Below are 56,331 nucleotides of genomic sequence, written 5' to 3'. Positions count from 1 at the left end.
CAGCACCGCCTGGTAGGAGTCGTGGACTGTGGCGATGCGGTGCTTGGCCGCGAAGCGGCGAGCCCGCTGCGGATCACGTGCCGCGATCGCCGCGACCGTGACCTCCGGCACGCCCGCCGCGGGTTTGATCAACGCCGTCGGTGCGATCCGGGCTGCGCCGAGCACTCCGATACGAAGTTGCGCCATGCGTTGGTCCTCCAGCGGGCGAGCGGCGGTCAGCGCCCGGGGCGCTGCTGTGAATGGTGCTGGGCAAGGTGGCGGCCTAGCAGATCGCGTCCGTAGTCGCCGCCGTTGGGGGTGCGCACGATGGTGTGTACATGGAATGGTTCGGGTTCCTGGTTGTCCAGGAACACGCCCTGGTGGCAGTCGTATTCGATCAGCACGACGGGGCTGTGGACGCGGTAGTAGAAGGCGTCCTCTTCGCCGCTTCCGCCGATCCAGGCGACGTGTGTGTCGGCGAGATGACGCTCGACGCCTTCCATGAAGGCGGCGGCGGGGCCGTCCGGGAGTCGCCGCGCGTAGGTCTTCACCAGCCGGAGCAGCGACTCCTGTTGCCCGGCGGCCAGTTCGCGGGCCGGAAGTCCCGCGTAGGGGATGACGCGGTTGTCCTGCGCTGCGCCGCCCAGGTGCCTGCCGTCGGCCGGGCCGGCGAGTTCGGCGGGGAGATCCTCCACCCGGATCGACTCGTAAAGCACAGCCTGACGTGCCTGTTCGGGGCGCAGGCTCCGGCGCAGGTCGAGTCCGGCCGCCCGCTGCTCGTCGAAGAGCCGCAGGCCCTTGTGCGTGCCACGGTCGGCCTCGATGGGCTCGGCACCCATGAAGGTCGGCGTGAGGACCATCTGCCGGCCGACGATGAAGCAGTGCACGTCCAGGTGATGCCCCCACAGCTGCCATCCCCACGGCTCGGTCGCCGAGGGGGTGCCGAACAGCGCGAAGGAATAGCAGTACTCGGTGAGGGTGTCACGATACTGGTCGATCAGCTCGCCTAGCGCGGCGTTGAGCTTCATCGCCGTGCGGGCGTCGGAGAAGCCGGTCGCGGACAAGGACGCCTCGACGATCGCGAGCGCACGGTCCCGCTGTGTGGGGTCGAGGTCTTCCAGACGCAGGCCGTGCGGATTCCATGTTGGAAACGCATTGATCCACATGCGCCATTCATCCGCGTCGACCGCGAAGAGGACGTCGTCGCGCTGCGCGGGGCTGAGGCTGTCGAGGAAGGCCGTCGCCGCCCGCGTCGCGTGCTCCGGATCCCAGCCGGTGTCCTTGAGGGCGAACAGATCGGGTACGACGTTCCCGTCCGTGGTGATGCCGACGAACGGCTCCTTCGCCGTCTCGACCACGCGCGGGAACAGGCCCTGGATCTCCGCCACGAGATCCGGCGGAAAGGCCGAGAAATTCATCATGCCGTGCTCGATCGGCAGCCCGGTGACGGGCCCGAACCCCCGATAACGCGACTTCTCGTAGTCATCCATGATGGGCCATTCCTTCGTTCACTTCCGCGAATCGACTGGTCGCCGCGGCCGTGAGCAGCTGCGTATCAGTCGAGATGGTGATCATCCGAAATCCCAGCTCGGCGCATTCGAGGACCTGCTTCGTGCTTCCGCAGTGGATTCCGGCGACGAGGTCGTGCCGCGCGCAGGCGGCAAGGATCTCGGCGATCGCTTCCGCATGCACACCGGGTGCCACGCCGAGGGTCGGCGGGACGCCGAGGCTGGCCGCGAGATCGGCCGGGCCGACGTAGACGGCGTCGATTCCCGGCACCGAGCAGATCTCGTCGATGTTCGCGACGGCCGCGGAGCTCTCCGCCATCACGATGCACGCGGCCTTGACGGGCATGGGCGGCCGTCCCCTGCCGGCTCCGGCGATGCGGATGGGGCCGATGCTCCGGTCGCCGACCGGCGGATAGTTGCAGGACATGACGGCCCGTTCGGCATCCTGCCGGTCGTTGACGAGCGGGACGATGACGCCCTCGGCACCGGCATCGAGGGCCTTGCCGATGACACTCGGCTCGTTGGCGGCGACACGGACGAGGGGCGCCGCTCCGCCTGAGGCGACGGCGATCAGGCTCGCGACCAGAGTGCCGTCATCGAGGACTCCGTGCTGCTGGTCGAGGCAGACGTAGTCGTGCCCGACCAGGGCGAGGCTCTCGGCGACGACCGGGGAGTTCAGCGTCGTCCAGGCACCGAGGCCGGCGGCGCCCTCGGACCAGGCGCGAATAAGGGTGCTCATGATGTGCCTCCGTGGGCTTCGGGACTCTACTTGGGGTGCGTTCACAGGGCGAGGTGCGTCTCGTAGGGCGCCGCGCGCAGCTCGACGGGGAGGTCCCAGGGGTCTTCCTCGGTGCTGCGGTCCTCCGGCGGAGGCGTGAGGATCGTCAGGTGCCGCTCGACGTCCTGCCCCGCGTTCCACTGCCGGTGCGGAACACCGGCCGGCAGCACGACGAGGTGCTTCGGACCGACGGTGAATTCCTTGAGCCCGACCTGCACGCCGAGCGTTCCTTCGAGCACCAGGTAGAACTGGTCGAACCTGTGCGTGTGCAGGCTCGGGCCGGCCGCCCCCGCGGGCAGGCCGGCGAGGTAGACGAGCGCGTTCTTCGAGGCGCGCTCCTGCCCCCGCCCGAGGACGCCCTCGTGTCCGAGCAGCGGGGTGACGGTCATTCCGCCCTCAAGGGTCTGAATCAGGTCCGCGGAGGGCGTGACCACGCTGTACGGCAGGCCGAGCGCGTCGTCCGACTCGGTGAACACGAGGCCCGGACGGATTCCGGCGTTGCCGGGCGCGAGCACCTCCAGGTGCACCTCCTGCTCGGTCCCCTCGTTCCAGTTGTGGTGCGGGACCCCGGCCGGTATGAACACCGCTGATCCGGCGGGGGCCCGGTGCACCTCCTTGCCCAGCTGGATCGTCACCTCGCCTTCGGTGATGAAGTAGAGCTGATCCACGGGATGCGTGTGGTTCGCGGGCCCGCGCACGCCGGGCGGCACGATCGTCGCGATCAGGGCGCAGGTCTCGCCCGAATAGAGGATCTTGCCCTTGTAGCCCTTCTCCCCGGGGATCTCCGCGGACTCGAATTCGACCGGCCTTACGTATTCCATGGCTTCTCCTCGTTCTCGGCGGGACGGCCGACCGTTCACGGCCATCCGTTCCTGCCTCGCTATGCGAGATGATTCTGTATCGCTATGCGATATCGAGACTAGGTGGCTGCCTCGGACCCGTCAAGTCGATCGCGGGGAGTCGCGAAATGGTCAACGGAGCGTCATCGTGGGTTGGCTCTGCCCACGCGTGTTCGTGGGCTACGCCGTCCGGTCGGCGGCGGCCGCTCCCGGGGTGCGGGACGACGGGCGGGATGTGACGGTGGGGAAACGACGAGCGTTCAGGGCCGGGTGATCAGCTCCTGGCCCGCGAGAATCTGCCGGGGTAGGCCACCATGTCGGTGTACGTGTTCAAGCTCGCCCGTGCCTCGTTCCGGCACCGCCGGCTGGTGCTGGCGATCTGGCTCGTCGCGGCGATCGCGGCGATCACGCTGGGCATCGCCAGCGGCGGGAAGACCAACGACAACTTCACCATTCCGGGCACCGAGTCCCAGCACGTGGCCGACCTGCTCAAGCAGAAGGTGCCCGCGCTCGCCGGCGGCCAGACCCAGGTGGTCTTCGCGGCTCCGGCGGGCGGGAACATCGGCGACGCGGCCGACAAGGCGGGCGTGGAGGCCGCGCTGGCCAGGATCAAGACCGTGCCGCAGGTGGTGTCGGTCTCCGACCCCTTCGCGATAGGCGCCGTCTCTCCGGACCACCGCGTGGCCCTGGGCCAGGTGCAGTGGGGTGCCGCGGCGGCGGACGTCACGGACGCGAACCTGAACGCGATGCAGACCGCCGTCGCCCCCGCGCAGCGCGCCGGCGTCGAGGTCGAGTACTCCGGCAGCGTCTACCCGGGCTGGCGGCTGACCCCCTCGGAGCTGCCCGAGCTGATCGGCATCATCCTCGCGTTCCTCATCCTGACGATCGCCTTCGGCGCCCTGATCGCCGCCGGACTGCCGATCCTGAACGCGATCATCGGCGTGATCATCACATTGATGGGCGTGACGGCGCTGGCCTCCGTGGTGAACATCGCCTCCGCCTCCACCACCGTGGCCCTGATGCTCGGGTTGTCCTGCGGCATCGACTACGGCGTGTTCATCCTCGCCCGGCATCGCAATAACCTGCTGACCGGCCTGAGCGTGGAGGACTCCGCGACGCTGGCCGCGGGCACGTCCGGCAGCTCGGTCGTCTTCGCCGCCCTCACCGTGATCATCGCGCTCTGCGGCCTTTCGGTGGTCGGCATCCCGTTCCTGACCGTCATGGGGCTCGCCGCGGCGGCCGCGGTGCTCATCGCGCTGTTGATCGCGCTCACCCTGCTGCCGGCGATGCTCGGTTTCGCCGGAGAGAAGATCACGAAGTTCATCAACTCGCCGCTGCGCCGCGGCCACCCCGAGCGGGTCGCCGTGACCGCCGCCACCGAGCCTCAGCTGACTTTCGGCGCCCGCTGGGCCAGGCTAGTCGTCCGGATGCGCCTGCCGTTCCTGGTCGGCGGCGTGGCGCTGCTCGTGGTGCTCGCCCTGCCGGCCACCAAGATGCACCTCGGCCTGCCCAGCGGCGCCTCCAAACCGACCTCGGACACCTCGCGCCGCGCCTACGACCTGACGACGGCGAGCTTCGGCCCCGGCTTCAACGGCGCGCTGCTCATCCTGGCCGACGGCGTCGACAGCCCGGCGACCGCCCGGCAGATCGACAGGCGCCTGGCCGCCGTGCCCGGCGTGGAGACCGTCAGCCTGACGGTCCAGCAGGGCACCAGCGCGGTCTTCCGGGTGATCCCCACCACCGGGCCGAACGACCCGGCCACCGCCGACCTGGTCAACCGCATCCGCGACGACCGCGCCACGATCGCCGGGGCCACCGGCGTCGACGTGCTCGTCGGCGGCACCACCGCGTCCAACATCGACGTCTCCAGCAAGCTCTCGAGCGCGCTGCCGATCTTCCTGATCGTCGTGGTCGGCCTCGCGTTCCTCCTGCTGACCTTCGCGTTCCGCACGATCCTGGTACCCATCAAGTCGATCATCGGGTTCCTGCTCTCGGTCAGCGCGGCGCTCGGCCTCCAGGTCGCGGTCTTCCAGTGGGGTTGGGCGAAGAGCCTGTTCAACATCACCCCGAGCGAGACGATCAGCTTCCTGCCGATCATCATGCTGGCGATCATCTTCGGGCTCTCCAGCGACTACGAGGTCTTCGTCGTCTCCCGGATCAAGGAGGAGTACACCAAGTCCGGGGACGCGGTCGGCGCGGTCGAGCGCGGCACCGGCTTCTCCGCGCGCGTCGTCACCGCCGCCGCGCTGATCATGTTCTTCATCTTCGTCGCCTTCCTGATCAACAACGATCCGACCATCAAGGCGATCGGCTTCAGCTTCGCCGCCGGTGTCTTCCTCGACGCGTTCGTCGTGCGGCTCACGCTGGTGCCGGCGGTGATGGCGATCGTGCGCTCGAAGATCTGGTACCACGCGCAGTGGTTCGCCAAGTACGTGCCCGACCCCGACATTGAGGGCGAGCGGCTCCAGCACCAGTTCGCCGGGGGCCTGCCCGCCGCCGAAGCAGTCGACCGCCGGCCGAATTCCTAGGCTGAGATATCCGACGTTCCCGCTCCCCGCAAGGGGATCCGTACTCAGCCCTCGGGGGTGATGGCGGTGATCGCGGCGACTTCGTCGGCGGTCAACGCGATCGAACGGCCATCCGCGACCGCCTGCCCCAGATGAATCCCTGACCAGCACTCGCTATCGCAGACGGCTCCCCTCGTCAGGCGAAGCGGGGGAAGAGAGTAAGTGCATTGTCGCGCTCGACGCCGCGCAGCTCCTTCTCGGTGAAGCCGTCGAAGGAGGTGAGGTTCGCGATGTTGCGTACGACGGTGGCTTCCGGGGCGGCGGGCCAGTCGGTGCCGAACAGGATGTGGTCCGGGCTGGTCACCTCGAGAGTGGGCAGCAGGGAGTTGCGACTGCCCGCGAGCGCGGTCTCGTAGTAGAGGCCGCGCAGTACGCCCGCGACGTGGTCGGGGTCGATCTCCGCGTCCTCGGGCCCGCGTCCCATGACGGTGTGCTCGCCGATCCGCCAGCCGAGGGTCGGCAGCGCGCCGCCGCAGTGCGCGAGGATCAGGCGCAGCCGGGGCAGCCGCTGGAACAGGCCGGTGTACAGGCCGTTGGTGATGGTGCGCGCGGTGTCGAAGGGGAACTCGACGATGGAGCTGGGGCGGCCGAATCCGAGCACGTCGATGTGCGGGCAGTCCTCCGGGTGCACGAAGACCGGCGTCTGCCGCCGCTCCAGCTCGGCGAGCACCGGCTCGAGGAACGGGTCGCCGAAATAGTGCCCGAGGGTGTTCGAAGTGAGCGCCACGCCGTCCAGGTGGAGTTCGTCGAGGGCGTAGGCGAGTTCCGCGAGAGCCTGCTCCGGGCCGTCCGCGGGAAGGGTGGCGAAGGCACCGAAGCGGCCCGGGTGGTCGGCGATCACCTTGGCGTGCCCCTCGTTGATCAGGCGGCACACCCGGGTACCGAAATCGGGGTCCTCGTCGTCTCCGGCGAAGGATCTCGGCATGGAGATGACCTGCGCTGAGATCTGCTGGCGGTCCATGTACTCGAGCGCGGCCTCGGGCGTCCACAGGACCGAGATCTTGTACCCCCCGGTGATCTTGATTGCGCCGTGCGCCAGCACGGCCGCGCCGGCCTCGGCGGACATGCCGTGCGTGTGGATGTCGATGCGGCCTGTGGGCATCTCGTTCTCCTTCGCGATCGCGTCGTGATCGACGCTAGTCCTCAAGTTGTCGAGAGTCAATTTAACGGACGGATCGCCACTTCTTCCGGCAATGAAGGCCAGCCAGTAAATTGACTACTGACATTTTAAGTCCTACCGTCGGAGGAAACACGGCCGGCCCCCGCCGCGCCGTCGACCCAATGGAGGGTTCCCATGCGGATAGGCGATGTGGCCGTGCACTCCGTGTTCGACGGGGTCATCCCACTGCCACCGGAACTGCTGTACCCGGAGGTTCCGGTCTCGGTCTGGCGCGGGGTGCCGCGAGCGCTGGATGACGCGGGGATGCTGCTGGTTCCGTTCGGGGGCTTCCTGGCCGACGACGCCCAGGGCCACCGCGTCCTGTTCGACCTCGGCGGCGGCGTCTCGCCCGAACTGGTGCCCGGCGGTGCGCCGCCGGAGGTGCGCGAACTGCTCCCGGTCCAGCTCGAGGAGTTGGGCTGTCCGCTGGACTCGGTGACCGACGTGGTCCTGACACACCTGCACATCGACCACGTCGGCTGGGCGTCCACTGCCGGGCGCGCCACGTTCCCCGACGCCCGCCACCACATCCACGCCGCCGACTGGAAGCACTTCGTCGACGGGGACGCGGACGCGGCGGTGCGGCGCAAGGTCGCCCCGTGCAGCGAGGCCGCGGTCCTCTGGGACGGCCCGGAAGCCGCGCTCTTCGACTGGCTGCGCCTGATCCACACGCCCGGCCACACTCCGGGCTCTGCCGTCGCGCTGATCGAATCGGGCGGCGAGAGCCTCGCGCTGGTCGGCGACCTCTTCCATCACCCGGAGGCCGCGGCCAACCCGCACTGGCGGTGCGGATTCGACTGGGACCCGCAGGCCGCGACCGACGCCCGCACCCGGTGGGCCGAGCGCCTGCGCGCCGCGCGCACGCCGCTGGCTGGACCGCACTTTCCGGGCCTCGAGCCGATCACGCTGCGCTGACGAGAGGGGCATTTCCATGAACCTGGTTCCAGCGGCCGTGTGCCGCGGCGGCGACGAACAGTTCGAGCTCGAAGACCTCGCGATCGAGGATCCCCGTCCGGACGAGGTGCTCGTCCGGTTCACCGCGGCGGGCCTGTGCCATACAGATCTGGAGGTGGCGGCCGGACGGATGCCGACCCCGCTACCCGTCGTCGCCGGGCACGAGGGCGCCGGGGTCGTCGAGGCGGTCGGGTCGGCGGTCTCAGGGTTCGACGTGGGCGAGCGCGTCGTGGCCAGCTTCGGCTTCTGCGGCAGTTGCCGCAACTGCCTGAGCGGCTTGCCCGCGTACTGCCCCTCGCACTTCCCGCTCAACTTCGCCGCCCAGCGCGCGGACGGCTCCACCGGGCTGCGTGACGGTGCCGGTCAGCCGGTGCACGACCATTTCTTCGGCCAGTCCTCGTTCGCCGGCTACGGCCTGTGCCGTCCCGGCAGCCTGATCAGGCTGCCGGATTCCGGCCCGGCCGACGAGTTGCTCGCCCCGCTGGGCTGCGGCGTGATCACGGGCGCCGGGGCGGTGTGGAACGTGCTGCGCGTGACGCCGGGCAGCACGGTCGCGGTCTTCGGCGCCGGAGCCGTGGGCCTGAGCGCGGTCATGGCGGCCGCGGCCGTGGGCGCCGCCCGGATCATCGTCGGCGACGTGCATCCCGGGAGGCTCGAACTCGCCTCGAAGCTCGGCGCCACCGACCTGTTCGACGCCTCAGAAACCGACGGCGTGGACCGGGTCAGGGAACTGACCGCGGGGCACGGCGTCGAGTTCAGCGTCGAGTCCACCGGCGTGCCCGCGGTGATGGCCCAGGCCGTTGCCGCGCTCGCGCCGCTCGGACACGCGGCGATCCTCGGCGTCGCGCCCGGCGCCGAGGTGCGGACGGATGCGTTCGCCCTGCTGTCGGGACGCAGCGTCACCGGCTCCATCGTCGGGCACCAGGCCCCGGCCGTGCTCGTTCCGCGCATTCTCGACCTGCACGCCCAGGGCCGCTTCCCGCTCGAGGCGATGATCCGGACGTATCCGCTCGCCGAGATCAGCCAAGCCGTCAAGGACACCCGCTCGGGCGCGAGCGTCAAAGCGGTCCTGCTGCACTGAAAGGGAACGACAGCCATGTCAGGAATCAGACTGTCCGAGGTCGTGCTGCGCACAACCGACTATGACCGTCTCTGTGACTTCTACTCCCTGCTCCTGGACCAGCCGCGCAGCGTGGAGATGACGCCGCCGCCGTCACCGGAGCCCGACGAGCCGAGCCGCATCTGCTTCTTCGACTTCTACTTCGACCCGCCCTACACCGAGCGCATCGCAGTATTCGAGTGCAAGGACGTGGGCGACGGCCCCGCCTCGCGCGGACTGCACCACTTCCAGCTGCGCGTACCGAGCATCGAAGCCCTCGTCGGCCTCTACGCCCGGCTGCAGGAGCACGGATGCCGGCCCGTCGAGGCGTCCAACCACGGACCCGGCACGAGCTTCTACTACCTGGACCCCGACGGGAACCGCCTCGAACTGTCGTCGCTGAACTTCACCTCGCGCGAGGGACTGCGCCGGTTCATGGCGACCGACGAATTCAAGAGAAACCCCAACGGTTTCCCACTCGACCCGGAGCGGCTGGTCGCGGCCGGACGCGCAGGCGGGAACCTCAATGAACTGATCTGGGAACGATGATGATCTCCTCAGCGCCGGGGCCGACCGGCGACATCGAATCAAGCGCGTACGACGCGGTCATCGTCGGCGGCGGCCCGGTGGGCCTGGCGACCGCGATCGAACTCGGCGCCCGGCGTCTCTCGGTCCTGCTCGTCGAACGCGAGGACGGCATGGTGCGCTACCCGACCGCCGAGTCGGTGGATGCCGCGTCCATGGAACTACTGCGCCGCTGGGCAATCGCCGACGCCGTCGAGCGCAGCGGCTTTCCCGCCGACGCGCCGCGTGACATCAGCTTCGTGTCCAGCATGACAACCTTCGAACTCGCCCGCTTTACCCGCCCCGCCAACGCCGACCGTCGCGAGACGACCCGCGGGCTCAGCCCCGAGGGCGGGGTGTGGTGGCCGAAGTTCTGGTTCGACCCGGCGCTTCGGGCGCGCGCCGCAGCCGAGAGCACTGTGGATCTGCGCTATCAGTGGGCTTGCGCGGGCTTCGAGGATTTTGCGGACGGCGTGACCGTGCGCCTGAGCTCGGCCGAGCACGGCCATCGGACTGTTCGCGCAAGGTACTTGGTGGCGTGCGACGGCGCGGCCTCGCCGATCCGCAAGGCTCTCGGCATCGAATCGCTGCGGGAGTCCGCGGATGCGCGGGCGCGCTGGCAGGGCGCCTTCGTGCGCCTGCCCGGACTTCGCCGGCGCATCCCGCACGCCCCGGCCGTGCAGTACTACCTGCTCAACCCGCGTCGCATGATCTTCGGCTCGCTCGACGGGCACGACCTGTGGCGCGTCACCTATCCGCTGGCTGACGGCGAGAACCCCGGCGCCGACGAGACACGGGCGAGCATCACCGCCGCGCTCCGCTGCGGAGTCGAGGCGGTCGAGATCCTCGACGCGCGGGCGTGGAACGGCGACGCGGTGGTGGCCGCGTCCTTCAGATCAGGGCACGTACTTCTGGCGGGCGACGCCGCGCACCGGATGTGGCCCTCGGGTGGGCACGGCATGAACACCGGCCTCGGCGACGTGGCGAACCTCGGGTGGAAGCTGGAGGCCGTGCTGCGCGGCTGGGCGCCGGACGCACTGCTCGACAGCTACACCGACGAGCGCCGCCCGCACGCCGAACGCATGGTGCGCCGCGCCTGGCACAACTACCGCGCGGACAACGCGATCCTGCCCGACCCGACGCTGGACGATCCGGCCGAGACCGAGGCTCGGGCGTTGGCGGGCAAGCGGATCGCGGACACGAGGGCCGGTGAGTGGCGTTCCCTGGGTGCGCAGCTCGGCATCGACTACGCCCACTCACAACTGATCGTCGCCGACGACACGCCTGCGACCGAGAACGACCCGGAACGCTACGTCCCCAGCGCACGTCCGGGCCGACGCGCCCCGCATGCGCGACTGGCCGACAGGCGCTCCGTTCTCGACCTCTTCCGGGGGCGATTCACTCTGCTGCACTTCGAAACCGCGGCGGACGGCGACCCGCTGGCTCAAGCGTTCCGCGATCGAGGCATCCCTCTGGACCTGGAGTGGGCCGGTGCCGATGACGTTCGCGGCCTCTACGACTGCGCCCTCGCGCTCATCCGCCCGGACGGCATCGTCGCCTGGCGCGGCCCGAATGCCCCGGCAGACCCCGGCGCGCTCGTCGACCAGGTGACCGGACGGACGGGAGGCGGCGACCATGCTCCTCGCGCAGACCGCTGACGGAATCGCACGCGTCGACACGCAGGGCGGCCTGCTGCTCCTGGAGCACCGCGGCACGCTGGACGAACTGATCCGCTGTGGGCGCCTGTCAGAGCTCGAAAGCTCTCCGGCCCGCAAGGAAATCGCTTGGCAGGACACTGTCATCGAGCCTCCGGTGCGTCGACCCGGAAAAGTCATCATTATCGGCCTGAACTACCGGGACCACGCGGCAGAGATCGGCAGCGCGCTGCCCACGCTGCCCCGCTTCCACCTGGTACCGGGCTCCGCCGTCGCCGCGCCGGAAGCCCGGGTGCACCTGCCGCGGATCGCACCGGATCGAGTCGACTACGAAGGCGAACTCGCCATCGTGATCGGACGCGCCGGGCATGACATCCCCGAAGCAGAGGCCTGGGATCACATCGCCGGCGGCACCGTGGCCAACGACCTCTCCGCCCGCGACGTGCAGGCAGGCGAGAACCCCGCGGTCCCGATGCCCAGTCCGGCCCTCGCGAAGGGCTTCGACGGGTTCAAGCCGCTCGGGCCCGCGCTGCTGACCGCCGGCGAGCTGCGGCACCAGCCCGCGCTCGGCATCACCACCGAGGTCAACGGCGTCCTCCGGCAGCGCTCGACGACCGCGGAGCTCATCTTCCCGGTCCCGCGGCTCGTCGCGTATCTCAGCTCCCTGCTGACGTTGGAGCCCGGCGATGTCATCCTCACCGGCACGCCGGGCGGCACCGGCGTCGCGGAGGGCAGATTCCTCGCGCCGGGTGACGCGGTGACTGTGACCATCGAGCACATCGGCAGCCTGACCAGCACGATCGCTGGGCAGAAGGACGGCTCATGACTGCCGAGGTCGAGACGCCTGCCGCCGATTGCGTGCTGTGCCAACGGGCGTCAACGCTCGACGCCGAAGACCCCGGCTGGGTGCTGCGCACAGGGAGCTGGGGCGTGTCCACGCACCCCGCGATGGCGATTCCCGGCTGGCTCGCGGTGCAGACGCTGCGGCACACCGAAGGCCTCGCGCTCCTGGACGAGGACGAGGCCGCCGAACTCGGCCCGCTGTGCGTCCGGCTCAGCGCCGCCATCGCCAAGGTCAGCGGGGCTCAGCGGATTTACACCTACTCGCTGGGCGAAGGCTGCGCGCACACGCATGTCCTGATCGGTCCGCCACGACGGGACCTGCGCGGCCCGACGTTCCTCAGAGCCGTGCTGCGCAGGGACGAGTTCCTGGCGGACGAACACGAAGCCAACCGCGTCGCCGCCGAGGTGGCGGCCGAACTAGCAACGATCAGATTGAGGTGACACCGATGACGACGACTCAGCAGAGCGACGTGGCCATCCCGGAGTGCTTCTCGTACTTCCGGGCGATCGGCACCCCGCAGGGGCAGGCGCTCAAGAAGCGCCTCGAGCGCGCCGCGAAGACCCGCCTGGAGGTCTCCGACGAGCTCGCCGCGTCCTTCGGCCGCGCGATGAACACCGGCGACCGGCTCGGCGACGCGTACATCGCGGCCGCTTTCGCCGAGCGCGGCGGACGGTCGAGGGCCCGCAAGAACGTGGAGCTGGCCCTGACCGGCGGCATCGAGAGCGTCGAAGACCCCTCCCCCGAGCTCGTGGCGATGTTCGCGCAGATCAACACCGACCCCGACTGGGTCGACTGGGCGAAGGTGGAGCACGGCGCCGAGGTCTTCCGGCGCTACGGCAAGGAGCTCTACCCGTACTTCGGCATGGTCACGTTCAACGGCTACGGCCTGGAGACCATCGCCAAGCCCCTCGCCCTGACCGGCGCGTACACCGGCGGATCGGCGTTCGGCCGCTTCCTGGAGACCTGCCGGCTGTGGACGGACACCACCGAGCCGAACGCCATGCGCCCGGGCGGGGCCGGTCGACGGTCCGCGATCCTCGTGCGCACGCTGCACTCGATCATCCGCAACACCCTGCTTCCGCACGCCGAATGGGACCGCCCGCGCCTGGGCACGCCGATCAGCCAGTTCGCGATGCTCGGCACCCTGCTGCTGAGCTCCTTCGCCCCCGGGATGCAGCTCAAGCTCGTCGGCTACCTGCCCAGCGACGACGACATCGCCGCGATGATGCACCACTGGCGCTACGTCGGATATCTGATGGGTGCCGAGGCGCCGTGGTATCCGGAGACCGTGACCGAGGCCTTCCAGGCACAGCTGCTGATCTCGCTGGCCGAGCCGCCGAACCCGAGCGCGGACTCCCGGCAGCTGTGCAGCTCGTTCATGGACACCTTCCGGCCCGCGCAGGACGCGGCCGGGCTCCGCCGGGTCTACGGCAACCTCAACTACCGGGCGCAGATGGGCCACGCCCGCTTCTACCTGGGCAAGGAGAGCTTCGCGGAGACGGGTCTTGCCGATCCGGGGCTGTGGCGCCTCGCCCCGCTGGCCAGGGTGCTGCCGAACCTGACCCGTGAGGCGCTGCGGCGCACCGTGCCGGGCGTGGCCGGGCGGATCGACCAGGCCCACCGCCGCTACCGGCACGAGTTCCTCGCCAAGAATCTCGAAGGCGGCGAGGCGAAGTTCACCCCCGTGGACAAGCTGACCCGATGACCGGCAACGGATGACCCGCACCCCGACCGACCCCGCACCGCCGAGCACGCACGCCTCCGCCCGGCCCGCCGCCACCGAGCGCGGGCCCGGGCGGGCTGCACCGATAGGCTGAAAGACATGTCCGAGACCGCGCCCCCGCCGACCACTCGCCCGCGCGGGCGCCCGCGCAAGGACGCCGAAGTCGCCCCGACCGACCACGCGATGGCCGTGGCGATCGAGGCGTTCTCGGTGCACGGGTACAACGGGGTCTCGCTGCGCTCGGTCAACGACGAGCTCGGCGCCAGCCGCAACCTGCTCTACCAGCGCTTCGGATCGAAGGCGAACCTCTGGCGCGCCGCGGTGGACTGGGCCTTCGCGCCGCTGGTCGCACACGTGGACGCCGGGGACGACGAGTCCGCGGATCCGATGGTGCGTCTGCGGATGCTGATCCGCAACTTCATCGAGTACTCCGCCACCCGCCCCTACCTCGCCCGCCTGGTCATGGTGGAGAGCTCGACCGTGACCGACCGCCTCGAATACCTCTACCACCAGTACATCGGGCCCACGCGCTCGCGCTTCATGCCGGTCTTCGAGCAACTGCGCGACCAGGGGCGCATCAAGAACATGCCGTACGACGTGTTCTACTTCCTGCTCACCTCGGGCGGATCGGCGCCCTACGGCCAGATCGGCATGGTCTCGCTGATGAACCCGGAGATGGCCTCGACCGACGAGGCGCACGTGCGCGTGTACGCCGAGAACGTCACCGAGATCCTCATCAACGGGCTTTCACTGCACAACTGATGCCGCCGCGCCGAACTGGTGCGGCTGCGGGATCGTCGTGACCACGTGGGCGACGACGCGGTCGGACAGGCAGATGTGCCGGTGCGGCACGTCGGCCGGGAACCGGACGAAGTCGCCGGCGGCGAGGTCGACCTGGTCGTCGACCGGACCGGTGCGCAGCTTGCCGGAGAAGACGTAGAGATGGTGCAGCGCGCCGGTGGAATGCGCGGGCGCCGGGCCGGTCTCCCCGGTCGCCTTCTCGAGCGTCAGGACGAAGGTGCGTACGTAGCCCGAGCCGAAGGTCAGGTCGAGCAGCCGGTCCGACAGGCCGTCGTGCGCGGTCCAGTCGGCCTCGGCGGCGCGCTGGACGTAGACGGGGCTCCCCCACTCGGTCAGCAGCCGGCGCGGCGGGATGTCGAGCGCGGTGCTGAGCGAGGCGAGGGTCTCCACCGTGGGGTTGCCGCCGCCGCCCTCCAGCACCGAGAGGGTCTGCTTGGAGAGCCCGGATCTGCGCGCGAGCTCCCCGAGGGAGAGGTTGCGCTCCCGCCGGTACCGGCGGACGTTGCGCGCCACGAGTTCGTTGTGGTCCATGACCTCGTCACTTTTAATTGACGGTTCGTCCATCTTGACGTGCGTCAATTCTACAGGACAACCTGTCACTTATAGCCGAGTCGGAGCTGACTGGTTGCCCGGGAGCTGGCATGAGTACGACCACACTGGACACGGTCCGGATCGTCCGCGACGATCGCGCCGCGGTGGAGAAGGCGATGACCCTGCTGACCTGCTTCGGCGGGCAGACGAGCGGGATCGGCGTGAGCGAACTCGCGCGGCGGGCCGAGCTGAGCAAGTCGACGGCGTTCCGGCTGCTGAGCGCGCTCGAACGCAGCGGCGTCGTCGAGAAGGTCGAGCGCAAGTACCGCCTCGGGCAACGCCTGCACGAACTCGGGCGTGACGCGTACGTGGCGGACCACGACTGGATCCGGGACTCGCTGACCCCTTACGTGATCGACCTGTACGAGAGCACCCGCGAAACCGTGCACCTCGCGGCCCTGCACGGCACCGACGTGGTGTACCTCTCCAAGCTCTACGGACACCGCCAGGTGCGCTCCCCTTCGCGCATCGGGGCGCGGGTGCCCGCCTACTGCACGGCGGTCGGCAAGGCGCTGCTCGCCCACGACCCGGCCGCTCTCGATCGGATCCTGGAAGGGCCGTTGCGCCGGTTGACCCCGACGACGATCGTCGACCCCCTGCTTCTTGCGGAAGAGATCGCCCGCGTCCGCGAGGAAGGTGTCGCGTACGACGACGAGGAGGCGACCGCGGGGCTCAGTTGCGTCGCGGTGCCGATCGTCGGTTACGGCGGAAGAGCCGTGGCCGCGCTGTCGGTCTCGACCGCGACTGGACGACTCGACACGCGCGCGCAGGCACGGACGCTGCGCGAGATCGGCGCTGAGGCGGCCCGCGGTCTCATGTATGCGCAGCGGCGCAGGTTGGCCGCTGGACGCCGTGTCGAACGCGCTGTCGGACGCACGGTCGGACCCGACGTTCCGCACGGCGGCACGGCCTCTGTGCGCTGAGTTGGCGAGCGCGGGAGTGTGTCAGCGGTACTCCCCCATCCGCTGAGCAAGGAGCTCGATGATGCGCTCACCCAAGGTCGCCGCTCTCGCAGTCGGCGCAACCGCGGCGACCCTCGTGGCCGTCGCCGTCTACCCCGCCTCCGCCGCGGGCACCACCACCCACCACACCGGGACGCTCGCCGACGGAGCGACCTGGATCGCCGACGTCCCGGCGAACTGGAACGGCACTCTGGTCCTCTTCAGCCACGGCTTCGGCCCGCTCACCGCACAGGACGCGCCCTCCGCACAGTCCGGCACAGCGCTGCTCGCCCAGGGGTACGCGCTCGCCGGTTCGTCGTACGACCCGAAGGGCTCGCTGTGGGCCCTCAACTCCTCGGTGCGGGACCAGTTCGCCACGCTGACGGCGTTCGGCAGGCAGTTCGGCACGCCGCAGCGCACGATCGCGAGCGGGGATTCGATGGGCGGACTGACCAACAGCATCATCGCGCAGGACGGAGCGGGCCGGATCTCGGGCGCCGTGACCTTCTGCGGGATGGTGGACGGCGCGGTCGACCTCACCGACTCCGAGCTCAACGGCGAGTACGCCATCACTACTCTGCTTCCCGGCGCGTCCGGCGTCCAGCTGCGCGACTTCACATCGTTCGGCCAGGGCGCCGCGTCGGGCACGGCCCTGCAGAGCTCCATCTCCACCGCTCAGAGCACCGCCTCGGGTCGAGCCCGCATCGCGCTCGCCTCCGCGCTGCTGAACGAGACCGATTGGGCGTCAGGATCCGCAGCTCCGTCACCCGGGGACTTCGTCGGCCAGGAACAGCAGGAGGAGCAGACGCTGACCGGCGGGCAGCTGCCGTTCGTCCTGGGCGCGGAGGCCGCGATCGAGCAGGCGGTGGGCGGTGATCCCTCGCACAACGTCGGGGTGAACTACGCCGCGCTGCTTCGCTCGTCCCCGTACTACAGCCAGATCAAAGCCCTGTACCAGCAGGCCGGACTCGACCTGGACGCGGACGTCGCCGCGCTCGACAAGAACGAGAGCTACACGTCCGAAGGCGATTCGCTGGCCAACACCGAGCGCACCTCGACCAACTCGGGATACCTGCCCATCCCCGAGCTCGACGTGCACACCATCGCGGACCAGCTCATCCCCGTCCAGCAGGAGAACAACTACGCCCAGCGGGTGCGCGAGCACGGCGATGCCGCGAACCTGCGCCAGTCCTACGTCGCCGCGATCGGCCACTGCAACTTCACGGCCGCCGACGTCGTCGCCGCGATCAACACGGTCTCCGCGCGCGTTGGCACCGGGCACTGGAGTCCGACCGACGCCGCCACGCTCAACGCCGCCGCGGACAAGCTGACCGGCCTCGGCGGGGGGAACTTCCTGACGTACCAGCCCACTCCGCTCGTGGTTCAGCCCACCTGGTAGCCGTCCGCAACGGTGACCCACGCCGGTTCCGCCACCCAGAGTTCGAGTTCTTCGGCATCGGCGAGCTCGACATCGACGACGTGGCGGAATCCGGCGTCGCGCGCTGTCCCGGCGCCATTTCGGTCTCCGGCTCGGACGGAGTAGACCACCCGACGGCAGCCCGGGTCGGCGGCGAACGCCCCGCGTGCCCAGGCACGCAGCATGGCCGCGGACTCCGGGACCGCTCGGACCTCGAGGTCGTGCGCCGCCGCGGGGTAGGCGCGGGCGAGGCGTCCGGTGACGCAGCGTTCGAGGCGGGCTGCGTCCATGTCGGCGTCCATGTCAGTCCTCGTCATCCGACACCAGGCGCCGAACCTCGGCTTTGAGGATCTTGCCGGAGGCGTTGCGCGGGACGGCGGGCACGACCTGGAGCCGGCGCGGCAGCTTGTAGCGTGCCAGCACCGCGCTGCCGTACTCGCGCACGTCCTCGAGCGTGATCGCGACCCCTTCGGCGAGTGCGACGACCGCGACGACGGTCTCGCCCCACTGCTCGTCAGCCGCGCCGACCACGGCGATATCCGTGATCCCCGGCATGGCGGACAGGGCACGTTCGACCTCGGCGGGATAGACGTTCTCCCCGCCGCTGATGATCATGTCCTTGAGCCGGTCGACCACGTAGAGGCAACCGTCCTCGTCGAGGTAGCCGATGTCGCCGGAATGGAACCAGCCGGCGTCGTCGAAGGCCGCCGCGGTGGCCTCGGGGTTGCGCCAGTAGCCGGGGGTGACGTTCGGCCCGCGAACCACGATCTCGCCGGGCTCGCCGGGTTTCAAAGGCTTGTTGTCGTCCGATCCGACGACTCTGACCTGGGTGTGCGGCATCGGGATACCCGCCGAGCCGACCTTGTCCCGGGTTCGCTCGGCCGGAAGGTGCGTGGCGAACGGCGCGGTCTCCGTCAGGCCCCAGGCCTGCTGGAGAGTGATCCCGTGAGCAGCGAAGGCCTCGATCAACGTCGCGGGCACGGGAGCGCCGGCGACGACGATCGTGCGCAGGTCCGGCAGGGGTGTGTCGAGCGCGCCGGAGACGCGGGCGAGCGCGGCGAGCATCGCGGGCACGGCGAACATCGTGTTGACGCGCAGGGTGACGAGGTCGTCGAGGAGGCATTCCGGGTCGAACCCGCGTCTGATCACCACGGTGCCGCCGCGCGCGAGGGTGCGCAGGGTGAAGCTGTTGAGCGCGCCGATGTGGAACAGCGGCGCACCCGCATACGTGACGTCGCCGCGACGGGAATCGAGCACGGTGTCGACGTTGACGGAGTTCCACCAGACGTTGCCGTGGGTGAGCACGACGCCCTTCGGCAGGCCGATGGTGCCCGAGGTGTAGATCAGGAAGGCCGGATCGTCGAGGCCCTTCACCGCGATCGTGTTCCCGGGCTCGGCGCGGGCGATCACGTCGGTCCAGAGCTCCCAGAACTCGGGGGCATCGGCACCGACCGGCACATTCGGGTCGTCGTCGACGAGCAGGAAGCGGCGCAACGCCGTACGAGCACGGACGTTCTCAAGCACCGCGCGATGGCCTTCTTCGCACACGACGACCTCGGCGCCGCTGTCGGTGAGCACGCGTTCGAGTTCGGGTTCCGCGAGGCGGAAGTTGACCGGCACGAACAACGCCCCGACGCGGAAGGCGGCGAGCATCGTGACGAGGAACGCTGGGCTGTTCAGGCCGACGTAGGCGACGCGGTCACCGTCGCCGAGGCCTGAGTCGACGAACTGGGCGGCCAGGCGGGCGGCCTTGTCGTCGAGCTGAGCAAAGGTCAGATCGCCGTCCGGATAGCTGACGACCGTGACGCCCCCTTGGTAGTGGGCATTGCGCGCGACCGCCGCAGCCAGGTTCACGTCCACGTTGTGGCCTGAGTTCGGCGGGAACGGATGGATGCCGCTCATCTCGGGCTCCTTTACTCGAGGTGGTCGCCGCCGGCCGCGTGCGCGAAGCCGCGTACCGCGATGCCGCCGTCAGCGCTGATGGCGTGGCCGGTGATGACGCCGGATTGCTCCCGCGCGGCGAGTAGTACGTAGGGGCCGGTGAACGCGGCGGGCTCGGTGCTCGAGTCGTGCAGCGGGATCGGTGGGGGCGCGGCATCCGGGCGCTGCTTCGCGAAGGACACACCGATCGAGCGGTCGGCCAATTCGAGGGATGCGGGGCCGCGCAGGTCGGTGTTCATCCCGCCGCATGCGACGCCGTTCACGCGCACCTTGGGCGCGAGCTCGTAGGCGAGTTCGCGCATCAGGCCGAGGCAGGCGTGCTTGCTGGCGGTGTAGAGCGGGCCGCCGCCGTTGACATGGAAGGACGCGTTCGACAGCGTCATCACGATGCTGCCGCGGCTGCGGACGAGTTCCGGCCACGCGGCGTGCGCGGCGAGCAGATAGCCCTTGACGTTGATGGAGAAGATCTCGTCGAAGGCCGCGTCGAGTTCGTGCGCGCTCAGGCGGGTCAGCTGACGCTGGTAGTCCCAGACTCCGGCGTTGGCGACGAGGGTGTCGAGTTTGCCGAACCGGTCAACAGTTTCCGCGACCGCGCGCCGGAGCGCGTCCGGGTCGCGTACGTCGCCGACGACGGTGTGCACGCGCGGATCGGAAGCCGTGAACCCGTCGAGCTGCTCCTTGTCCCGGCCGAAGACGGTCACGGACGCGCCTTCCGCGAGGAAGCGCTCGGCCACCGCCCGCCCGATTCCGGAGCCGCCACCGGTGATCAGGGTGCTGTATCCCGCGAGCCAGCCGGTCACGCGACACCGGCCAGGAAGTCGCTGACGAGCCGTTCGAACTCGTGCCGCCGTTCGAGCTGGACCCAGTGCCCGCAGCGGCCGAACACGTGCAACTGGACGTCGCGGATCTGCTTGAGCATGATCTGCGCGCCCTCGAGGGTGATGGTGCGGTCGTCGCGTCCCCAGAGCAGCAGAGTGGGCGACGCGATCTTGTCCAGGTCCTTCCATAGCGGGTCCATGCCGCCGCGCTTGCCGAAAGCGGAGTTGTAGAGGTGGTAGAAGGCGATGTGGCTGTCGTCCAGCGAAGCCTCGTACCGGGCACGGACCACGTCCGCGCCGAACTGCTTGTGGTCGAAGACCATGGTCCGGATGAAGTCGGCCATCTTCTTCTCCGTCGGGCCCTCGCCGTTGTAGTAGCGGAACATCTCCTTCTGGCCCTCGGTGGGGGTCGGGCCGAACGGCAGCCATCCGCCGCCGGGAGCCATCAGGACGAGTCCTGCGACGCGGTCGGGATGCTGCTGCGCGATCGCGAGGGCCGCGGCACCGCCGAGGCTGTTGCCGAGCAGGTGGAAGCGGTTCACACCGAGTGCGTCGAGGGCCTGGATGAGCGCGTCCGCGGTGATCTCGGTGATCGAGCGCTCGGCGAGGTCCGCTTCGGTGGGCCGGTAGCTGCCGCCGAAGCCTGGCTGGTCCGGCAGCAGCACCCGGAAGCGAGGTGCGAGGGTACCCAGGTTCTGGTGGTAGTTGCTCAGGCCGGACGCGCCCGGGCCGCCGCCGTGCAGCATCACGAGGACGGCGGGTCCGGAACCGGCCTCGGCCACGGCGATCTCGCCGAGCGAGGTGGAGACCTTGCGGTATTCGGTCACGAGAGGTCCGTCCTAGAAGAAGGTGGAGATGTTCTTGGCCTGCAGCACGTTCTGGTCGAGCAGGATCTCCCGGCGCGCGACGCGCAGGCCCTGCTCGGTGCGGCGCAGCAGGTCGGTGCGGCGGCCCGCGAAGACGGTCACCTCGCGTTCGAGCCGGTTGCGGTAGACCAGGAACGCCGAGCGGGCCAGCAGGTCGTTCTCGCCCGAGTCCGCGTGCCGCACGGTGACGTTGGTGACGAGGTGCCGCGTACGCGAGGGCGGGTCCTCAGCCCAGGCCATGCCGGAGTCGAACCGGCGGATGCGCCAGGCGAGGGATTCCTTGGTCTCGTCGAAGTACGCGGCCTCGCCACGCGCGGCGATCGACAGTGCCTGCTGACGGCGCAGCCGGTTGGTGCGCGTCGGCATCCAATAGTCGAGGTCCTCGGCGAGCAGATCGAGCCAGTCCGCGAAACGGCCGTCGTCGAGGAGTTCGGCCTCCGCGTAGTAGAACTGCTCGACTTCGAAGTGCGTGTCGCGGTCGGCCCGCCCGGGCGTGGTCGTCGTGGTCGAGGTCTTAGTCGTCATCGTCATCCTCGAAGCAGGGTCCGCAGATTGGTTCCGGTATCGGCCAGGCGCGACGCGTCCACCGGGATCCGCCGGTCGATCAGTCGGCGCGCCGTGCGCACGGCGTTCGGCTCATCCACCGAGGCGGCCGCGACGACGTGATCACCGACGAGCCCGAACATGCTGAAGGACGGGTCCGCGAACGCGCCGCGCAGCACGGCGCGTTCGGCCTCGGCGAGGCGGCCGACGGCTTCGATGTGCCGGCCATGCCGATCGGTCCAGAACCACGGCGCGCTCGCGGGCGGCGGCGCGGTGCCGAGGATCGCGGCCGCGGCACGAGCACCGTCGACCTGCGCGGCGTCCCAATGCTCGGCGGACGGATGCAGCACACCTGATACGCGCATGCGGGCCGGATCGCCGACGACCAGGACGTTGGGATGGGAGCTCGCGTGCCGCGCGTCCACCACGATGCCGCGCTCGACCACGAGCCCTGCGGATTTCGCGAGCTCGACGCGCGGCACCATTCCGACGCCGAGGAGCACCGCGTCGAAGTCTTCGGGAGCTCGGCCGCCTCCGAAGTAGGCGCGGATGCCGTTGGGCTGCTTGCCGAACGAGGTGATCGTCTGCTGCACGGTCTCGATGCCGCGCACCGCGTGCTGTCCGTGCAGCCAGGCGGCGAACTCGGGCCCGAGGACCGGTTCCAACGGACGCGCCTCGGGGTCGGCGATGACCACCTCGCAGCCGAGTCCTGTCATCGTCGAAGCGGTCTCTGCGCCGATCAGCCCGGCCCCGACGACCAGGACGCGTGCGCCGGGATTGAGCGCGGCGCGCAGCCGGTCCGCGTCGGCGAGGGTGCGCAGCACGTGGACGCGATCGTTGTCGGCACCGGGAATCGGCGGTCGTGCGGCGTGTCCACCGGTCGCCAGGACCACGCGATCGGCACGCAGAACCGCGCCGCTGTCCAGCTCGACGGCGCCCTCGGCGCCATGCAGCGCGGTCGCCCGCGTGCGGTTGATCAGCTGGATGCGCTGCTCGTCGTACCACTCCGGCGGCTGCAGCGCGAGCTGCTTCACATCGCGTGCACCCGCCAGGTACTCCTTCGACAGAGGTGGCCGGTCGTACGGGAATTCGCCCTCGTCGACCAGCGTGACGTCGCCGTCGAAACCGCCGGCGCGCAGTGCGGCCGCGGTGCTCACCCCGGCGATCCCGCCGCCCACGATCAGGACTCCGCTCATCAGGACTCTGCTCATGCGCCGCCGCCGGAGGTATTCGGATAGAGGTAGACCTCGCCGTCGCGTACCTCGACTCGGTGCGCGCAGGTGCCTCGGGTGGCGGGCAGGCCTTGGACCTCGCCGTTTTTCAGGCAGAAGCGGCTGGCGTGCAGCGGGCACTCGACGTATCCGTCCTCGACGAAACCGTCGGCGAGCGAGGCGTCCTCGTGCGTGCAGGTGTCGTCGAGCGCCCACACGCTGCCGTCGGTGTCGCGCAGCAGCGCGACGTTGTCGGCTGTGCCGGTGACCGCCTTGTCGATCGCGATGCCTTCGCCCTCGGGAATCTCCTCGAGTCGCGCGACGCGGATCCCTTCGCTCATCGACCCACCTCCTCGTGCCAGGCAGGGGTATTCATCAGCGTACGCCAATGTGCATAGAACGAGCGGCCCGCCGCGTCGCTGTAGAGCTCGCTGGTGGTGCCGGGGTACCGGCCGTCCTCGCGTTCGGAGCCGAGGCCCATCTGGTAGTTGAGCGGAATCGAATTGGTGATCACGCCGTGCGCGACGGCCTGGACCTCGCTCCAGTTCTCGCCGTCGTCCTGCTCGAAGATCCCGGAGGGGCCGAAGGTGCGCAGGTTGTACAGGCGCTGCGCCTCGCGGACCTCCGGGGGCATCGCGGCGTCCACGATCGTCCACGCCCACACCTCCATCCGGTCCGGGCCCTTCGGGTGCCAGACCCGGATCGAGCCGTTGACCGGCAGGTAGGAGAAGTTCGGGAAGACGGTCGCGTGCCCGTTGGTCAGCGGGCCCTCGACCCGGGCGTCGCCGAGCCGGGCGCGCAACGCGTCGTAGTCGGTCCACTTGTGCACCGTCTCGGCGTCGAAGCGGTTCCTCGGGTGCACCGGGAAACCGGCGCCGTGTCCGTTCGGGCCCGCGTACTGGCGGCCGGTGCGGTGCACGATCTCGTCCTTCGGGCCCTTTCCGGGCGGGGCGAGCAGCATCAGCGCCGACGCGTGGCTCATGTTCACGTGGTACCAGTCGGTGGCGAACTGCTCGGCCGCGAGCTTCCAGTTGCCCTCCAGCACCCACTTGTGCACGCCGCCGACGACGACCGTCCCCGCGTCGTCGTGGTCGAGCATCGCGTCCATGTACCAGGCCATATCCCCGAGCGATTCGCGCAGCGCCACCGGCTCCGGGTTCCAGGTGCCGAAGATCAGCCCGTGGTACGTCTCGACGTGCGGAACCTCCGCCAGGCCCCAGTCGGCCGTGTCGAAGGACTCCGGATAGCCCGCCCGGTTCGGGACGCTGACCAGCGAGCCGGCCAGGTCGTAGGACCAGCCGTGGTAGGTGCAGGTGAAGTTGCGGGTCGAACCGTAGTCCGCGCGGCACACGCGCGCGCCGCGATGCCGACACGAATTGAGGTACGCCCGGATGCGCCGGTCCTTGTCGAGGGTGACAATCACCGGGTCCTCACCCATGTACGTGGTGAAGAAGTCGCCGGGCTTTCGGAACTGATCGGTGTGCGCCAGGAAGAGCCAACTGGGGGCGAACACCCGGCGCAGCTCCTGCCGGTAGAGCTCGAGATCGGTGAACACGGCGCGGTCCAGCAGTCCGCCCTCGGCGTCGACCAGCCCGGAGACGTCGGTCGAGCGTGTCATTTCGGGCGGACGCTTGAGCGCGGTCGTGGTCGTGGGTTTCATGGGGCCAGGTAAACGCGCGGGCCCCCGCGCGTTCCAACCCCTGTTCCGTACGGCGGCACGCCGAGTTCCGGCCGGGAACCGCGCTCGGCCAGCCTGGCCGCATGATGCTAGCCGCCACCGCCGTCAGCCAGAGCCCGACGGATCCGCTCAGCGGCCTGGTGCTCGGCGAGGTGCCGATTCCCCAGCCGCCGCCCGGCTGGGCCCGCGTGCGGGTCGTCTCCTCGTCGCTGAACATGCACGACCTGTGGACGCTGCGCGGCGTGGGCCATCCCGCCGACCGACTGCCGCGCATCCTCGGCTGCGACGCCGCCGGATACGACGAGGACGGCAACCCGGTCATCGTGCACCCGGTGATCGCCGATCCCGACGCGGGCGCCGGGGACGAGACCCTCGATCCCGGCCGGGCGCTGCTGTCCGAGCAGCACGACGGCGCGTTCGCCGAGTACCTCGTCGTCCCCCGCCGCAACCTCGTGCCCAAGCCCGACTGGCTCTCCTTCGACGAGGCCGCGTGCCTGCCGGTGGCCTGGACCACGGCCTACCGGATGCTGTTCACGCAGGCGCGGGTGCGCGCCGGCGACCGCGTCCTCGTGCAGGGCGTCGGCGGCGGAGTGGCGTCCGCCGCCATCCACCTGGCCGCCGCGGCGGGCGCCGTCGTCTACGCCACCAGCCGCAGCGAGGAGAAGCGCAAGCAGGCGCTGGACTGGGGCGCCCGCGAGGCGGTGGCCAGCGGGGAGCGGCTGGCCGAGCGCGTCGACGTGGTCATCGAGACCGTCGGCGAGGCCACCTGGTCGCACTCCCTCAGGGCACTGCGACCCGGCGGCACGGTGGTCGTCGCGGGTGCCACCAGCGGCGCGAACCCGCCGGCCGACCTGGGACGCGTCTTCTACCTGCAGCAGCGCATCCTCGGCTCGACCGGATGCACCCGCGCCGAACTCGTCGCGATGCTGCGGATGATGCAGGCCACCGGGGCGCGGCCGGTGATCGACCGGACGCTGCCGCTGGCCGAGATCCACCGGGGCATCCAGCTGATGATCGACGGCGAACTGACCGGCAAACTCGTCATCCGCCCCGGGAACTCCGCATGACCGCGATCGCCGTGGGGCTCTCGCACTCCCCGCTCATCGGCAAGAACGACCCGCCCGACGAGGTCCTCGAAGCCGTGGCCGACGCCGTCCGCGGCGCCCGCGCGTTCGTCCGCGAGTTCGACCCCGAACTCGTGGTGCTCTACGCCCCCGACCACTACAACGGGTTCTTCTACCGCGAGATGCCGCCGTTCTGCCTGGCCACCGCCGCCAACGCGGTCGGCGACTTCGACACGGCCGAGGGCCCGCTGTCCGTGGACACGGCCGCCGCCCGGGAGATCGCGCGCGGGGTGCTGGAACGCGGCGTCGACCTGACGATCTCGGCCCGGATGACCGTCGACCACGGCTTCGTCCAGCCCTTGGAGGTGCTGTTCGACGGCATCGGGAACGTGCCGGTGGTGCCCGTGTTCGTCAACGGCGTCGCGACCCCGCTCGGCCCGGTCAGCCGAATCAGGGCCCTGGGCACCGCGATCGGCGAGTCGGCGGCGGCACTCGATCGCAGGGTGCTGTTCCTCGGCTCCGGCGGCCTCTCGCACGACCCGCCCGTCCCGGTGCTCGACGGCGCCCCGCCGCGAGTGGCCGACGCCCTGATCGAGGGAACGCCGCCCACGCCGGAGCAGCGCGGCCGGGGCGAATTGCGGGTCGTCCAGGCGGGCCGCGACTATGCCGCGGGTTCGACCTCGATGATCCCCATCAGCCCGAAGTGGGACAACGCGTTCCTCGACGTGATCCAGGACGGCCGGCTGCCCGAGTTCGACTCGTGGAGCGTGGAGTGGATGGGACGAGAGGGCGGCGGCAGCGCCCACGAGGTGCGCACCTGGATCGCCGCGTTCGCCTCGCTCGCCGCCACCGGCCCGTATCGCGTGACCGACCGCTTCTACCGCCCGGTTCCCGAATGGATCGCCGGTTTCGCCGTCGCCACCGCCGAGCAGGAACGGCCGCGATACATCGCCGGCTAACTCGGACGGCCGCTGTTCCCGCCGTTCAGCACGCGGCTGCGGCCGCGGAACTCGGCGACGACCTCGTCTCCGCGCAGGATGCTGACGTCGTAGATCCCGCTGCGGCCGAAGGTGACGCGCTCCTCGGCGACGGCGGTGAGCTCGTCGCCGGCGCGGACCGGCGCGATGAAGCTGATGTCCGCGCCGGCCGCCACGGTCACCGGGCCGTGGCTGTTGCACGCGCAGGCGAACGCGCTGTCCGCGAGCAGGAACACGTAGCCGCCGTGCGCGATGCCGTGGCCGTTGACCATCGTGTCGGTGACCTTCATGCGCAGCGTCGCGCCGCCCGCGCCGACTTCGACCAACTCGATACCCAGCGCCTGCGAGGCCTGGTCTGCTGCGAACATATGCTCTGCGGCGTTCACCGGTCTCCCTCACGTCCCACATGCCAACCGAACGTTCGGTCAGCTCTGCAGGTCTACCACACCAGCGAGGCGGCGAAGCTGTCAAGACTCGTCACGGCGACGGGCCCATCGGCGCGGCGGAGGCTCACCGCCGGTGCATCGTCCCGAGCGCCTCGACGAGCACCTTCGGGTCGTGCGCGCCCTGGTAGACCGCGGGCGGCTGCGGCAGGCCGAGCAGGCCGGCCACGGCGGTCCGGGCGGTGCGCACCGAGTACTCGACGGTGAAGACGACGTCGTCGGGGACCTCGGCGTACTGGCCGATGAAGGCGAGGTTGGTGGAGCCTTCCGGGACGACCTGGGGCCGGTCGCCGGCGCTGCGGACCAGGAACTGGCTGGTGATGTACGGCATCAGCGCGGGGATCACGGTCGAGTGGTCGAGGATCTGCGGGCTCTGTTCGAAGCGGAGGTGGTGCAGCACCTCGTCCAGGATCTCCCGGCCGGTGCACTCCCCCATGGGCTTGCCGACGAAGTCACCGTCCCGTTCCGGGAACAGGCCGTAGCCCCACCAGACGAAGGTGTCCTCGGGCTGCTCGCGGAAGTGCGGCTGGTGGTTGAGCACGATGGTCAGCAGCCAACCGGAGTCCTTGAAGGTGATCAGGCCGCCCTTGCCGGCTTCGCTGCCGCTGAACTTCTCCATGAGCTGGAAGAAGGTGGGGTCCTTCGTCGTCACCGTGAACGACGCCCAGGTGGAGTCGGGGATCGTGGAGGTGAACACCGACGGCCGACCGAGTCCGGGGCGCTTGGCGGCCAGCGTCTCCCAGAGTTGCCATGCCCCGCTGGACCCCGACGCGTCGAGCACCGGCGCGCGGTCCGTGGAGCCGAGGGTCGAGTCGGCGGTCATCGAGCCGTTCGTGACCATGACCAGATCGTCCGAGCCGAGCGCGATCTCCTCGTCGCGGCCATCGCGGGTGCAGCTGAGCGCCTCGACGGTCAGCGCGTCGCCCGCAGCCAGCCGCAGGTCGGTGACCCTGGTGCCCTGCTGCACGGTCACGCCCTGGTCGGTGAGCCATTTGAGCAGCGGGCGCACGATGGAGTCGTACTGGTTGAACCGGGTCCGATAGATCCCGGACATCGAGTCGAACGTCTTGAACAGGTGGATGAAGCGGTTGAGGTAGCGGCGGAACTCGATCGCACTGTGCCAGGGCTCGAATGCGAACGTGGTGCACCACATCCACCAGAAGTTCGTGTGGAAGAACCCTGCACTGAAGCAGTCCGTGATGCGCTTGCCGTCGAGCAGCTTCTCGGGAGTGGCCACGCACTTGACCAGCTCCAGCCGGTCGCGCTCGGCGAAGCCCATCGAGTGCGAGTCGACGACGGCGCCCGAGGCGTCGACGAGCCGAGCGTGGTCGTTCCAGGCGAAGTCCTCGTGGAAGGCGAAGGTGTCCTCGGTCACCGACTTCGACGGATCGTCCAGCGACGGAATGGATCCGAGCAGGTCGTACGTGCAGTCGAAGTGGATCTCGAACATCCGGCCGCCGCGCATCGTGTATCCGGTCTCGGGCGAACCCGCGGCGTCCAGGCTCCCGCCCAGCCGATTCTGCTCTTCGAGCAGCACGATGTCCGATCCCGCGAAGCCGCCGTCCCTGATCAGGAAAGCCGCCGCCGACAGCGACGCGATGCCGCTGCCCACCAGATACGCCTTCGCCATGCTCGCTCTCCGCTCCTCCGGTGCAAATGGATCACTGTCCTCGCCCTCAGGCTCGTGCCGGGACCGGACCGGGGCACTCGGTGAGGACCTTCCGGGTGACGGAGATCCATGCGCAACGGCACCGCGAATGACGTGGCCGAACACTCAGGCCGTGTCGGTCTTACGCTCCGTGGACCCTCGCGGCCATAATGGGGCTCTCGCCCTCGCACCCCTGCAGGAGAAGCGATGCTGCCCGAACCGGTGGAAGCTGTGGACCTGAACATCTACGGCGATGCGAAGTTGCCGTGGAGCCGGGTGCTCGAATCGATGGCCGACGTGATTCCGCGGCCGGAGACGCCGCAGTTCCTCGGTACGGTCGGCCCGGACACCAGGCCGCATTCCGCCGGGATCGGCGCCCTGGAGTACGGCGGGGCGATGTATTTCACCAGCGGTCCGGGCACCCGCAAGTCCCGGCACCTCGAACGCAATCCGGCGTGCACGCTCTCGATGCGGCTTCCCGAGGTCGACCTGGTGCTCGAGGGCGAGGCCGCCCGGGTGACCGACCCGGCCGTGCTCGAGCCGGTGGCCGCCGCATACCGCACGCACGGCTGGCCCGCGGAGGTCCTCGGCGACGCGCTCACCGCACCGTTCAGCGCGCAGAGCGCCGGCCCGCCTCCGTGGTACCTGTACAGGTTCACGCTGCACACGGCCATCGGTCTCGCCTTCGTCGCCCCGAACGGCGCCACCCGATGGCGGTTCGCGTCCTCGATGTGAGGGCGGCGGCCCGCGCCGCTCGGGATCTGATCAGCTCGGGTCGACGATCGTGGTGAGCAGACCCGTCTTCAGGTCGTAGGCGTATCCGCCGATCTTGAAGCTGTCGCGGCTGGCGGCAAGCTCGGGAGCCGTGACGAGGCGTGCCACGTCTTCGCGCACGGTCTCGGCCGGGTCGAGCACTGCCATCGCGGCCGCCGTCCGCTCGTCGTAGCCGCCGCGGGCCGCATAGCCGCGGCGCAGCTCGTCGTCGGCGAACAGGGCGGAGCCGCAGTCGTTGTGGTGGATGACCGCGACCTCGAACCAGTCGCTGTCAGGGGTCTTATTCTCGTGCAGGTGGCAGATCCAGGCGAGGTCCTTGACGATCGAGGACGTGACGCGTCCGCCGACGTTGCGGGCGACGATCGCGTCGCCGAGTTCGACGCCGAGCACGGCCGCCGGCTCGACGCGCGGGTCGATGCAGGTGATGACGTACACCTGCTTGAACGGGATGAAGGGGATCGCCGGGATCCCGTCCTTGGCGTCGCCGGCCGCGAACCGCGCATTGCGCTCCAGGAAGACGGAGAAGTTCGAGGACGGAGCGGTGGCGGGGGTCATGGGCGGGACTCCGATCAGCGGGCGGCAGGGAAGGCAGGAGACAGAACGTTCGTTCTCCCCATGCCGCTGACGCTACGGCCTCGGCGGAGAAGTGTCAACAGAACGTTCCTTCTTCTACAATGGCTTGCATGGACGCCACCGCCGAGAGCCCCCGAGAGCGCCTGCTGAGCACCGCGCGCCGGCTGTTCTACAGCGAGGGCATCCACACCGTGCCGGTGGACCGCCTCGTCACCGAGGCGGGCGTGACCAGGGCGACCTTCTACCGGCACTTCCCCGCCAAGGAGGACCTCGTCGAGGCCTATCTGCGCGCCACCGACGCGGACCTGCGCTCGGCCGTCGCCGACGCGCTCGACCAGGCGGACCCGAAGCTCAGCGCCGCCGCACTGTTCGAACTGATCGGCCAGGTCACCTGCTCCGCGGGCTTCCGCGGCTGCCACTTCATCAACGCCTCGGCCGAATACCCCGACCCCGCCGACGCGGTACGTGTCGCAGTGGCCGAACACCGCGCGTGGTTCCAGGACACCGTCACCAAGCTCGCCGCACAGGCCGGCCACCCCGACCCGGACCACGCCGGACGCGTGCTCGTGCTCCTGCACGACGGAGCGCTCTCCGCGGCAGAGCTCGACGATCCCCAACTGGTACGCGAGACCGTCATCCGCGCAGGCCGCGAACTACTCGCACTCGACGCGTGAGCCCGCGGCTTGCAGTCCGCGGGCCACGCTCCACATCCGTCGTCAGGTCTGGTTGAGTGCCGTGAAAAGTACCTCGCCGCCATCGGTCGCGCCCGCGCTGCCCTTTCCCTGCTCGTAGTCGCCGGCGGAGAAGTGGCCTGAGACGCCCCGCAGGACGCTCGGGATCGGGACCGTGTACGACTTGCTCTGACCCGACGCGTTCGCCCCGATCGTCAGTGTGCCGTTGCCGTTGTCGGAGACGCGGTAGGAGAAGGCCGCGTCGAGGGGCACGTTGGTCAGCAGCGTGTAGAAGTTCGCTGCGACGCTGGTGCCGGAGGCGACCATCACGTACAGCTTGCCGGACTTGTAGTCGACCATCACGAACGGGTTGGAGCCGCCGGAACCACCGGCGTGCAGCTGTGCGACGCAGATTTCCGGGTTGCTCTTCGGGAGCCGCTGAATCCGCAGGGTCGCGGTGAGCGTGTGGGCGTGCGTGGCGATGTCGTACTTGATCGCCGACTCGAGCTCGGTGCGTGCGTGCAGCGAGTGGGTGGTGGTGGCCGCTCCGGACGGCGCCCAGAAGCGGAGGGCGCCGCTGGAGGTCTGGGTGAGCCAGGGCGAGTCCAACCGGGCGGGGCTCAGTACCTTGGCATTGTTGCCGGAGAGTCCGCCGGTGGTGTTGATCGGCAGAACCAGGCCGGCCCAGCTGCTCAGGCTGATGGACGAGGTGGCGGCCGAAGCGTTCGCGGCGCCTGTGGTTCGCGCGGGTGTCGCCGCGGCGGACCGGGACGTGCCCGAGGGCTGCGCCCTGGTCGGCACCGAGATCACCCCCAGCGCAGACGCCGAGGTCGGTGCGCCGTCGGGGGCGGCGGCCGCCGACGCGGCGCTGGTTGTGGTGCCCGCGGCCATGGTCACTCCGGCGGCACCGGCGACGAGGACGGCCGCCGCTACGACCGATATCGCGATCGACTTCGTGAGACTCATGCGGGCGACCTTATAGTAAGGATCCTTAACCAGGTCTCAAGGCGAGATTGCGGGGTCGTCACATCGCAGCACCCGCATAGCCGCGGCGGCGCGCCGTCCGCGGCTACGCGGCGGCGCGGTCGTCGTGGTGTGGGCGGCCGCCGGGCTGCGCGGCGCCGCTTGGGCGGACGACGCCTGTGCGGAGCCTGCTTCGACGGGTGCCGACCGTACGGTTGGCGTGGTGCGCGGCGAGGAATTCGGCCACCGAGGCGGACCAGCCGAACCGCTCGGCGCGGGCCCGGGCCTGGGCCCTGCGGTCCGCTGCCGGCTGGGCGAGCAGTTCCCTGACTCCCTCGACGAACGACTCCCCGGTGGCGGCCACGCCGCCCTCGCCGACGACCTCGCTGACTCCGCCCTCGGTGCTGGCGACGACCGGCGTGCCGCAGGCCAGGGACTCGAGCGCGGAGAGGCAGAAGGTCTCGATGGGGCCGGGGGCGAGTGCGATGTCCGCGGAGGCCAGCAGCGCCGCGAGCTCCGGCCGGCTGTGCACGAAACCGAGGAAGCGCACCGGAAGCTCCGCGGCCGTGGCGCGCTTCTCCATCCGCTCGCGCAGCACGCCGCTGCCCGCCACCACCAGCGCCGCCGGGATTCCGGAGCGGCGGAGCAGTTCCAGCGCGTCCAGTGCTCGCTCCGGCTCCTTCTCCGGCGCGAGTCGGCCGGCGTACACGATCAGCACCTCGTCGCGGGCCGCGTAGCGATCGCGCAGCTCGCGGCTGCGTCTCGCCGGGGAGAACGTCTCCAGATCGACGCCCAGCGGGATACGCAGCAGGTTGTCGACCTTGAGCCGTTCGAATTCGGAGGCGGCCCACCCGGTGCAGCACACGATCCGGTCGTAGTCCCGCGCGGACCGCCGGTTGACGAAGTCGCTGAAGGGAACCGCTGCGCGGGCGAAGACCGGCGGCAGCATGGTCAGCCGGCCGGTCAGGTTCTCATGGGAGATCATCATGGCCGGGATGCCGCGCCGCCGCGCCCACGTGCCGACCCACCGCAGCGTGGAGCGGTCGGAGACCTCGAGCCGGTCCGGAGCCAGCTCCTCGAGCAGCCTGGTGACCGGGGCGCGGCGCACCAGCATCCGCCGCGCCCCGGCCGCCGGCATTCCCGGCAGGGTGATGACCCGGCCCTGATCGCTCATCACATCGCTGCGCCCGTCGCCGGGCACGATGAGAATCGCCTCATGACCTGCCGTCACGTACCCGCTGCCGAGCCCGTGCAGCGCGGTGCGCAACCCGCCCGATTCCGCGGAGACGAAGTTCGCGATGCGCACGATCCTCATGCCGTACAGCCCTTTCACCAGGTCGTCCCTTAGAGGGTTTGCTGCACTCTGCCAGGAACACGTATAGGGAGCGTGGACAGCAGGCGAATCCCACGTACCACACCGGTGCCTTCGTCGCAGATCAGCGCGTCGAAATCGCTCTGCTAGCGTGGCCGAGGTGGAAAAGACCGGGTTGCGCGAGCTGAAGAAGGCACGGACCAGGCGGCTGATCGCCGAAACCGCGGCCCGGTTGTTCGCCGAGCACGGCTATGAGCAGGTCGCCGTGGTCGACGTGGCGCACGAGGCCGAGGTCGCCGAGCAGACCGTCTACAACTACTTCCCGACCAAGGAACAGCTGGTCACCGACCGGGAGGCACAGGTCCGGGACCGGCTGTGCGAACTGATCCGGTCGCGGCCGGCCGCGGTCACACCGGCGGCCGCCATCCGCGACTTCGTCCTCGAATCCGTCGCCGGAATTCGCGACATCCCGCCGGAGCTGTGGCGCGGTGAACTCGGCTACCTCGCGGCCATCAGCCCGACCGTGCGGCGGCTGGCGCTGGAGATGATCGATCGCCAGGCCGCCGCGTTGGGCGAAGCCATCGGAACGACCGCCGTGCCGGCCGAGATCGCCAGGCTCCAGGGCATCGCGCTGGCCGGTGTGTTCCGGATCCTCATCGGCGAGGCCGGGCGGCGCACCGTCGACGGCCAGAGCCAGTCGCGGATCGCCGACGAGCTGTATCCGGCCATTGAGAACATCCTGGACGAGCTCGACCTCTGGTTCCGCACCGGCTCTAGGCGAGACTGATCTGCCACGCCTGGGCGTAGTCGGCAACGAACTGCTTGAACGTCCGCGCCGGCCGGCCGATGAGTGTGGGGACGTCGTCGGTGGTGTAGTCGGCGTCGCCGTCGGCGAACAGGCCGAGCGCCCTGGCGTTGTCCTCGGCGACGTTGATGGGAAGACCGGCGTTGACCATCGCCTGCTTCTGCTGCTCGAACGTGAGCTGACGGTAGGCGACTGGTCGGCCGAGCGCTTCGGAGAGGACCGCTGCGGCATCCGCATAGGAGACCACCTCAGGCCCGGTGGGCCAGTAGGTCTTTCCAGCGTGCGGCTCGGGAGCCACGGCGATCCACGCGGCGACGTCGGCGACATCGCGCGTGTCGATCATGCCGATCCGGCCGTCACCGGCCGAGGCGCCGAAGCCGCCCGTCGCGGCGATCGCGGGGGCCAGCATGAAGAAGTTCTGCATGTAGGCGTTGTTGCGCAGCAGCGTGTAGCCGAGCCCGCAGGCGATCAACGCGTTCTCGATCTGCGCCTGGCCGCGACGCCGCACGATCGGCGAGTCGAGCGAGGACTTGCTGGTGACCTTCACGACGTGGTTCACGCCCGCGCGTACGGCGCTGTCGATGACGTTGAGCTCCTCGGCGGGTACCGCCGGGCTGACGAGCACGACGCCCGCGACCCCGCGCATCGCCGCGTCGATGGAGGCCGGGATCCGCAGGTCGCCCGCGATGACTTCCACCCCTGCCCGCGCCAGCCCGGCCGAGGCGGCCGGGTCGCGGACCAGGATCTTGACCGGCACTTCCCGTTGCGCGAGCAGGAGTGCCGCCGCTGAGCCCACCTTGCCGGCGGTGGTGATGAGGATCATGATCGGCCAATCTTAGAGTCGACACTATGTTTGACGTCTACTGCAACTTTGGCCGACGCCCGTCTATTCCGGCTGTGGGCGCCTCACCGCGAGATCGTCACTCCCAGCGCACGCCGTGGAAGCCGGCGGCCGCTTCCGGGACCAGCAGGTGGAGCACGGTTCGGCCGATCGCCCGGATCGGGCGGACGTCCCGATTGGGCAGCCCGGCCTCCGTCCGGCGGATCTGATGCGCGGATCGCACGTCCAGCTCGGGGTCCAGGTGGATCGTCAGCTCGTAGCGCTGTCCCGTGTCCCTGAACCAGTTCCCGTGGTAAGGGTCCTGATGGTCGTCGCTGATCTCGTATTCCAGGGGGAACGTCTCGGCCCGCCGCAGGGGTGCGAACAGCACTTCCGCCGCCAGCAGCCCGCTGTCCTCGTGCCGCAGCGTGCGCCCGAGGCGGCAGGCGCCGAGGGGTCGGATCAGAGGGCGGCCGACGCTCGTGTCCGAGTGGTAGAGCACCACGTGCCGGTCAAGGCCGGACCGGTCGGCCTGCACCACCTTCCGGGTGCGCAGTACCCGGAAGGGGCTGCTCAGCCCGATCCGGACCTCGGCCTGGACGCTCAGCACCCGCGCGCTGGAGGCGTCCGGAGCCCTGAGCTTCTCGCGCATCCGTGCCGCGAGACCGCGCGGCATCCCGGGGCCTAGCGGCGGCGGGTCATCCGCGCCGTTCCGATCCACGATGTGCCGGGCCAGCGCCCCACCGGGCATTCCGAGTACCCCTTCGAGCGCCGCGAGGGCACGCAGCGACTCCGGCGAGCGCGGCTGTCCGATGCCGCGCTGCCAGTTGCTCAGGGTGGAGGTGCTGATCCGCACGTCCCGGGCGGCCATGTGCAGCCGCAGCCGGTCGAGGCTCAGCCCTCTGCGTTCGATCGCGGTGCGCACCGCGACGTGGAAATCCTCGTATCCCCGCATTCCGCATTCCGACCGCCGGTGCGGGCGTCTGTCCGCCAGCGTCTCGCGGGGGATTGAAGCGTCGGGTGCCGCCCCGCGTCAAGGCTTGCCGAGTCAAGGCTTGGCGATGCCACCCTGCGCAATGTTACCGGCCGGTACTGGATTTCCAGCGCGGCCCGCGGCCCTTCCCGGACCCTGTCCGCGCCCCTAGTGTCAGAGGCACGCCACCGGCACGACGAGTGCCCGGGCGTCGCTGCGCCCCGGGGCTCATCCCGAGAGGACCCACACTCAGATGCGTGCGACACCCCGATCGACCTTCCACCGCACGGCCCGCCTGTTCGGCACCGCCGCCGCGTGCGCCGGGCTGCTCGCGGCCGGCCTCACCGTGGCCCACCACGGCCAGCCGGCCATGCAGTCCGCCGCGACGACGCTGCCCAAGCCGGCGCACGTCGTCATCGTGATGGAGGAGAACCACTCTTACGCCGACATCGTCAACTCCAACAGCGACACCGCCTACTTCAACTCCCTGGCCTCGCAGGGTGCGCTGATGACCAGCTCGTTCGGCGTCTCGCATCCCAGCGAGCCGAACTACATGGCCCTGTACTACGGCAGCACGGACGGCCTCAGCTCGGACACCTGCCCGGTGAACAAGGGCACGACGGCCAACCTCGGCTCCGAGCTGAAGGCCGCCGGAGACACCTTCAAGGGGTACTCCGAGGGCCTACCCAAGGCCGGATCGACCGCGTGCACGTCGGGCGAGTACGCGCGCAAGCACTCGCCCTGGGTCAACTTCAGCAACACCTCGGGCACGACCACCAACGTGCCGTACACCTCGTTCCCGAGCAGCGCGAACTACGCCAGCCTGCCGACGGTCTCGTTCGTCATCCCGAACCTGCTCGACGACATGCACGACGGCACCATCGCCGCGGCCGACACGTGGCTGCAGACGAAGCTCAACGCGTACGCGCAGTGGGCGAAGACGAACAACAGCCTGCTGATCGTCACCTGGGACGAGGACGACTACAGCGAGAACAACCAGGTTCCGACGATCATCGTGGGCCAGCACGTCATCGCCGGCAGCAAGGACGATCAGTCGATCAACCACTACAACGTGCTCGCCACCGTCGAGGCGATGTACGGCCTGAAGGCGCTCGGAAGCAGCAGCAGCGCGACCGTGATCTCCGGCATCTGGAACTGACGCCGCGAACGACCTCGCGGGGCGGCCCCTTCACGGGTCGCCCCGCTTCGAGCCGTTCGTCGGCGGACCGTCTGGAAGGAACCGGTCGCGATCATGCATACGAATCCGTCTTCACCCACGCGGCGGCGCGGGGCGCGCCGCGTCTCCTGGCGGGCCCGCATCGCCGGCCTCAGCCTCATCGCGGTGCTCGCGGGAACCGCCGGCTCCACCGCCGCCGGTGCGGGCGCCGTCGGCGGCCCGATCAGCATCGGCGAAACCGGTTGCGGTACACCTGCCGCACACATGCCGGCCGGCCCGATCCTGTTCACGGTGACCAGCACCGATACCCGCAACGCCTACGCGTCAGTCTACGTAATCAACCTGTCCGGTGGACTGGTCTTCGCCGAGATCCCGTCCCTCGCCCCCGCCAAGGTGCTGCCGCTCAGCACCACCCTGTCCGCCGGGACGTACGCCCTGCGCTGCGTCTTCACCGACGGCACCGTCCAGACCTCTCCCCCGTTCACGCTGACCGGCACCGCCGTCGGCGCCGTCACCGGCTACCCGCCGATGGGAGATCTGGAACTGGAGCAGCCGGTACGCGCCTACACCGCCTACGTCGAGGCCGCGCTGCCCACCCTGCTGGCCGACTCCACCACCCTGAACGCCGACATCGCGGCGGGAAATCTGACCGCGGCCAAGACCGACTGGCTCACGGCGCACCTCGACTACGAGCGCCTCGGCGCGGCCTACAACGCCTTCGGTGAATACGACGGCGAAATCAACGGCCTGGCCACCGGACTGCCGCAGGGTACGGACACGCCCGGCTGGACCGGGTTCTTCGCCATAGAACATGCCTTGTGGAGCGGACGGAGCGCCGCGGCGGTGCAGCCGCTGACCAAGAATCTCGTATCCAAAGTCAAGGCCCTGATCCGTGACTTCCCGAGCGAGGAGGTCGACCCGGGCGACCTGCCGCTGCGTGCGCACGAGATCCTGGAGAACTCCCTGCAGTTCCAACTGACGGGCATCGCCGACTACGGCAGCGGGACGACGCTGGCGACCGTCTACGCGAACACCCAGGGCACGACGGAGATCCTGAGCATCCTCAAGAGCCTCCTCGCGCCGCGTGACCAGAGCCTGCTGCCGACCATCGACCAAGACCTGAAGCGCCTCCAGTCCGATCTGCTCGCCCAACGCGCCTCCAACGGCACCTGGACGCCGCTGGCCGACGTCGCGCCCGCGCAGCGTCGGCGGATCGACTCCGACACCGGCGCTCTGCTCGAAGAACTGGCGCCCATCCCCAACCTGCTCACGCCAAGGAACTCGGCATGACCACCGATTCGCCCGACGCCCCTGCATCCTCCGCATCTTCTGAAGCCCTTGGCTCGTGCCCGTTCCCGCATGCGCGCCTCGGCCGACGCGCGTTCCTGCGCGGCACAGCGCTCGGCGCGGCCGGGACCGCAGCCCTCGCCGTCGGCACAGGCGCACTCGCGTACGCCGCTGACGCCGCGGATGCCAGCTCCGGCGCCTCGGGACGGCGGATCCCGTTCTACGGCCCGCACCAGTCCGGCGTGCTCACGCCGCAGCAGGCCGAAGCGAGCTTCGTCTCCTTCGCCGTCACCGCCGCGGACGCTGGTGGCTTGCGCGAACTGTTCCAGACCCTGACGGCGCGGATCGCGTTCCTCACTGCCGGCGGACCGGCGCCCGCCACCGACCTCGCGTCCCCGCCGACCGACAGCGACACCCTCGGTCCGGTGATCCCCTCGGACGGCCTGACGGTCACCGTCGGCGTCGGCGCGTCCCTGTTCGACTCCCGCTACGGGCTGGCCGCGCAGAAGCCGAAGCACCTGGTGAAGATGCCGGTGTTCCCCAACGACGACATGCAGGACTCCACCGAGCGCGACGGCGATATCAGCATCCAGATCTGCGCGGACTCGCGCGACACCGTGATGCACGCGCTGCGCGACATCACGCGGCACACCAGGACCTGGATGGAGCCGATCTGGAAGATCGACGGCTTCCACGCCGCGCCGCGCCCCGCCGGTACCACCCAGCGCAACCAACTCGGGTTCATGGACGGCATCGCCAATCCCGACGTGACCGATCCGGCCGCGATGAATGCGCTGACCTGGGCCGGCGGCGCGAACAGCGTCGAGCCGACGTGGGCGGCCGGCGGCTCGTACCAGGTCATCAGGATCATCCGGATGCTGATCGAGTTCTGGGACCGCGTCTCGCTGCGGGAACAGGAGACGATGATCGGCCGCCGCCGCGATTCCGGCGCGCCGCTGGACGGAACGTCCGAGTCCGACCTCCCGGACTACCCGGCCGACCCCATGGGCCTGATCATCCCGCTGACCGCGCACATCCGCCTCGCCAACCCGCGCAGCACCGCGACGTACGACCAGCAGATCCTGCGCCGCGGCTACAACTACGACCGCGGCATCGACCTGGACGGAAACCTGGACGTGGGCCTGGCCTTCTGCTGCTACCAGCAGGACGTGTCCCGGCAGTTCCTGGCCGTCCAGAACCGCCTGAACGGCGAGCCGCTGGTGGACTACATCTCACCGACCGGCGGCGGCTATTTCTACGTGCTCCCCGGAGTGCGGGGCCCTGGAGACCACTTCGCCTCCGGACTGCTGTAGGCGACGAGACCGTGCGCGTCGGGCGGGCCGGGCAGCCCGCCCGATCGCACTTTCATGTCAGACGTCTCAGATGTCTCAGATGTGTCAGACGTCTCAGTTGAACTGGATGATCGCGGCGCTGCCCGCGGGCACGGTGACGGTCGCGGTCTGGTTGTGCACGGAGACGGGGGTGGACTGCGGCGGCGGGAAGGCGCCGTGCGGGCCGACCTGCTGGCCGCCGAGCGTGATGTCGCTCGTTGCCGACAGGCCCGAGGTGGACGAGGTCGTCAACGCGGTGAGCCGACCGGAGTGGAAGCCGCCGCCGAGGTTGAGCGTGACGGTGGTCGCGGCGTTGGCCGCCGGGTCCTGGACGTCGTCGAGTACGACGGTCAGGCCGTGGCCGTGCCGCACTGCGTAGGCGCGCACGTCCGCCGCGTCGGGGTTGTCCAGCGCGGCGAAGCGGCCGGTGCCCACGAGTTCGGTCGCGAGCATGCCGTAGTAGATCGGCCGGGCGGTCAGGTCGCCGGTCGTCGGGCACAGCGGGGTGTAGGGGTCGCAGCCCGCGGCGTTCGTGCCGTCCATGTAGTCGGCGTTGACGATGCCCTGCTGCGCTATCAGCAGGTTGTAGTCCAGCGCCCACAGCGCCGAGGCGAACACGTCGCTCACCCCGGTCGTGCCGGCGCAGACCACCGAGTTGGTCTCGGTCATCGCCGCCGGGACTCCCAGCTGCGCGGCCGCGCCGAGCGCCGCTTGCGCGTTGGCGGTCTCGTACTGCACGGAACCGGTGCCCAGCAGTTCCGGGATGGTCGCGGTCGATGTGCCGCAGGCGCTGGCCGGGTACGTGTGGTCCGAGATCTCGGTGACGTCCGGGTGGGCGGCATCGAGTGCGGCGAATCCGCCGAGCCACGAGCTGTGGTTGGTCTCGGCGTCGGGGCCGGTGATGCCGACGCCGGGCGCGGCCTGCTCGATCGCGGCGACGTCGGACTCGAAGTCGGTGTAGTACGCGGCGACGGTGCTGTAGTAGAAGTTCGGCTCGTTGCCCACCTCGATCGCCAGCAGCGAGTCGCCGAAGATCTGCCGCGCGTACTTCGCCTCGTCCGCGGCCCTGGCCGGGTCCGGGTGCTTGAGGTTGACGGCGAGGATCACCTTCCAGCCGGCGCCGCGCACGATCGTGGCAAGGTGCTGCAGCTTGTCGGGGGTGATCGTGCCGCTGGTCGCCCAGGACGGCGCGGGCTCGCCGGTGGAGGTCCAGAACGTGGCGTCGCCGGAGTTGCCGCCGACGCGGATCACGCCGGTGTGGCCGAGCGTCCCGAGGTAGCCGCCGAGGTCCGTGCTCGCGTAGTTGTCCTGCGCGACCGTGGCCGCCCCGAAGGAGAGGCCGACGAATCCGGGATGCAGCTGGTTGCCGAGCTGGCCCGGGTGCACGGTGATCGACAGGCTGCCAGCTGACGCGCCGTCGGCGGACACCGTGGCGGCGGACATTGCGGCGGCGTGGATCGGGCCGGAGCCGATCATCGCGGCCGCGGCGACACCGGCGGCCATCGCGGCGGCGGCGATGCGCGGGCGGCTGAGTTTGGGTGTGGGTGCAAAGCGATTCACGCCCCTCAATCTCGGCCGAGTCGTGGTCGCTGACAAGAAGGCGGATGGCAAAACTTCAAATAAGTGACTAGTTTTCAGGTATGTGAACACGCCCTGGGCGACAGCACGCCCTGGGCGGCCGGATCGTTCACATATAAGAACTCTCACCACTCTTCTGAAAAAGTTTCGTTCTGGACCTTGCCGAAGTGTCGGCCCGGTGTGAGTTTGTGGGCAACGCACATCCAGCTCGGACCACGACAAAAGGACTGGACATGACGGCAGGGGCGGTACGACGCGGGAGCGTCGGCAAACGGACTCTCTACTTCTTCGGGGCGTTGGGTGGGATCCTGTTCGGCTACGACCTCGGGATCATCGCGGGCATCCTGGTTCTGCTGAGCAAGGACTGGCACCTGACGCCCTTCACCAAGGGCGCGATCACCGCGAGTCTGTCGATCGGTGCGATGCTCGGGGCCGCGCTCGCCGGGCGTCTCGCCGACCGACTCGGCCGCCGGTACACCATCATGGCGGCCGCCGTCATCGTCATCATCGGCACCGTGGCCTGCATGCTGTCCGGGGGCGTGACATCCATGGTGATCTCGCGGGGCGTGATCGGTCTCGGCGTCGGTTGCTCGTCCGCCACGGTGCCGACGTATCTGTCCGAGCTCGCTCCCGCGCGGCTGCGCGGCGCGATGTCCGCGCTGAACCAGATATTCATCGTGAGCGGGATCCTGATCGCGTCGCTGGTCGCCTACTGGCTCGCCTCGACGGGCAACTGGCGCGGCATGTTCTCCGGCGCGCTGATCCCGGCGGCGATCCTGCTCATCGGCCTCGGATTCCTCCCCGAGACGCCGCGTTGGCTGTTGACCGCCGACCGCGAACCGGAGGCCAGGGCCGTGCTCGCCAACACGCACGCCGGCGAGGACATCGACGCCGAGGTCGCCACCATCAGGGAGGTCATCCGGATCGACACCGAGGAGAAGGGCCGCATCCGCGACCTGTGGGCGCCGTGGGTGCGTCCCATGCTGCTCGTCGCGCTGATCCTGGCCATCGGGCAGCAGTTCAGCGGCGTCAACGCGATCAACGCGTACTTCCCGACGATGCTGGTCTCGCTCGGCTTCACCACCAGCACCGCGCTGCTCAGTGCGATCGCGCTGGGCGTGACCAAGCTGCTGTTCACCGCCTGGGTCGTGTTCGTGGTCGACCGCTGGGGGCGCAAGCCGCTGCTGCTGCTCGGCAACGTCGTCATGGCCCTGACACTCGTGGCGGCCGGCTTCGTGGTCCTCGACGTGCACGACAAGTCGCTGCTCGGAACGCTGACCCTGGTGCTGCTGATCCTCTACCTGGCCGGCTACGAGCTCGGCTGGGGCGCGGTGGTCTGGGTGATGATGGCCGAGGTCTTCCCGCTGCGGGTGCGCGCGGCCGGCATGGGCGTCGGCAGCGTCGTGCTGTGGGCGGCCACCGGCATCATCACCGGGATCTTCCCGACGATGTCGGACCCGAAGAAGCTGGGACTCGGCCACTCGATGTGGGTGTTCGCGGCCGTCAACGTCGTGCTGTTCGTGCTCGTGCTCTGGAAGGTTCCGGAGACCAAGGGCCGCAGCCTCGAGCAGATCGAGCTCGACCTGCGCGGGCGCGTGCCGTCCGGCACGAAGACAGAGGTCTGAGAAACGAAGGTCTGAAATGAGGGTGGGAGCGGAGGTTCCGGCCTCCGCTCCCACCCTCGCTCGTCGTCAGGGCCGAGCGCGCTGCTCAGCTCTGTGGCGCTCCCGCTACCGTGTAGCCGTCCCAGTCGTACAGGAACCCCTTCACGTTCGGGCCGTCGGTCGACGGGTCACCGTGGTCGTCGACCAGCAGGAGGTTCTGGTTCAGGGCCTGGCTGATGTAGCCGTGATCCAGCTTGTACTTCAGGTCGAGCGTGCCGATGTGGTACGCCGACTCGTTGGACGCGGCGCTCGCGTTGAAGTTGCCGAGCACCTGCATCGTCACCCGGCTGCCGGTCACGTTCATCCAGCCTTCGAACACGTACAGCGCGGAACTGCGCAGACCGCTGGAGTCCGTCGAGTTGAACTCGGTGCCCATGCAGCATTGGCCGTCGTACGGGCTCGTGGTGCCGTCGGCGATATGTGCGGGGCCGACGGTGCTCTTCGCGGTCTGGTTGAACGTGTCGCCGGCCAGCACGTTCCACAGGCCCATCAGGTCGGACGAGTGGTGGCCCTGGTAGACGAACGGCCGCGCGATCGCCGAGTTGGCGCCGCTTCCGGCCGTGCTGAAGCAGCCGCCCGCGTTGGTGAGACCGGCGCTGTCGAGCTGCGAGGTCACCGTCGCGTCGTTGAACGCGCTCAGCATCGAATCCCACGTCGTGGCCCCGAAGTACTGGATCGCCGCGATCTCGGTGTCCACGCCGCCGTCCCGATAGTTCGGGTTGTTGCTCTTGCTGAAGTTCCCGAACCCGCAGATGCCGGAGGAGAAGTTGTTGGCGTCGTTGTAGGTGTAGTTGCTGCCGTAGCCCATCGCCGCTTCGAGCAGGTTGACCTTGTTCTGCTCGGCGCCCGTCAGCTCGCTCCACGCCGGGCCGTTCTTGAGCAGCAGCAGGGCCTGGGCGACCGGCGCCTGACCCCACATTTCGAGGCCGCCGTCGGCGTCGGGCTCGTTGCCGCCGGCGATCATGTTGCGGACTTGCGCAAGCAGCGCGCTGTCGACGGTGGCACCGTTAGTGGCCTTGGTACCGGGCGCCACCTTGTCGACCAGGGCGAGGTAGTACAGGACCTTCGACTCGCCGATGTTGGTCGGGCCGGTACCCGGCCGCGGCACCGACGACGTCGGCGCAGCCCACGCGAACAACGGCGCGGCAACCGCACTGTCGATCTGCGGCTGGCTGAACGCCGACCCACCACCGCTGCCCGGCGTGGTGGCACTGGCCGAAGCGCTATGCGCCGATTCGACACCAGCGGAGTCGACGGCAGTGACGGTGTACGTGTGCGAACTTCCCGCAGCCAGACCACTGATCGTCGCACTGGTCGTGGTCGGGGAAGCGACCACGACACTGCCCTCGTACACCTTGTACGAGGCAGCGGGATCGCTGTTGTTGGACTCCGTCCACGACAAATCGATGCTCGAACTACTGGCCGCAGTCGCAGTCAGCCCGGTTGGAGTGGCCGGGGTCGTGGTGCCGCCCGTGGGCGTGGTGGCAGTCGCCGACGCACTCTGTGCCGACGCGTTACCCGCCGAATCGACCGCGACCACCGTGTACGTGTGCGAACTTCCCGCAGCCAGACCACTGATCGTCGCACTGGTCGTGGTCGGGGAAGCGACCACGACACTGCCCTCGTACACCTTGTACGAGGCGGCAGGATCACTGTTGTTGGACTCCGTCCACGACAAATCGATGCTCGAACTACTGGCCGCGGTGGCAGTCAGCCCGGTCGGAGTAGCCGGGGCGGTCGCGCCGCCTCCCTGACCGTTGACGGTCACGTTGGTCGGGGCGATGTACGAGGTCGCATAGTCGCCGCTGAAGGTGAACGTGGCGGTGGCGCCGTTGGCGATGGTCGCGTCGGAGCTGGTATTGGTGAACGTGTTGTGATTTCCACTGGTGACGAGGGTCGCGCTGGACTCGCTCTCGATGTTCTCGCTCGGGTCGAGGTCGAACTGCACGTTCCAGCCGTTGACCGTGCTACCCGACTTGTTGGTGATGGTGGCCGTGTCGGTGTAGCCGCTACCCCAGTCCTTCGTCTTGGCGATCGACACCGTCACTCCGCCGACGGTGCCGCTCGAAGTGGTGGCCGTCGCCGACGCGCTGGGGGGCGACGCGTTACCCGCCGAATCGACCGCGACCACCGTGTACGTGTGCGAACTTCCCGCAGCCAGGCCACTGATCGTCGCGCTCGTCGTGGTCGGGGAAGCTACGACCGTGCTTCCCTCATAGACCTTGTACGAGGCGGCAGGATCACTGTTGTTCGTCTCAGTCCAACTCAAGTTGATGCTCGAACTGCCGGCCGCCGCCGCGGTCAGGCCGGTCGGCGTGGCTGGGGTCGTACCGCCGCTGCCGGGTGTGGTGGCCGTCGCCGATGCGCTGGCGGGCGACGCGTTACCCGCCGAATCGACCGCGACCACCGTGTACGTGTGCGTACTACCGGCAGCCAGGCCACTGATCGTCGCGCTGGTCGTGGTGGGAGAAGCAACTACCGTGCTGCCCTCGTACACCTTGTACGAGGCGGCAGGATCACTGTTATTGGTCTCAGTCCAGCTCAAGTTGATGCTCGAACTGCTGGTTGCCGTCGCAGTCAGGGCGGTCGGCGTGGCCGGTGCGGTGGTGCCGCCGCCGGTGGACTGCGGACCGTCGGTGGAGAGCGTGAAGTCGGCGAACTCGTCGGTCGTGGTGTGGGTCGGGCTCCAGGACGTGTCGTGCCCACCGTGGAAGGTGGAGAAGAACACTCCGGAGTTCGCCCCCGGCAGGGGCTCAGTGGCCTGGCATACCGGCGTGGATCCGCCGTCGCTCCAGACGGATATCGAACCCGAGGTGGTGTTCACGAGCTGCTCGATCGAGTGCCACTGGCCGTCGGCGGCGAAGTGCCAGTTGCCGAGGCACAGATCGGCGCCGTAGCCGCTGCCTGACGAGGTGTAGAAGTACAGCTCTCCGTCGGGGTCGGTGGAGCTGCCGCCGCGCCACATGTACCGCGTCGACCAGCCCTGCGCGCAGTGCTGCCCGCCGCTCTCGCAGCCCGGCACGCCGCCGCCCCACAGTCCCGGCATCTTGCCGGCCGTCTTCTTGCCGAAGTCGAACCCGACAGGGAACTTGTAGTAGTACTTCAGATCCAGCGTCGGGCTGGCCGCCAGCGCGGCCGCGCCCGGAGCGGTGGACTTCGTCAGATCCTGGTACATCTGGCCGCCGCCGAGCCCGCAGCCGCAGCTCGGCGGGCCGCTGGGCGCCGGATAGGTGGCCTGCAGGGCCTGTCCGCCGCCGGGCGCGGTCGAGTCCGTGACCGGCTTCAGGTTCGCGTACCCCCAGTTGCAGGTGGACGACGACGTCGCGCCCTGACACGTCTGGGTGTCCGAGATCAGGCCGTAGTTGCCGTTCCAGCTCGTCGTGTGGAAGTTGTCGAACGTCGTGCTCCACGTCGGAGCCGTCGACGCGGCGTGCGCCGCGCCCTGGGCCGGGGCGACCGCGAGGACGACCGTCGCCGCCGCGAGTGCGAGGGCCGCGGCGCACGCGACCATGCGCCGCAGCCTCCCTGATCTCTCGTCAGGATGCTTCATGGGTGACTCCCGTTCGTTGTGTGCCGCTCGGTACACGGCCGTAATCCTGGAGTGACATGTACGGCCCGATCGACGGCACCCGCAAGGCCCAAGAAGGTAAAATGTTCAGAATCGCGACCATTGTTCATGGATATGAACGCGCTCATAGATATGAACGCGCGCGAAGCACCTTGACGGGTCGTCGAGTGCCGCATACATTGCGGGACACCAGAGCAAAGTTCAGCAGCTTGCAAAGCGTTCACATATAAGAATTTGCTCGCGGGGTAGCCCAGCCCCGCGGCCTCATCCGTGGAGGGGAAGCAACGATGCTTTTTCCGCTCAGGCGAAAGGCCCGGCCGGCCGGAGGCACTCGAACGGCCGCCGCCGCGCTCGCCGTGTTCGCACTCGCATTCGGCGGCCTCACCGCCTGTAGCAGTTCTGGATCATCGAGCTCGAATAACGCCTCGGCCAGCGGGCCGCTGACGGTCTGGATACGCGGCTCGGGCGACTCGCTGAAGGCCTATCAGAAGATCTTCGCCGCCTTCACCGCGCAGACCGGGATCAAGGTCAACCCGTTCATGACACTGACCGACTTCGAGACGAAGCTGTCCGCGGCGGCGTCCGCGCACCGGCTTCCGGACGTCGTGCTCGACGACGCCGCGCAGCTCGGATCCTTCGAGACGCAGGGCATCATCCAGCCGATCGACCGCAGTACGATCACCGGCTCCGATCAGATCGTGTCCACCGCGTGGAAGTCCGCGGTCGACCTGACGGGCGCCACGTACGCCGTCCCGTTCTCCGCGCAGGCGAATCTGCTGTTCATCCGGAAGGACTGGCTCGACAAGCTGCACCTGCCGGTCCCGACCACCTGGGCGCAGGTGGAGGCCGACGCCAAGGCCTTCACCAACAACGATCCGGACGGCGACGGCAAAAACGACACGTACGGCATCGACGTGCCGGGCAGCACGACCCGCGGCTACATATCCTGGTGGTGGTCGTCGATGCTGTGGCAGGCGGGCGGCGACTACGTCAAGAGCGACGGCAACGGTAAGTACACTGCGACGCTTGACTCACCCGCGGCGGTAAACGCGGCCTCCGAATTCGAGACGCTGGCCTGCACCGACAAGGTGACCCAGCCGGGCATGCTCAACGACGACTCCACCGCGGCGAACAAGGCGTTCCAGACGGGCGTCGCGGGCATGTACCTGACCGGCCCCTACGCGTTCGCGACCATGGACGCGACGGCTGTGAAGGGCAAGTACGTCGTCGTCGCGCCGCCGGCCGGTCCGGCCAGCGCGGAGACGCTGGCCGAGGGCACCGACGCCTACCTGATGGCGGACGCGAAGACCGACGAGGCCAAGAAACTGCTCTCGTTCATGATCTCGCCGCAGGCGCAGACCCTCGGCATGACCGCGGTGCCCACGGCGACCGTCGTCCGGCTGCCGATCAACAAGAACGTCGACGCCGCGTCCCTGCACAAGGGCGACCCGCGCTGGACCCTCGCCCAGCAGGTGTACCAGGCCGCGGGCCACTACGAGTACGACTCGCTGCCCAACTGGACCGCGCTACGCCAGGAGACCTCGAACGAGCTCAACGCGATGATCGCCGACTGTTCGAATCCGAGCAGCGCGATGTCGGCGCTGAACGGCAAGTTCCAATCGCTGCTGGCGCAGCAGGGCGTGGCGGGCTGACCGACTGATGAAGGCTACTGACTCGGATACGGGGATCGGCCGGGGCGCGCCCGCGCGCCTCGCCGTTCAGGCGGACGGCGTCGCGGGCGCGCGTGAGACCGGTGCCGCGGCGCCCGCCCTCGCGCGCCGCGTCCCGCGGGTCCCACCGCCGCGGCGCGCCTGGATCTCCAGGCGCGCCGGTCGCACCGTCATCCCATGGCTGTTCCTCGCGCCGGCGCTCGTGTTCTTCGCCGTATTCCGGTTCTGGCCCACCGTGTGGGGCGTCTATCTGAGCCTTTATAAGGTGCGGCCGTACCTCGGGAACCAATGGGTCGGCTTCGGCAACTTCACCCGCGCCTTCCACGACCCGGACCTGCGTTCCGCGGCCGAGCACTCGCTGATCGACGCCGCGGCGTCGGTCGCCGGCTCGATCGTCATCGGGTTCTGTCTCGCGCTGCTGCTCGAAGGGCCGGCGCGGCACCTGCGCGTGCTGCGCACGGCGGTGTTCGTGCCCGTAGTCGTCTCGATGGTCGCGGTCGCCGAGCTCTGGAACTCGCTGCTCTTCCCGGGAAAGTACGGCGCGATCAACTCGCTGCTCGGCGACATCGGGCTCGGGCCGGCGCCGTTCCTCAGCAGCCCGCACTCCGCGCTCGCCACGGTGATCGGGGTGCAGGTCTGGAAATCCGCCCCCTACGACATGCTGATCTTCGTCGCCGGGCTGGCGGGGATCGACCAGACGCTCTACGAGGCGGCCGCGATCGACGGCGCGGGCGCCTTCCACCGGCTCAAGTACGTCACCCTGCCTGCGCTCCGACCCATCACCACGATCGTGCTCACGCTGGGCATCATCAGGGGTCTGCGGGTCTTCACCGAGATCTACGTGCTCACCAACGGCGGACCCGCCGGTTCCACGCAGACTCTCGTGCCGTTCGACTACGCGCAGGCGACCACCAACAACGACGTCGGATACGCATCGGCCATCTCGGTTCTGCTGCTGACAACGACGATCCTGCTCACGCTGCTCGTATGGCGCTGGCGCGCGCGAAAGGATGACGCATAGATGGCCATAGTCGGTTCGTCCGCCACCGCACTGGGCCTGCGCGCGCCGCGGATGCTCACTCGAGGCAAGGCAGGCAAGCGGGTCGCTCGGCTGGTCGCGTACGTGGTCGTGGTCGCCGTGTTCCTGCTGCCGCTCTGGTCGATGGTGGCGACGGCGCTGAGCTCCACGCAGTCGCAGCTGGGCAGCATGCAGCTGATCCCGCACGGCCTGACAGCCGGAAACCTGACCACGGCCTGGCATTTCGGGATCGGGCGCGGCCTGCTCAACTCCGTCATCATGGAGGTCGTCGGGCTCACCCTCCAGCTCACGGTCTCGTCGCTCGCCGCGTACGCGTTGGCGCGCAAGCGATTCCGGGGCGCGGCGCTGGTGACCGTCGCCATCATGGCCACGATGATGATGCCCGACGAGGTCATCGCGATCCCGCTCTACCTCATCATCGGCAAGATCCCGCAGCCGTTCACCGGCGGCACCCTGCTCGACTCGTACGGAGGGCTGATCCTGCCGATGGTCGGCTGGGCCCTGCCCATCTACATCCTGACCGGGTTCATGAAGCGGATCCCGATGGAGCTCGAGGAGGCGGCTCGGGTCGACGGCGCCGGCGAGCTGCGCGTGTTCCTGCGGATCATCCTGCCGCTCTGCCGTCCGGCGCTGGGCACCTGCGCGGTGTTCGGCTTCCTGATGATCTGGGACCAGTACCTGCTTCCGCTGCTGGTCGTGCAGACCCCGTCGATGGATCCGCTGACGGTGGTCGTCACCTCCCTGCAGTCCAGCCAGGAACTCGGCGACGGCGTCAAACTGGCGGCGGCGACGATCCTGATGGTGCCCAGTGTGCTGTTCTATCTGGGCCTGCAACGCTACTTCGAGCGCGGAGTGCTCAGCGGCTCGATCAAGGGGTAGAGACGGAGATAGCCGACAAAGGCGGAGGGTGCCAGGATGATCCCATGGTGACCATGCGTTCCAAGGACGGCGTCGTGCCCGCGTCTGTGAAGTCCGCGGACCGCACAGTCGAGCTGCTCGAACTGCTCTCGCACACCGACGAGCCGCTCACGCTGAGCGAGATCCACCGGGAGCTCTCGTACCCCAAGTCGAGTCTTTACGTCCTGCTGCGCACGCTCGCCGCGCGGGGCTGGGTCGAGACCGACCGGCGCGGCACCGGGTACTCGATCGGCGTACGCGCGCTGCTGGTCGGCACCGCCTACCTCGACCGCGACCCGGTGATCCGCGCCGCCACCCGGGTGTTGGAGCAGCTGCGTGCCGAGGTGGACGAGACGGTCCACCTCGCCAGGCTCGACGGCGCGGACGTCGTCTACCTGGCCAGCCGTGAGTCGGCCCACCACCTGCGGCTGACCTCGCGGGTGGGACGCCGGCTGCCGGCACACGTCACCTCGCTCGGCAAGGCGCTGCTGGCGGAGCGCACCGACGACGAGGTCGACGATCTGCTGCCCGACAAGCTCATCTCGCTGACGCCGCACACGATCACCGACCGGACCGCCCTGTTCAGAGACCTCGCCGAAACCAGGTCGCACGGCTACGCGACCGAGCGCGAGGAGAACACCCCCGGTCTCGGCTGCTTCGCGGTCGCGCTCGGCTATCGGCGCCCGGCGATCGACGCGATCAGCTGCTCCGTGCCTCTGGTGCGGCTGGACGACCCGGCGCACGCGGCGGCCGTGCTGGACGCGGTGCGGCGCAACGCCCAGGAACTCAACAACATCCTTCGGACCGTATGAAACCCGCTACGAGGAGTCGGACTTGTCCACGATCCTGATCACCGGCGCCGCCGGTGGAGTCGGAACGCTCATGCGACCGCGGCTGGCCCGCGACGGCAGGGTGCTGCGCCTCCTAGACCTGGCGCCACTCGACCCCGCCGCCGGTCACGGCGAGGAGGCGATTCAGGCCTCGATCACCGATATGGACGCGATGGTCAGCGCGTGTGAGGGCGTCGACGCGGTCATCCACCTCGGCGGCCTCTCCACGGAGCACAGCTGGGAGCAGATCCTCGACGCCAACATCAACGGCACGTACACCGTGTTCGAGGCGGCTCGTCGCGCGGGTGTACCCAAGGTCGTATTCGCCTCGTCCAACCACGTGGTCGGCTTCCATACGCCCGATGAGTACCCGCTGCCGGAGGCGGTCGTCCCGCTGCCCGACACCTACTACGGGGTCTCGAAGGTCGCCGGCGAGGCGCTGGGAGCGCTCTATGCGAAGCGGTACGGCCTGAATGTCATCAGCATTCGGATTCTCAGCTGCTTCGCGGCACCGCGGGACCTGCGCATGCTCTCGACGTGGCTCGCGCCCGACGACGGCGCGCAACTGCTGGAGGCGTGCCTCGCGCAGGAGAAGCCCGGATACCGGGTCGTCTACGGAGTGTCGGACAACACGCGCGGAGGCTGGGTCTCGCTCGACTCGGCGCGGGCCCTCGGGTACGAGCCTTTGGGCGACGCCGAGGCCTACGCCGCGGCGATGATCGCCGAGAAGGGCGAACCCGAACTCGACGATCCCGTCTTCGCCTACCTCGGCGGCGCGTTCACCTTCGCGAATCTCGACGCCGACAACCTGTGAGCCTGGGCGAACTGGGGGACGCCCGCGCGCCGGGGATCCGAGGTCCGCGGTAACAGTTCCGATCTTGGCACCCAGGCCCTACCATGGCTCCGCGAACGGTCTGTCGTGGCCGTTTGTGTCGAGGGGGAGAAAATTCCATGGTGGGCAATGGCTCGCCGGGCGGCTGGACGCTACCCGGTTATGTACACGTGCAACAGCTCGGCTCCGGTGCCGGAGGGCAGGTGTTCCTGGCCAGGCACCAAGGCTCCGGCACGCTCGTCGCCGTCAAGTATCTGGTGCCCGGCCTGCACGCGGACGGCGATTTCCGTGAGGCGTACCGGTCCGAGGCGCAACTGCTGGCCGAACTCGAGTCGCCGCATGTGACTCGGCTGTACGAGTACGTCGAGGGGCCGGCGGGTTCGGCGATCGTGATGGAGGCCGTGGAGGGCTCGTCGCTGCGGTACCTGATGAAGCAGGAGGGCGCGACCACTCCCGAGGCGGCGCTGTGCATCCTCAAGGGCTCGCTCCTCGGACTCGCCGCCGCGCACGACGCCGGAGTGGTGCACCGGGACTACAAGCCGGCGAACGTGCTGGTGACGCCGGACGGCGTCTCGAAGTTGGTGGACTTCGGGATCGCCACACGCTCCGGCGAGGCCGCCGCCGCTGCCGGCACACCGCTCTACATGGCGCCGGAGCAGTTCAACGGCGCGCCCGCTTCACCGGCGGGCGACGTGTACGCCGCGACGGTCACCTTCTTCGAATGCGTGACCGGCGAGCGTCCGTTCCACGGCAAGAACGCGGTGGAACTGATGGCGCAGCACGCGCTCGGCACGGTCCCGGACGACCTCGTCCCCGAGCCGCTCCGGCCGCTGATCCGGGCCGGGATGGCCAAGGACCCGCACCAGCGGCCCCCGAGCGCGCTCGAATTCGTCGCAGCACTCGAACAGGTCGCGGACGCGGCGTACGGGCCGGAGTGGGAGGAGCGCGGACGGCGGAAGATCGCGACCCTGATGGCCCTCCTTCCGTTGCTGCTGCTCAAAGCCGCCGCGCAGCCGGTCCCCGCGAGCACGACGTCGATCGCGACGACGGTGCTCGGGACTGGGGCACCCGGCGCGGGAGCTGAGACTGAGGCCGGGGCCGCACTCGGCAAGCGGGTGCGGCGCAGGCCCAGGACGATCAGGGCGACCGTGGGCGTGGGCGCGGCGGGCGCGATCGTGGTGGCGTTCGTGGCCGTGGCCGCGGCGTCCGGGGCCCATGGGAAGCAGGACGACTCGGCCGCGAATTCCGCGCTCGTGGGTGCGACGACGATGCTGACGCCACTGGCACCGTTGGGATCGGCGCCGGCATCCACGACACCGACCGTGGCGGGGACCGCCTCCCATTCTCCGAGCGCGTCCCCTTCGCAGACTTCGGCGACACCGACCGTCAGCCAAAGCGGCCCGACGAACTCGACGACTCCGCCGAGCGTGTCGGCGTCGTCCGGTACGAGCGCTCCGCCGACGTCCACATCCACCACTGCAACGCCGACGCACTCGACATCGTCCACTCCCCCGCCGCCGACTCCGCAAGTCGACTCGATCACCATCAACTCGCTGACGTGCGACGGGCCGTCCGTCGGCGCCTCGATCACCGTGACGACCAACGGAGTCGCTGGCGACACGGTGACCTTCACGTGGTTCACCCTCAACGACAACGGCAGCCGGACGACGGTTGCCACCAGCGGCCCCTACACGCTCACGGCCGGACAGACCTCGCAGACGGGCAGCGCGCGGCAGAGCTTCCAGGCGTACCAGGGCGCCGTGAACTGGGGCGTGTCAGTGAGCTCCTCGCCGGCGCCGAAGAGCGGCGATGCTTCCATGAACATCAACCCCTACTCCAATGGATGCGTGGCGTCGTGACCGATGAGACCGAACGCGTCACGCAGCGCTTCGTGGACGAGACCGAGCAGTTCGAGGACGAGACACAACTCCTGGAGACTGAGCGCCTCGGGACTGAACGCGTGGAGACTGAGCTCATTCAAACCGAGCGCTACGAGACAGAGCGTCCCGCGGTCGAGGAAGTGGAGCGGACGCAGCATCTCGACTCCGCGCACAATCCGGACGTCGTCGAGACGTACGTCCGGTTCGGGCCGGGGGTGCCGGCCCAGGCGGCTCCCGCTCCCAACCTCGCGACCGCTGTCTGGCGCGGCGAGGTACTGCCCGTCGGAGCCGCTCAGCAGGCGGCGGAGCGCAGGTCGCGGCGCTGGATACTGCCGTTGACCGTGCTTATCCTGGTTATCGCGGTGCTGATCTACTTCCTCTGGGGACGCACCACCAATGCGGTCGCCGTCGACTCGGTTGCCGTGAAGGCGTCTACGCCCACTGTCACGTGCGGACAGACCGAGCGCCTGAGCGCCGTCATCACGACGAACGGGGGCTCGGGCACGCTGACCTACCAATGGGTCCGCTCGGACGGCACGACCTCCGCCGTACTCACTCAGAACGTGAACACGGGTGAGCACCAGGCGAGCGTCGCCCTGCTGTGGAACTTCGACGGCTACGGCGCCCTCGACGCCACGGCCACCCTGCACGTCCTCAGCCCAGGCCACGCCAGCGGTTCAGCCTCGTTCCACTACACCTGCAGCAAGTCGTAGAGAGTAGTGCGCTATTTGCGCAGCAGCGGTAGGAGCTGGTCACCGATGCGGCTGATCTCGCTCTTATAGGGCGTGTCCGACAGAACGAAGTGGGTGATGCCGAGCTTGCCGTAGTTCTTCAGCGCCGTGGCGACGTCCTCGGCGGATCCGACGAGCCACGTGGTGGCCGCTCCTCCGCCGCCGTACTTGCCAGGGGTCGTGTAGAGGCACGTGTCGAGGACCTCGCCGCGCTGGGCCAGATCGAACAGTCGCTGCTGGCCGACCGCCGCTCGGCGATTGCCCGTCCAGGTCAGCTCGCCGGCATCGACCGCCATCCGTTCGACCTTCTGCTCCGCGTCGTGCCAGGCCTCCTCGGTGGTATCGCGCACCAGCGTGGTGATCCGCAGTCCGAACTCGAGCGGTTTGTGTCGGCGGCCGAACTGTTCGCTCAACGCCTTGAGCCGGTCGATGCGTTCGGCGAGCCCTTCGAGCGGCTCGCCCCAGAACAATTGCACGTCGGCCTCGGCCGCGGAGACCTGCTCGGCCGCTCGCGACGCACCTCCGAAGTAGAGCGTCGGATGCGCCCTGTCGTCGGTGGCGTAGGGACGCGGCGTGACGGTGGAGTCGGCGACCTGGAAATGCTCGCCGTTGAATGTGACGGCTTCCTCGGTCCACAGGCGTCGCAGCAGATGCAGGAACTCTTGAGTCCGTGCATACCTCTGCGCCGGGTCCGACTTCGTGTCGCCGTACGCGGCGAGGTTGTCGAGTCCGCTGACGATGTTGACCAGGACGCGTCCGCGACTGAGCTGGTCGAGCGTCGCCGCCGCGCTCGCGAAATGGGCGGGCTGCCAGTAGCCGGGACGGATCGCGATCAGGGGTTTGAACGTCGTGGTCCGGGCCGCCAACGCCGTGGCGACGGTGAAGGTGTCGGGCCGCCCCCACCCCGTGCCGAGCAGCGCGCCACCCCAGCCGTGTTCCTCCGCCGCGCGCGCGAGCTCGGTCGAGTATTCGATGGATCCCCAGCCGACCATCGTATCGTCGCCGCGGTGACCCGACTCGACGGTGTTCGGGATGTACCACAGGAATTCGTTCATCGCAGAGATTATCTGAGCCGCGCGACGGGCCGTCAAGGAAACCCGCGTACTGTCTCACTACGGTTTTCGTGAACGTAACATTCGTCGGGACAGTTTGCGTATTCTAGCCATGTCAGTATTCAGACACTGATGTTGACCTGCACGGGAGGTGAATTGGAGCCGAGACTTCGGGAGACGTCGCGGTTTCGTCTTGACGCCTGTTTCGGCGGCTCATAGCTTTTTCGCCATGCCCGCCGCCACCGCTTTGCCGACGATGACCACTGTCGAGAGTCTGCGCACGAGGTTCCCCGCGCTCTCCGGCCCGACCACGCGCCTGGACGGACCGGCCGGATCGCAGATCCCCCGGCAGGTCATCGAGTCGATCGCCGGCTACCTCGCCACCAGCCCCGCCAACCTCGGCGGCGTGTTCGCCGAGAGCCTCGCCGCCGAGCAACTGGTGCGTGAGGCCCGCTCCCGCTGCGCCGCGTTCTTCGGCACGGCGGACTGCGACGAGGTCGGGTTCGGACTCAATGCTTCGGGCGTGAACGCAGCCATGGCCGCTGCGGCGGCCGCGGATATGAATGCGGGCGACGAGGTCGTGGTCAGCGTCCTGGATCACGATGCCAGTGTGCTGCCATGGCGACGTGCCGCCGCGCAGCACGGCCTGACCCTTCACGTGGTCGGGCTCGCCGAGGACGGGCGCCTCGATATGGACCACCTTCGCGACGTCATCAATACTCGTACACGCGTAGTGGCTCTGCCCTACGCCGCGAACGCCACCGGCACGGCCGTCGACGTCGCCGAAGTGACTCGCCTTGCCCACGCGGTCGGTGCATTGGCGTGGCTCGATGCGACCCATATCGCCCCGCACGAGCCGCTTCGCGTTCGCGAGCTCGACGTGGATGTCGCGTTCTGTTCCGCATACAAGTTCTTCGGCCCGCACCTCGGGCTCTACTACGCGCGGCGCGAGCTCACCGCCGCTTGGGCACGCCGCGCGCTGGGCAGCGGCATCGAGTCGGGCACCCCGCCGCTGGAGTCCCTCGCAGGGCTCATCGCCACGTTCGACTACATCGACGAGGCGGGCTGGCCGCTGATCGCAGCGCACGAACGAGCGCTCGGCGAGCAGTTCCTCGAGCGCCTGCCCGAAGCCTGGCAGCTCCTCGGCCTGCCCATGATGGACGGGCGCACGCCCACCTTCGCCCTCACCCTGCCCGGAGCTCACCCGGTCGGCCTCGCCCGAGCGCTCGCCGAGCGCGGCATCGCCGTCGGCGCGGGCACCTTCCACGCCCCGACCCTGTTCGAGACTCTCGCGCT

Annotated in this window: 52 protein-coding genes (1 of these 52 only partly in view); 28 read left to right on the top strand and 24 right to left on the bottom strand. The window is 69.3% G+C overall.

Annotated features, from left to right (window positions below; all coding sequences use genetic code 11):
• The 4 genes in view from VG296_RS31125 to VG296_RS31110 are tightly spaced (at most 41 nt apart) and all read right to left on the bottom strand, a layout consistent with a single transcriptional unit that may run on beyond the window.
• Positions 1-186, bottom strand: the 5' end (the start) of a protein-coding gene (locus VG296_RS31125; RefSeq protein ID WP_325572087.1) for a Gfo/Idh/MocA family oxidoreductase. Its footprint begins 816 nt before the window's first position; 186 of the gene's 1,002 nt are visible here — the first part of the coding sequence; it begins with the start codon at positions 184-186; its stop codon lies off the left edge, out of view.
• A 29-nt stretch (positions 187-215) separates the two neighbouring features.
• Complete coding sequence (locus VG296_RS31120; RefSeq protein ID WP_325572086.1) at positions 216-1,469, bottom strand: DUF3500 domain-containing protein; 1,254 nt, start codon at positions 1,467-1,469, stop codon at positions 216-218.
• Positions 1,462-2,226, bottom strand: coding sequence for an HpcH/HpaI aldolase family protein (locus tag VG296_RS31115; protein WP_325572085.1), 765 nt, complete (start codon positions 2,224-2,226; stop codon positions 1,462-1,464). The genes VG296_RS31120 and VG296_RS31115 overlap by 8 nt, the downstream gene beginning before the upstream one ends.
• Positions 2,227-2,267: 41 nt before the next feature.
• Positions 2,268-3,086 carry a cupin domain-containing protein gene (locus VG296_RS31110; RefSeq protein WP_325572084.1) on the bottom strand — a complete coding sequence of 273 codons (819 nt, stop codon included), beginning with the start codon at positions 3,084-3,086 and terminating at the stop codon, positions 2,268-2,270.
• A 332-nt stretch (positions 3,087-3,418) separates the two neighbouring features.
• Here VG296_RS31110 and VG296_RS31105 point away from each other — a divergent pair, with 332 nt between their 5' ends.
• On the top strand, positions 3,419-5,632 hold the full coding sequence (locus VG296_RS31105) for an MMPL family transporter (protein ID WP_325572083.1): 2,214 nt from the start codon (positions 3,419-3,421) through the stop codon (positions 5,630-5,632).
• Positions 5,633-5,807: 175 nt separating this feature from the next.
• Here VG296_RS31105 and VG296_RS31100 read toward each other — a convergent pair whose 3' ends face one another.
• Positions 5,808-6,773, bottom strand: coding sequence for an amidohydrolase family protein (locus VG296_RS31100; protein WP_325572082.1), 966 nt, complete (start codon positions 6,771-6,773; stop codon positions 5,808-5,810).
• A gap of 192 nt (positions 6,774-6,965) precedes the next feature.
• Here VG296_RS31100 and VG296_RS31095 point away from each other — a divergent pair, with 192 nt between their 5' ends.
• The 8 genes from VG296_RS31095 to VG296_RS31060 all read left to right on the top strand — a co-directional run bounded on the left by VG296_RS31095 (position 6,966) and on the right by VG296_RS31060 (position 14,431).
• Complete coding sequence (locus VG296_RS31095; protein WP_325572081.1) at positions 6,966-7,745, top strand: MBL fold metallo-hydrolase; 780 nt, start codon at positions 6,966-6,968, stop codon at positions 7,743-7,745.
• A gap of 16 nt (positions 7,746-7,761) precedes the next feature.
• A complete protein-coding gene (locus VG296_RS31090) occupies positions 7,762-8,865 on the top strand; it encodes an NAD(P)-dependent alcohol dehydrogenase (protein WP_325572080.1) in 1,104 nt (367 codons plus the stop codon).
• Positions 8,866-8,880: 15 nt separating this feature from the next.
• Positions 8,881-9,432 carry a VOC family protein gene (locus VG296_RS31085; protein WP_325572079.1) on the top strand — a complete coding sequence of 184 codons (552 nt, stop codon included), beginning with the start codon at positions 8,881-8,883 and terminating at the stop codon, positions 9,430-9,432.
• Positions 9,429-11,105 carry an FAD-dependent oxidoreductase gene (locus tag VG296_RS31080; RefSeq protein WP_325572078.1) on the top strand — a complete coding sequence of 559 codons (1,677 nt, stop codon included), beginning with the start codon at positions 9,429-9,431 and terminating at the stop codon, positions 11,103-11,105. Before VG296_RS31085 ends, VG296_RS31080 begins: the two co-directional genes overlap by 4 nt.
• A complete protein-coding gene (locus VG296_RS31075; RefSeq protein ID WP_325572077.1) occupies positions 11,083-11,928 on the top strand; it encodes a fumarylacetoacetate hydrolase family protein in 846 nt (281 codons plus the stop codon). Before VG296_RS31080 ends, VG296_RS31075 begins: the two co-directional genes overlap by 23 nt.
• Entirely contained in the window at positions 11,925-12,386 is a 462-nt protein-coding gene (locus VG296_RS31070) for a hypothetical protein (protein WP_325572076.1), read from the top strand. The genes VG296_RS31075 and VG296_RS31070 overlap by 4 nt, the downstream gene beginning before the upstream one ends.
• Positions 12,387-12,391: 5 nt before the next feature.
• A complete protein-coding gene (locus tag VG296_RS31065) occupies positions 12,392-13,651 on the top strand; it encodes an oxygenase MpaB family protein (RefSeq protein ID WP_325572075.1) in 1,260 nt (419 codons plus the stop codon).
• A gap of 117 nt (positions 13,652-13,768) precedes the next feature.
• A complete protein-coding gene (locus VG296_RS31060) occupies positions 13,769-14,431 on the top strand; it encodes a TetR/AcrR family transcriptional regulator (protein WP_325572074.1) in 663 nt (220 codons plus the stop codon).
• On the opposite strand, the gene VG296_RS31055 is transcribed toward VG296_RS31060, so the two are convergent.
• Positions 14,417-15,001 (bottom strand): XRE family transcriptional regulator, encoded by a 585-nt coding sequence (locus VG296_RS31055; protein WP_325572073.1) that lies wholly within the window; start codon positions 14,999-15,001, stop codon positions 14,417-14,419. The genes VG296_RS31060 and VG296_RS31055 overlap by 15 nt on opposite strands.
• Positions 15,002-15,111: 110 nt before the next feature.
• Here VG296_RS31055 and VG296_RS31050 point away from each other — a divergent pair, with 110 nt between their 5' ends.
• Together VG296_RS31050 and VG296_RS31045 are read left to right on the top strand one after the other, a co-directional pair.
• Entirely contained in the window at positions 15,112-15,984 is an 873-nt protein-coding gene (locus tag VG296_RS31050; RefSeq protein ID WP_325572072.1) for an IclR family transcriptional regulator, read from the top strand.
• 58 nt (positions 15,985-16,042) lie between these two features.
• Positions 16,043-17,401, top strand: coding sequence for a DUF6351 family protein (locus VG296_RS31045; RefSeq protein WP_325572071.1), 1,359 nt, complete (start codon positions 16,043-16,045; stop codon positions 17,399-17,401).
• On the opposite strand, the gene VG296_RS31040 is transcribed toward VG296_RS31045, so the two are convergent.
• The 8 genes from VG296_RS31040 to VG296_RS31005 are packed head-to-tail and all read right to left on the bottom strand — an operon-like array spanning position 17,386 to position 24,311.
• Complete coding sequence (locus tag VG296_RS31040; protein WP_325572070.1) at positions 17,386-17,721, bottom strand: hypothetical protein; 336 nt, start codon at positions 17,719-17,721, stop codon at positions 17,386-17,388. The genes VG296_RS31045 and VG296_RS31040 overlap by 16 nt on opposite strands.
• Position 17,722: 1 nt before the next feature.
• Positions 17,723-19,321: a long-chain fatty acid--CoA ligase gene (locus tag VG296_RS31035; protein ID WP_325572069.1), complete on the bottom strand. Its 1,599-nt coding sequence runs from the start codon at positions 19,319-19,321 to the stop codon at positions 17,723-17,725.
• A gap of 11 nt (positions 19,322-19,332) precedes the next feature.
• Entirely contained in the window at positions 19,333-20,160 is an 828-nt protein-coding gene (hcaB, locus tag VG296_RS31030; RefSeq protein WP_325572068.1) for a 3-(cis-5,6-dihydroxycyclohexa-1,3-dien-1-yl)propanoate dehydrogenase, read from the bottom strand.
• Positions 20,157-21,005, bottom strand: coding sequence for an alpha/beta fold hydrolase (locus VG296_RS31025; protein ID WP_325572067.1), 849 nt, complete (start codon positions 21,003-21,005; stop codon positions 20,157-20,159). The genes hcaB and VG296_RS31025 overlap by 4 nt, the downstream gene beginning before the upstream one ends.
• Positions 21,006-21,017: 12 nt before the next feature.
• Positions 21,018-21,569 carry a 3-phenylpropionate/cinnamic acid dioxygenase subunit beta gene (locus tag VG296_RS31020; protein ID WP_349259771.1) on the bottom strand — a complete coding sequence of 184 codons (552 nt, stop codon included), beginning with the start codon at positions 21,567-21,569 and terminating at the stop codon, positions 21,018-21,020.
• A 2-nt stretch (positions 21,570-21,571) separates the two neighbouring features.
• Entirely contained in the window at positions 21,572-22,783 is a 1,212-nt protein-coding gene (locus tag VG296_RS31015) for an NAD(P)/FAD-dependent oxidoreductase (protein ID WP_349259770.1), read from the bottom strand.
• Between the two features lie 11 nt (positions 22,784-22,794).
• Positions 22,795-23,139 carry a non-heme iron oxygenase ferredoxin subunit gene (locus tag VG296_RS31010; protein ID WP_325572064.1) on the bottom strand — a complete coding sequence of 115 codons (345 nt, stop codon included), beginning with the start codon at positions 23,137-23,139 and terminating at the stop codon, positions 22,795-22,797.
• A complete protein-coding gene (locus VG296_RS31005; protein ID WP_349259769.1) occupies positions 23,136-24,311 on the bottom strand; it encodes an aromatic ring-hydroxylating dioxygenase subunit alpha in 1,176 nt (391 codons plus the stop codon). Before VG296_RS31005 ends, VG296_RS31010 begins: the two co-directional genes overlap by 4 nt.
• A gap of 251 nt (positions 24,312-24,562) precedes the next feature.
• Here VG296_RS31005 and VG296_RS31000 point away from each other — a divergent pair, with 251 nt between their 5' ends.
• Both VG296_RS31000 and VG296_RS30995 read left to right on the top strand, forming a co-directional pair.
• The gene (locus VG296_RS31000; RefSeq protein WP_349259768.1) at positions 24,563-25,543 is read left to right on the top strand and encodes a zinc-binding dehydrogenase; all 981 of its coding nucleotides are present in this window, start codon (positions 24,563-24,565) and stop codon (positions 25,541-25,543) included.
• Positions 25,540-26,499 (top strand): 3-carboxyethylcatechol 2,3-dioxygenase, encoded by a 960-nt coding sequence (locus VG296_RS30995; RefSeq protein ID WP_325572061.1) that lies wholly within the window; start codon positions 25,540-25,542, stop codon positions 26,497-26,499. Before VG296_RS31000 ends, VG296_RS30995 begins: the two co-directional genes overlap by 4 nt.
• Here VG296_RS30995 and paaI read toward each other — a convergent pair.
• Both paaI and VG296_RS30985 read right to left on the bottom strand, forming a co-directional pair.
• Positions 26,496-26,885, bottom strand: a complete 390-nt coding sequence (gene paaI, locus VG296_RS30990; protein WP_349259767.1) for a hydroxyphenylacetyl-CoA thioesterase PaaI — start codon at positions 26,883-26,885, stop codon at positions 26,496-26,498. The two genes, VG296_RS30995 and paaI, sit on opposite strands and share 4 nt — an antisense overlap.
• Positions 26,886-27,027: 142 nt before the next feature.
• Positions 27,028-28,590: an oleate hydratase gene (locus tag VG296_RS30985; RefSeq protein WP_325572059.1), complete on the bottom strand. Its 1,563-nt coding sequence runs from the start codon at positions 28,588-28,590 to the stop codon at positions 27,028-27,030.
• Positions 28,591-28,815: 225 nt separating this feature from the next.
• Between VG296_RS30985 and VG296_RS30980 the strand changes: the two genes are divergently transcribed.
• Positions 28,816-29,343 (top strand): pyridoxamine 5'-phosphate oxidase family protein, encoded by a 528-nt coding sequence (locus VG296_RS30980; RefSeq protein ID WP_325572058.1) that lies wholly within the window; start codon positions 28,816-28,818, stop codon positions 29,341-29,343.
• A 30-nt stretch (positions 29,344-29,373) separates the two neighbouring features.
• Here VG296_RS30980 and VG296_RS30975 read toward each other — a convergent pair whose 3' ends face one another.
• On the bottom strand, positions 29,374-29,937 hold the full coding sequence (locus VG296_RS30975) for a carbonic anhydrase (RefSeq protein WP_325572057.1): 564 nt from the start codon (positions 29,935-29,937) through the stop codon (positions 29,374-29,376).
• Between the two features lie 128 nt (positions 29,938-30,065).
• Here VG296_RS30975 and VG296_RS30970 point away from each other — a divergent pair, with 128 nt between their 5' ends.
• The gene (locus tag VG296_RS30970; RefSeq protein WP_325572056.1) at positions 30,066-30,629 is read left to right on the top strand and encodes a helix-turn-helix domain-containing protein; all 564 of its coding nucleotides are present in this window, start codon (positions 30,066-30,068) and stop codon (positions 30,627-30,629) included.
• 42 nt (positions 30,630-30,671) lie between these two features.
• On the opposite strand, the gene VG296_RS30965 is transcribed toward VG296_RS30970, so the two are convergent.
• Both VG296_RS30965 and VG296_RS30960 read right to left on the bottom strand, forming a co-directional pair.
• A complete protein-coding gene (locus tag VG296_RS30965; RefSeq protein WP_325572055.1) occupies positions 30,672-31,592 on the bottom strand; it encodes a polysaccharide lyase family 7 protein in 921 nt (306 codons plus the stop codon).
• 103 nt (positions 31,593-31,695) lie between these two features.
• A complete protein-coding gene (locus VG296_RS30960) occupies positions 31,696-32,904 on the bottom strand; it encodes a glycosyltransferase (protein ID WP_325572054.1) in 1,209 nt (402 codons plus the stop codon).
• A 157-nt stretch (positions 32,905-33,061) separates the two neighbouring features.
• Here VG296_RS30960 and VG296_RS30955 point away from each other — a divergent pair, with 157 nt between their 5' ends.
• The gene (locus tag VG296_RS30955) at positions 33,062-33,688 is read left to right on the top strand and encodes a TetR/AcrR family transcriptional regulator (protein WP_325572053.1); all 627 of its coding nucleotides are present in this window, start codon (positions 33,062-33,064) and stop codon (positions 33,686-33,688) included.
• On the opposite strand, the gene VG296_RS30950 is transcribed toward VG296_RS30955, so the two are convergent.
• Both VG296_RS30950 and VG296_RS30945 read right to left on the bottom strand, forming a co-directional pair.
• A complete protein-coding gene (locus tag VG296_RS30950; RefSeq protein WP_325572052.1) occupies positions 33,675-34,529 on the bottom strand; it encodes an NmrA family NAD(P)-binding protein in 855 nt (284 codons plus the stop codon). The genes VG296_RS30955 and VG296_RS30950 overlap by 14 nt on opposite strands.
• Before the next feature lie 97 nt (positions 34,530-34,626).
• Complete coding sequence (locus VG296_RS30945; protein ID WP_325572051.1) at positions 34,627-35,481, bottom strand: hypothetical protein; 855 nt, start codon at positions 35,479-35,481, stop codon at positions 34,627-34,629.
• Positions 35,482-35,752: 271 nt separating this feature from the next.
• Here VG296_RS30945 and VG296_RS30940 point away from each other — a divergent pair, with 271 nt between their 5' ends.
• The 3 genes from VG296_RS30940 to efeB all read left to right on the top strand — a co-directional run bounded on the left by VG296_RS30940 (position 35,753) and on the right by efeB (position 39,276).
• The gene (locus VG296_RS30940; protein WP_325572050.1) at positions 35,753-36,658 is read left to right on the top strand and encodes an alkaline phosphatase family protein; all 906 of its coding nucleotides are present in this window, start codon (positions 35,753-35,755) and stop codon (positions 36,656-36,658) included.
• Positions 36,659-36,751: 93 nt separating this feature from the next.
• Positions 36,752-37,966 carry an EfeM/EfeO family lipoprotein gene (locus tag VG296_RS30935; protein WP_325572049.1) on the top strand — a complete coding sequence of 405 codons (1,215 nt, stop codon included), beginning with the start codon at positions 36,752-36,754 and terminating at the stop codon, positions 37,964-37,966.
• Complete coding sequence (gene efeB / locus VG296_RS30930) at positions 37,963-39,276, top strand: iron uptake transporter deferrochelatase/peroxidase subunit (RefSeq protein ID WP_325572048.1); 1,314 nt, start codon at positions 37,963-37,965, stop codon at positions 39,274-39,276. Before VG296_RS30935 ends, efeB begins: the two co-directional genes overlap by 4 nt.
• Before the next feature lie 93 nt (positions 39,277-39,369).
• Here efeB and VG296_RS30925 read toward each other — a convergent pair whose 3' ends face one another.
• Positions 39,370-40,854: a glycosyl hydrolase family 79 C-terminal domain-containing protein gene (locus VG296_RS30925; protein ID WP_325572047.1), complete on the bottom strand. Its 1,485-nt coding sequence runs from the start codon at positions 40,852-40,854 to the stop codon at positions 39,370-39,372.
• Positions 40,855-41,105: 251 nt separating this feature from the next.
• Here VG296_RS30925 and VG296_RS30920 point away from each other — a divergent pair, with 251 nt between their 5' ends.
• Positions 41,106-42,497, top strand: coding sequence for a sugar porter family MFS transporter (locus VG296_RS30920; RefSeq protein WP_325572046.1), 1,392 nt, complete (start codon positions 41,106-41,108; stop codon positions 42,495-42,497).
• An 85-nt stretch (positions 42,498-42,582) separates the two neighbouring features.
• Here VG296_RS30920 and VG296_RS30915 read toward each other — a convergent pair whose 3' ends face one another.
• On the bottom strand, positions 42,583-46,086 hold the full coding sequence (locus VG296_RS30915; protein ID WP_325572045.1) for a fibronectin type III domain-containing protein: 3,504 nt from the start codon (positions 46,084-46,086) through the stop codon (positions 42,583-42,585).
• A 305-nt stretch (positions 46,087-46,391) separates the two neighbouring features.
• On the opposite strand from VG296_RS30915, the gene VG296_RS30910 reads away from it, so the two are divergent.
• The 7 genes from VG296_RS30910 to VG296_RS30880 all read left to right on the top strand — a co-directional run bounded on the left by VG296_RS30910 (position 46,392) and on the right by VG296_RS30880 (position 53,965).
• Complete coding sequence (locus tag VG296_RS30910) at positions 46,392-47,756, top strand: sugar ABC transporter substrate-binding protein (protein ID WP_325572044.1); 1,365 nt, start codon at positions 46,392-46,394, stop codon at positions 47,754-47,756.
• 7 nt (positions 47,757-47,763) lie between these two features.
• A complete protein-coding gene (locus VG296_RS30905) occupies positions 47,764-48,795 on the top strand; it encodes a sugar ABC transporter permease (RefSeq protein ID WP_325572043.1) in 1,032 nt (343 codons plus the stop codon).
• The gene (locus VG296_RS30900; protein ID WP_325572042.1) at positions 48,796-49,692 is read left to right on the top strand and encodes a carbohydrate ABC transporter permease; all 897 of its coding nucleotides are present in this window, start codon (positions 48,796-48,798) and stop codon (positions 49,690-49,692) included.
• Positions 49,693-49,745: 53 nt separating this feature from the next.
• A complete protein-coding gene (locus VG296_RS30895) occupies positions 49,746-50,522 on the top strand; it encodes an IclR family transcriptional regulator (RefSeq protein WP_414641155.1) in 777 nt (258 codons plus the stop codon).
• Between the two features lie 22 nt (positions 50,523-50,544).
• Complete coding sequence (locus VG296_RS30890; protein WP_325572040.1) at positions 50,545-51,354, top strand: NAD-dependent epimerase/dehydratase family protein; 810 nt, start codon at positions 50,545-50,547, stop codon at positions 51,352-51,354.
• Positions 51,355-51,491: 137 nt separating this feature from the next.
• Positions 51,492-53,231 carry a serine/threonine-protein kinase gene (locus tag VG296_RS30885; RefSeq protein WP_325572039.1) on the top strand — a complete coding sequence of 580 codons (1,740 nt, stop codon included), beginning with the start codon at positions 51,492-51,494 and terminating at the stop codon, positions 53,229-53,231.
• Positions 53,228-53,965: a hypothetical protein gene (locus VG296_RS30880; protein ID WP_325572038.1), complete on the top strand. Its 738-nt coding sequence runs from the start codon at positions 53,228-53,230 to the stop codon at positions 53,963-53,965. The genes VG296_RS30885 and VG296_RS30880 overlap by 4 nt, the downstream gene beginning before the upstream one ends.
• A gap of 11 nt (positions 53,966-53,976) precedes the next feature.
• Here the strand turns inward: VG296_RS30880 and VG296_RS30875 are convergent, their stop codons facing one another.
• The gene (locus VG296_RS30875) at positions 53,977-55,038 is read right to left on the bottom strand and encodes an LLM class flavin-dependent oxidoreductase (RefSeq protein ID WP_325572037.1); all 1,062 of its coding nucleotides are present in this window, start codon (positions 55,036-55,038) and stop codon (positions 53,977-53,979) included.
• Between the two features lie 226 nt (positions 55,039-55,264).
• On the opposite strand from VG296_RS30875, the gene VG296_RS30870 reads away from it, so the two are divergent.
• A partial coding sequence (locus tag VG296_RS30870; protein ID WP_325572036.1) for an aminotransferase class V-fold PLP-dependent enzyme occupies positions 55,265-56,331 on the top strand: 1,067 nt, incomplete at its 3' end.

Origin of the sequence: Actinospica sp. (assembly GCF_035552695.1) — a bacterium.
Lineage (GTDB): Bacteria > Actinomycetota > Actinomycetes > Streptomycetales > Catenulisporaceae > Actinospica.
This window is presented reverse-complemented; position numbering and strand designations above follow the sequence as displayed.

Excerpts from the sequence above, each read along its gene's own strand:
- VG296_RS31120 (WP_325572086.1), bottom strand. The coding sequence starts at position 1,469 with ATGGATGACTACGAGAAGTCGCGTTATCGGGGGTTCGGGCCCGTCACC.
- VG296_RS31115 (WP_325572085.1), bottom strand. The coding sequence starts at position 2,226 with ATGAGCACCCTTATTCGCGCCTGGTCCGAGGGCGCCGCCGGCCTCGGT.
- VG296_RS31110 (WP_325572084.1), bottom strand. The coding sequence starts at position 3,086 with ATGGAATACGTAAGGCCGGTCGAATTCGAGTCCGCGGAGATCCCCGGG.
- VG296_RS31105 (WP_325572083.1), top strand. The coding sequence starts at position 3,419 with ATGTCGGTGTACGTGTTCAAGCTCGCCCGTGCCTCGTTCCGGCACCGC.
- VG296_RS31100 (WP_325572082.1), bottom strand. The coding sequence starts at position 6,773 with ATGCCCACAGGCCGCATCGACATCCACACGCACGGCATGTCCGCCGAG.
- VG296_RS31095 (WP_325572081.1), top strand. The coding sequence starts at position 6,966 with ATGCGGATAGGCGATGTGGCCGTGCACTCCGTGTTCGACGGGGTCATC.
- VG296_RS31090 (WP_325572080.1), top strand. The coding sequence starts at position 7,762 with ATGAACCTGGTTCCAGCGGCCGTGTGCCGCGGCGGCGACGAACAGTTC.
- VG296_RS31085 (WP_325572079.1), top strand. The coding sequence starts at position 8,881 with ATGTCAGGAATCAGACTGTCCGAGGTCGTGCTGCGCACAACCGACTAT.
- VG296_RS31080 (WP_325572078.1), top strand. The coding sequence starts at position 9,429 with ATGATGATCTCCTCAGCGCCGGGGCCGACCGGCGACATCGAATCAAGC.
- VG296_RS31075 (WP_325572077.1), top strand. The coding sequence starts at position 11,083 with ATGCTCCTCGCGCAGACCGCTGACGGAATCGCACGCGTCGACACGCAG.
- VG296_RS31070 (WP_325572076.1), top strand. The coding sequence starts at position 11,925 with ATGACTGCCGAGGTCGAGACGCCTGCCGCCGATTGCGTGCTGTGCCAA.
- VG296_RS31065 (WP_325572075.1), top strand. The coding sequence starts at position 12,392 with ATGACGACGACTCAGCAGAGCGACGTGGCCATCCCGGAGTGCTTCTCG.
- VG296_RS31060 (WP_325572074.1), top strand. The coding sequence starts at position 13,769 with ATGTCCGAGACCGCGCCCCCGCCGACCACTCGCCCGCGCGGGCGCCCG.
- VG296_RS31055 (WP_325572073.1), bottom strand. The coding sequence starts at position 15,001 with ATGGACCACAACGAACTCGTGGCGCGCAACGTCCGCCGGTACCGGCGG.
- VG296_RS31050 (WP_325572072.1), top strand. The coding sequence starts at position 15,112 with ATGAGTACGACCACACTGGACACGGTCCGGATCGTCCGCGACGATCGC.
- VG296_RS31045 (WP_325572071.1), top strand. The coding sequence starts at position 16,043 with ATGATGCGCTCACCCAAGGTCGCCGCTCTCGCAGTCGGCGCAACCGCG.
- VG296_RS31040 (WP_325572070.1), bottom strand. The coding sequence starts at position 17,721 with ATGGACGCCGACATGGACGCAGCCCGCCTCGAACGCTGCGTCACCGGA.
- VG296_RS31035 (WP_325572069.1), bottom strand. The coding sequence starts at position 19,321 with ATGAGCGGCATCCATCCGTTCCCGCCGAACTCAGGCCACAACGTGGAC.
- VG296_RS31020 (WP_349259771.1), bottom strand. The coding sequence starts at position 21,569 with ATGACGACTAAGACCTCGACCACGACGACCACGCCCGGGCGGGCCGAC.
- VG296_RS31015 (WP_349259770.1), bottom strand. The coding sequence starts at position 22,783 with ATGAGCGGAGTCCTGATCGTGGGCGGCGGGATCGCCGGGGTGAGCACC.
- VG296_RS31010 (WP_325572064.1), bottom strand. The coding sequence starts at position 23,139 with ATGAGCGAAGGGATCCGCGTCGCGCGACTCGAGGAGATTCCCGAGGGC.
- VG296_RS31000 (WP_349259768.1), top strand. The coding sequence starts at position 24,563 with ATGCTAGCCGCCACCGCCGTCAGCCAGAGCCCGACGGATCCGCTCAGC.
- VG296_RS30995 (WP_325572061.1), top strand. The coding sequence starts at position 25,540 with ATGACCGCGATCGCCGTGGGGCTCTCGCACTCCCCGCTCATCGGCAAG.
- paaI (WP_349259767.1), bottom strand. The coding sequence starts at position 26,885 with ATGTTCGCAGCAGACCAGGCCTCGCAGGCGCTGGGTATCGAGTTGGTC.
- VG296_RS30985 (WP_325572059.1), bottom strand. The coding sequence starts at position 28,590 with ATGGCGAAGGCGTATCTGGTGGGCAGCGGCATCGCGTCGCTGTCGGCG.
- VG296_RS30980 (WP_325572058.1), top strand. The coding sequence starts at position 28,816 with ATGCTGCCCGAACCGGTGGAAGCTGTGGACCTGAACATCTACGGCGAT.
- VG296_RS30975 (WP_325572057.1), bottom strand. The coding sequence starts at position 29,937 with ATGACCCCCGCCACCGCTCCGTCCTCGAACTTCTCCGTCTTCCTGGAG.
- VG296_RS30970 (WP_325572056.1), top strand. The coding sequence starts at position 30,066 with ATGGACGCCACCGCCGAGAGCCCCCGAGAGCGCCTGCTGAGCACCGCG.
- VG296_RS30965 (WP_325572055.1), bottom strand. The coding sequence starts at position 31,592 with ATGAGTCTCACGAAGTCGATCGCGATATCGGTCGTAGCGGCGGCCGTC.
- VG296_RS30960 (WP_325572054.1), bottom strand. The coding sequence starts at position 32,904 with ATGAGGATCGTGCGCATCGCGAACTTCGTCTCCGCGGAATCGGGCGGG.
- VG296_RS30950 (WP_325572052.1), bottom strand. The coding sequence starts at position 34,529 with ATGATCCTCATCACCACCGCCGGCAAGGTGGGCTCAGCGGCGGCACTC.
- VG296_RS30945 (WP_325572051.1), bottom strand. The coding sequence starts at position 35,481 with ATGCGGGGATACGAGGATTTCCACGTCGCGGTGCGCACCGCGATCGAA.
- VG296_RS30940 (WP_325572050.1), top strand. The coding sequence starts at position 35,753 with ATGCGTGCGACACCCCGATCGACCTTCCACCGCACGGCCCGCCTGTTC.
- VG296_RS30935 (WP_325572049.1), top strand. The coding sequence starts at position 36,752 with ATGCATACGAATCCGTCTTCACCCACGCGGCGGCGCGGGGCGCGCCGC.
- efeB (WP_325572048.1), top strand. The coding sequence starts at position 37,963 with ATGACCACCGATTCGCCCGACGCCCCTGCATCCTCCGCATCTTCTGAA.
- VG296_RS30920 (WP_325572046.1), top strand. The coding sequence starts at position 41,106 with ATGACGGCAGGGGCGGTACGACGCGGGAGCGTCGGCAAACGGACTCTC.
- VG296_RS30915 (WP_325572045.1), bottom strand. The coding sequence starts at position 46,086 with ATGAAGCATCCTGACGAGAGATCAGGGAGGCTGCGGCGCATGGTCGCG.
- VG296_RS30910 (WP_325572044.1), top strand. The coding sequence starts at position 46,392 with ATGCTTTTTCCGCTCAGGCGAAAGGCCCGGCCGGCCGGAGGCACTCGA.
- VG296_RS30905 (WP_325572043.1), top strand. The coding sequence starts at position 47,764 with ATGAAGGCTACTGACTCGGATACGGGGATCGGCCGGGGCGCGCCCGCG.
- VG296_RS30900 (WP_325572042.1), top strand. The coding sequence starts at position 48,796 with ATGGCCATAGTCGGTTCGTCCGCCACCGCACTGGGCCTGCGCGCGCCG.
- VG296_RS30895 (WP_414641155.1), top strand. The coding sequence starts at position 49,746 with ATGCGTTCCAAGGACGGCGTCGTGCCCGCGTCTGTGAAGTCCGCGGAC.
- VG296_RS30885 (WP_325572039.1), top strand. The coding sequence starts at position 51,492 with ATGGTGGGCAATGGCTCGCCGGGCGGCTGGACGCTACCCGGTTATGTA.
- VG296_RS30875 (WP_325572037.1), bottom strand. The coding sequence starts at position 55,038 with ATGAACGAATTCCTGTGGTACATCCCGAACACCGTCGAGTCGGGTCAC.